50 protein-coding genes are annotated in these 54822 nt (G+C 70.9%); 28 read left to right on the top strand and 22 right to left on the bottom strand.

Annotated elements, in window-relative coordinates:
* A partial coding sequence (locus AB0M29_RS36470; RefSeq protein ID WP_365390870.1) for a radical SAM protein occupies positions 1-810 on the top strand: 810 nt, incomplete at its 5' end.
* Here AB0M29_RS36470 and AB0M29_RS36465 read toward each other — a convergent pair.
* Positions 797-1822 carry an NADP-dependent oxidoreductase gene (locus AB0M29_RS36465; RefSeq protein WP_365390869.1) on the bottom strand — a complete coding sequence of 342 codons (1026 nt, stop codon included), beginning with the start codon at positions 1820-1822 and terminating at the stop codon, positions 797-799. The genes AB0M29_RS36470 and AB0M29_RS36465 overlap by 14 nt on opposite strands.
* Positions 1823-1892: 70 nt before the next feature.
* On the opposite strand from AB0M29_RS36465, the gene AB0M29_RS36460 reads away from it, so the two are divergent.
* Positions 1893-3020, top strand: coding sequence for a helix-turn-helix domain-containing protein (locus tag AB0M29_RS36460; protein WP_365390867.1), 1128 nt, complete (start codon positions 1893-1895; stop codon positions 3018-3020).
* A 32-nt stretch (positions 3021-3052) separates the two neighbouring features.
* Here the strand turns inward: AB0M29_RS36460 and AB0M29_RS36455 are convergent, their stop codons facing one another.
* Entirely contained in the window at positions 3053-3733 is a 681-nt protein-coding gene (locus tag AB0M29_RS36455; protein ID WP_365390865.1) for a peptidylprolyl isomerase, read from the bottom strand.
* A 434-nt stretch (positions 3734-4167) separates the two neighbouring features.
* On the opposite strand from AB0M29_RS36455, the gene AB0M29_RS36450 reads away from it, so the two are divergent.
* The 4 genes from AB0M29_RS36450 to AB0M29_RS36435 all read left to right on the top strand — a co-directional run bounded on the left by AB0M29_RS36450 (position 4168) and on the right by AB0M29_RS36435 (position 7902).
* Positions 4168-5895, top strand: coding sequence for a diacylglycerol kinase family protein (locus tag AB0M29_RS36450; RefSeq protein ID WP_365390863.1), 1728 nt, complete (start codon positions 4168-4170; stop codon positions 5893-5895).
* Complete coding sequence (locus AB0M29_RS36445) at positions 5896-6849, top strand: YihY/virulence factor BrkB family protein (RefSeq protein ID WP_365390861.1); 954 nt, start codon at positions 5896-5898, stop codon at positions 6847-6849.
* Between the two features lies 1 nt (position 6850).
* Positions 6851-7636, top strand: a complete 786-nt coding sequence (locus AB0M29_RS36440; RefSeq protein WP_365390859.1) for a phosphatase PAP2 family protein — start codon at positions 6851-6853, stop codon at positions 7634-7636.
* Positions 7637-7731: 95 nt separating this feature from the next.
* The gene (locus AB0M29_RS36435; RefSeq protein ID WP_365390857.1) at positions 7732-7902 is read left to right on the top strand and encodes a hypothetical protein; all 171 of its coding nucleotides are present in this window, start codon (positions 7732-7734) and stop codon (positions 7900-7902) included.
* 9 nt (positions 7903-7911) lie between these two features.
* On the opposite strand, the gene AB0M29_RS36430 is transcribed toward AB0M29_RS36435, so the two are convergent.
* Both AB0M29_RS36430 and AB0M29_RS36425 read right to left on the bottom strand, forming a co-directional pair.
* On the bottom strand, positions 7912-8367 hold the full coding sequence (locus AB0M29_RS36430) for a hydrolase (protein ID WP_365390855.1): 456 nt from the start codon (positions 8365-8367) through the stop codon (positions 7912-7914).
* A 54-nt stretch (positions 8368-8421) separates the two neighbouring features.
* Entirely contained in the window at positions 8422-9063 is a 642-nt protein-coding gene (locus AB0M29_RS36425; RefSeq protein WP_365390853.1) for a cysteine hydrolase, read from the bottom strand.
* Between the two features lie 158 nt (positions 9064-9221).
* On the opposite strand from AB0M29_RS36425, the gene AB0M29_RS36420 reads away from it, so the two are divergent.
* Complete coding sequence (locus tag AB0M29_RS36420) at positions 9222-9764, top strand: GNAT family N-acetyltransferase (protein WP_365390851.1); 543 nt, start codon at positions 9222-9224, stop codon at positions 9762-9764.
* A 38-nt stretch (positions 9765-9802) separates the two neighbouring features.
* Here AB0M29_RS36420 and AB0M29_RS36415 read toward each other — a convergent pair whose 3' ends face one another.
* Entirely contained in the window at positions 9803-10867 is a 1065-nt protein-coding gene (locus AB0M29_RS36415) for a sulfotransferase (RefSeq protein WP_365390849.1), read from the bottom strand.
* 113 nt (positions 10868-10980) lie between these two features.
* Between AB0M29_RS36415 and AB0M29_RS36410 the strand changes: the two genes are divergently transcribed.
* From AB0M29_RS36410 to AB0M29_RS36400, 3 genes are all read left to right on the top strand, one after another.
* Positions 10981-11763 carry a class I SAM-dependent methyltransferase gene (locus tag AB0M29_RS36410; RefSeq protein WP_365390847.1) on the top strand — a complete coding sequence of 261 codons (783 nt, stop codon included), beginning with the start codon at positions 10981-10983 and terminating at the stop codon, positions 11761-11763.
* Between the two features lie 76 nt (positions 11764-11839).
* Positions 11840-12586: a phosphotransferase gene (locus AB0M29_RS36405; RefSeq protein ID WP_365390845.1), complete on the top strand. Its 747-nt coding sequence runs from the start codon at positions 11840-11842 to the stop codon at positions 12584-12586.
* Positions 12587-12724: 138 nt separating this feature from the next.
* Positions 12725-14872: an MMPL family transporter gene (locus tag AB0M29_RS36400; protein ID WP_365390843.1), complete on the top strand. Its 2148-nt coding sequence runs from the start codon at positions 12725-12727 to the stop codon at positions 14870-14872.
* Positions 14873-14938: 66 nt separating this feature from the next.
* On the opposite strand, the gene AB0M29_RS36395 is transcribed toward AB0M29_RS36400, so the two are convergent.
* Together AB0M29_RS36395 and AB0M29_RS36390 are read right to left on the bottom strand one after the other, a co-directional pair.
* Complete coding sequence (locus AB0M29_RS36395; RefSeq protein WP_365390841.1) at positions 14939-15844, bottom strand: diacylglycerol kinase family protein; 906 nt, start codon at positions 15842-15844, stop codon at positions 14939-14941.
* A gap of 4 nt (positions 15845-15848) precedes the next feature.
* Positions 15849-17456 (bottom strand): FAD-binding oxidoreductase, encoded by a 1608-nt coding sequence (locus tag AB0M29_RS36390; protein ID WP_365390840.1) that lies wholly within the window; start codon positions 17454-17456, stop codon positions 15849-15851.
* An 81-nt stretch (positions 17457-17537) separates the two neighbouring features.
* On the opposite strand from AB0M29_RS36390, the gene AB0M29_RS36385 reads away from it, so the two are divergent.
* Positions 17538-18212 carry a TetR/AcrR family transcriptional regulator gene (locus AB0M29_RS36385; RefSeq protein ID WP_365390838.1) on the top strand — a complete coding sequence of 225 codons (675 nt, stop codon included), beginning with the start codon at positions 17538-17540 and terminating at the stop codon, positions 18210-18212.
* The gene (locus AB0M29_RS36380) at positions 18209-19810 is read left to right on the top strand and encodes a glycerol-3-phosphate dehydrogenase/oxidase (protein ID WP_365390836.1); all 1602 of its coding nucleotides are present in this window, start codon (positions 18209-18211) and stop codon (positions 19808-19810) included. Before AB0M29_RS36385 ends, AB0M29_RS36380 begins: the two co-directional genes overlap by 4 nt.
* A gap of 96 nt (positions 19811-19906) precedes the next feature.
* Here the strand turns inward: AB0M29_RS36380 and AB0M29_RS36375 are convergent, their stop codons facing one another.
* From AB0M29_RS36375 to AB0M29_RS36360, 4 genes are all read right to left on the bottom strand, one after another.
* Complete coding sequence (locus tag AB0M29_RS36375; RefSeq protein WP_365390834.1) at positions 19907-20296, bottom strand: hypothetical protein; 390 nt, start codon at positions 20294-20296, stop codon at positions 19907-19909.
* A gap of 85 nt (positions 20297-20381) precedes the next feature.
* The gene (locus AB0M29_RS36370) at positions 20382-20831 is read right to left on the bottom strand and encodes a hypothetical protein (RefSeq protein WP_365390832.1); all 450 of its coding nucleotides are present in this window, start codon (positions 20829-20831) and stop codon (positions 20382-20384) included.
* Between the two features lie 275 nt (positions 20832-21106).
* Positions 21107-21844 (bottom strand): DUF4097 family beta strand repeat-containing protein, encoded by a 738-nt coding sequence (locus AB0M29_RS36365; protein ID WP_365390830.1) that lies wholly within the window; start codon positions 21842-21844, stop codon positions 21107-21109.
* A 128-nt stretch (positions 21845-21972) separates the two neighbouring features.
* Positions 21973-22773 (bottom strand): TetR/AcrR family transcriptional regulator, encoded by an 801-nt coding sequence (locus tag AB0M29_RS36360; RefSeq protein WP_365390829.1) that lies wholly within the window; start codon positions 22771-22773, stop codon positions 21973-21975.
* A 172-nt stretch (positions 22774-22945) separates the two neighbouring features.
* Between AB0M29_RS36360 and AB0M29_RS36355 the strand changes: the two genes are divergently transcribed.
* From AB0M29_RS36355 to AB0M29_RS36345, 3 genes are read left to right on the top strand one after another with little or no spacing between them, the layout of a single operon-like run.
* On the top strand, positions 22946-24475 hold the full coding sequence (locus AB0M29_RS36355; RefSeq protein ID WP_365390827.1) for an MFS transporter: 1530 nt from the start codon (positions 22946-22948) through the stop codon (positions 24473-24475).
* A gap of 48 nt (positions 24476-24523) precedes the next feature.
* On the top strand, positions 24524-25117 hold the full coding sequence (locus tag AB0M29_RS36350) for an NAD(P)H-dependent oxidoreductase (RefSeq protein ID WP_365390825.1): 594 nt from the start codon (positions 24524-24526) through the stop codon (positions 25115-25117).
* 15 nt (positions 25118-25132) lie between these two features.
* Positions 25133-25882 carry an SDR family oxidoreductase gene (locus AB0M29_RS36345; protein WP_365390824.1) on the top strand — a complete coding sequence of 250 codons (750 nt, stop codon included), beginning with the start codon at positions 25133-25135 and terminating at the stop codon, positions 25880-25882.
* Here AB0M29_RS36345 and AB0M29_RS36340 read toward each other — a convergent pair.
* Positions 25879-27333 carry a protein kinase gene (locus tag AB0M29_RS36340; protein WP_365390822.1) on the bottom strand — a complete coding sequence of 485 codons (1455 nt, stop codon included), beginning with the start codon at positions 27331-27333 and terminating at the stop codon, positions 25879-25881. The two genes, AB0M29_RS36345 and AB0M29_RS36340, sit on opposite strands and share 4 nt — an antisense overlap.
* A 194-nt stretch (positions 27334-27527) precedes the next feature.
* On the opposite strand from AB0M29_RS36340, the gene AB0M29_RS36335 reads away from it, so the two are divergent.
* A complete protein-coding gene (locus AB0M29_RS36335; RefSeq protein ID WP_365390820.1) occupies positions 27528-30179 on the top strand; it encodes a hypothetical protein in 2652 nt (883 codons plus the stop codon).
* Positions 30180-30325: 146 nt separating this feature from the next.
* Positions 30326-31117, top strand: coding sequence for a class I SAM-dependent methyltransferase (locus tag AB0M29_RS36330; protein ID WP_365390819.1), 792 nt, complete (start codon positions 30326-30328; stop codon positions 31115-31117).
* Between the two features lie 87 nt (positions 31118-31204).
* Here the strand turns inward: AB0M29_RS36330 and AB0M29_RS36325 are convergent, their stop codons facing one another.
* The 5 genes from AB0M29_RS36325 to AB0M29_RS36305 form a co-directional block, all read right to left on the bottom strand.
* Positions 31205-31867: a hypothetical protein gene (locus tag AB0M29_RS36325; RefSeq protein WP_365390817.1), complete on the bottom strand. Its 663-nt coding sequence runs from the start codon at positions 31865-31867 to the stop codon at positions 31205-31207.
* Positions 31868-32338: 471 nt separating this feature from the next.
* Positions 32339-33691, bottom strand: a complete 1353-nt coding sequence (locus tag AB0M29_RS36320) for a cellulose binding domain-containing protein (protein ID WP_365390815.1) — start codon at positions 33689-33691, stop codon at positions 32339-32341.
* 200 nt (positions 33692-33891) lie between these two features.
* Positions 33892-34194, bottom strand: coding sequence for a putative quinol monooxygenase (locus tag AB0M29_RS36315; protein WP_365390813.1), 303 nt, complete (start codon positions 34192-34194; stop codon positions 33892-33894).
* A 118-nt stretch (positions 34195-34312) separates the two neighbouring features.
* The gene (locus AB0M29_RS36310) at positions 34313-34891 is read right to left on the bottom strand and encodes a hypothetical protein (RefSeq protein WP_365390812.1); all 579 of its coding nucleotides are present in this window, start codon (positions 34889-34891) and stop codon (positions 34313-34315) included.
* Positions 34892-35049: 158 nt separating this feature from the next.
* On the bottom strand, positions 35050-35700 hold the full coding sequence (locus tag AB0M29_RS36305) for an XRE family transcriptional regulator (RefSeq protein WP_365390873.1): 651 nt from the start codon (positions 35698-35700) through the stop codon (positions 35050-35052).
* A gap of 135 nt (positions 35701-35835) precedes the next feature.
* On the opposite strand from AB0M29_RS36305, the gene AB0M29_RS36300 reads away from it, so the two are divergent.
* Positions 35836-36825, top strand: coding sequence for an alpha/beta hydrolase (locus AB0M29_RS36300; protein ID WP_365390810.1), 990 nt, complete (start codon positions 35836-35838; stop codon positions 36823-36825).
* 72 nt (positions 36826-36897) lie between these two features.
* On the opposite strand, the gene AB0M29_RS36295 is transcribed toward AB0M29_RS36300, so the two are convergent.
* Entirely contained in the window at positions 36898-37563 is a 666-nt protein-coding gene (locus tag AB0M29_RS36295) for a GntR family transcriptional regulator (RefSeq protein WP_365390808.1), read from the bottom strand.
* A gap of 208 nt (positions 37564-37771) precedes the next feature.
* Here AB0M29_RS36295 and AB0M29_RS36290 point away from each other — a divergent pair, with 208 nt between their 5' ends.
* A complete protein-coding gene (locus tag AB0M29_RS36290) occupies positions 37772-38257 on the top strand; it encodes an ATP-binding protein (RefSeq protein WP_365390806.1) in 486 nt (161 codons plus the stop codon).
* Between the two features lie 70 nt (positions 38258-38327).
* On the opposite strand, the gene AB0M29_RS36285 is transcribed toward AB0M29_RS36290, so the two are convergent.
* The gene (locus tag AB0M29_RS36285; RefSeq protein ID WP_365390804.1) at positions 38328-39101 is read right to left on the bottom strand and encodes an SDR family oxidoreductase; all 774 of its coding nucleotides are present in this window, start codon (positions 39099-39101) and stop codon (positions 38328-38330) included.
* Positions 39102-39239: 138 nt separating this feature from the next.
* On the opposite strand from AB0M29_RS36285, the gene AB0M29_RS36280 reads away from it, so the two are divergent.
* The 8 genes from AB0M29_RS36280 to AB0M29_RS36245 all read left to right on the top strand — a co-directional run bounded on the left by AB0M29_RS36280 (position 39240) and on the right by AB0M29_RS36245 (position 49081).
* Positions 39240-39890 (top strand): bifunctional 4-hydroxy-2-oxoglutarate aldolase/2-dehydro-3-deoxy-phosphogluconate aldolase, encoded by a 651-nt coding sequence (locus tag AB0M29_RS36280; protein WP_365390802.1) that lies wholly within the window; start codon positions 39240-39242, stop codon positions 39888-39890.
* Positions 39890-40921, top strand: a complete 1032-nt coding sequence (locus tag AB0M29_RS36275) for a sugar kinase (RefSeq protein ID WP_365390800.1) — start codon at positions 39890-39892, stop codon at positions 40919-40921. Before AB0M29_RS36280 ends, AB0M29_RS36275 begins: the two co-directional genes overlap by 1 nt.
* Positions 40918-41808, top strand: coding sequence for an SMP-30/gluconolactonase/LRE family protein (locus AB0M29_RS36270; RefSeq protein ID WP_365390798.1), 891 nt, complete (start codon positions 40918-40920; stop codon positions 41806-41808). The genes AB0M29_RS36275 and AB0M29_RS36270 overlap by 4 nt, the downstream gene beginning before the upstream one ends.
* A gap of 109 nt (positions 41809-41917) precedes the next feature.
* Positions 41918-43249, top strand: coding sequence for an MFS transporter (locus AB0M29_RS36265; protein WP_365390796.1), 1332 nt, complete (start codon positions 41918-41920; stop codon positions 43247-43249).
* A 46-nt stretch (positions 43250-43295) separates the two neighbouring features.
* Positions 43296-44471 carry a mandelate racemase/muconate lactonizing enzyme family protein gene (locus AB0M29_RS36260; protein WP_365390794.1) on the top strand — a complete coding sequence of 392 codons (1176 nt, stop codon included), beginning with the start codon at positions 43296-43298 and terminating at the stop codon, positions 44469-44471.
* Positions 44472-44558: 87 nt separating this feature from the next.
* A complete protein-coding gene (locus tag AB0M29_RS36255; protein WP_365390792.1) occupies positions 44559-46046 on the top strand; it encodes a hypothetical protein in 1488 nt (495 codons plus the stop codon).
* A 131-nt stretch (positions 46047-46177) separates the two neighbouring features.
* A complete protein-coding gene (locus AB0M29_RS36250) occupies positions 46178-47131 on the top strand; it encodes a helix-turn-helix domain-containing protein (protein ID WP_365390790.1) in 954 nt (317 codons plus the stop codon).
* Positions 47132-47299: 168 nt separating this feature from the next.
* On the top strand, positions 47300-49081 hold the full coding sequence (locus AB0M29_RS36245; protein ID WP_365390788.1) for a S8 family serine peptidase: 1782 nt from the start codon (positions 47300-47302) through the stop codon (positions 49079-49081).
* 71 nt (positions 49082-49152) lie between these two features.
* Here AB0M29_RS36245 and AB0M29_RS36240 read toward each other — a convergent pair whose 3' ends face one another.
* Genes AB0M29_RS36240 through AB0M29_RS36230 form a run of 3 tightly spaced genes read right to left on the bottom strand, consistent with a single transcriptional unit; the run spans position 49153 to position 52278 of the window.
* Positions 49153-50019: a carbohydrate ABC transporter permease gene (locus tag AB0M29_RS36240; protein WP_365390786.1), complete on the bottom strand. Its 867-nt coding sequence runs from the start codon at positions 50017-50019 to the stop codon at positions 49153-49155.
* Positions 50016-50960, bottom strand: coding sequence for a sugar ABC transporter permease (locus AB0M29_RS36235; protein ID WP_365390785.1), 945 nt, complete (start codon positions 50958-50960; stop codon positions 50016-50018). Before AB0M29_RS36235 ends, AB0M29_RS36240 begins: the two co-directional genes overlap by 4 nt.
* 7 nt (positions 50961-50967) lie before the next feature.
* Positions 50968-52278 (bottom strand): sugar ABC transporter substrate-binding protein, encoded by a 1311-nt coding sequence (locus AB0M29_RS36230; RefSeq protein WP_365390783.1) that lies wholly within the window; start codon positions 52276-52278, stop codon positions 50968-50970.
* 424 nt (positions 52279-52702) lie between these two features.
* On the opposite strand from AB0M29_RS36230, the gene AB0M29_RS36225 reads away from it, so the two are divergent.
* Positions 52703-54763: an alpha-L-fucosidase gene (locus tag AB0M29_RS36225; RefSeq protein ID WP_365390781.1), complete on the top strand. Its 2061-nt coding sequence runs from the start codon at positions 52703-52705 to the stop codon at positions 54761-54763.
* Positions 54764-54822 lie beyond the last annotated feature (59 nt).

Genomic DNA, 54822 nt, shown 5'->3' with positions numbered 1-54822 from the left:
GCGGCGATCAAGGCCGCCTACCCGCAGTTGGTGATCCACTCGCTGGGTGCCTCCGAGGTCGACCACATGGCGCGGATCTCCGGGGTGAGCGCGGAGGAGGCGATCCGCCGGATCCACGCGGCGGGGCTGGACTCGTTCGCGGGTGCGGGGGCGGAGCTGCTGCCGGAGCGGCCGCGCAAGGCCATCGCCCCGCTGAAGGAGTCGGGCGAGCGGTGGCTGGAGATCATGGAGACCGCCCACCGGCTGGGGGTGGAGTCCACCTCCACGATGCTGATGGGTACCGGCGAGACCAATGCCGAGCGGATCGAGCATCTGCGGATGATCCGTGACGTGCAGGACCGTACCGGTGGTTTCCGGGCGTTCATCCCGTACACGTACCAGCCGGAGAACAACCATCTGAAGGGCCAGACGCAGGCCACGCTCTTCGAGTACCTGCGGATGATCGCCATCGCGCGGCTGTTCCTGGACAACGTCGCGCACATCCAGGGTTCCTGGCTGACCACGGGCAAGGAGGTCGGCCAGCTCTCGCTGCACTACGGCGCCGACGACCTGGGCTCGGTGATGCTGGAGGAGAACGTGGTGTCCTCCGCCGGTGCGAAGCACCGCTCCAACCGGATGGAGCTGATCCATCTCATCCGGGCGGCCGGCCGGGTGCCCGCCCAGCGCGCCACCACCTATGAGCACCTGGTCGTCCACGACGACCCGGCCAACGACCCGGTCAACGACCATGTCGTCTCCCACCTGTCCTCCACCGCCATCGGGCCGACGGTCAGGGCTGCCCCCGGGCCACTCGGCTTCAGCGGACGGTGATGACCAGCTTGCCTGTCGTGCGGCCGGTCTCCCCCTGAACGTGGGCTCGGGCGCCTTCGGCGAGGGGGAAGGTGCCGGAGACGTGGGCGCGCAGGCGTCCCCGGTCGACGAGGTCCGCGATGGCGCGCATTCCGGCCCGGTCGTGCTCGACGAGGAGGGTGACGGAGCGGACCTGTGCCTTCTCCGCCGCTGCCGGAGTGTCCTGGGCACCCGGCAGCAAGGAGACGAGGACGCCGCCGGGGCGGAGCACGCTGACGGAACGGGTGGCGGTGTCGCCGCCGAGGGTGTCGAGGACGACGTCGTAGCGCGTGTCGGTGTCGGTGAAGTCCTCCGAGCGATAGTCGACGCAGGCATCCGCGCCGAGCTCGCGCAGGAAGTCGTGCTTGGGGGCGCTCGCCGTCCCGGTGACGTGCGCGCCGCGGTCCTTGGCGATCTGTACGGCGAGGTGGCCGACACCGCCGGCCGCGGCGTGGATCAGAACCCGTTGCCCCGCGCGGAGGTCCGCGGTGTCGACGAGTGCCTGCCAGGCGGTGAGGGCGGCCAGCGGCAGAGCGGCCGCGTGGATGTGGTCGATGGTGGCCGGCTTGGCGACGAAGGCGCGCGCGGGGCCGGTGACGTACTCGGCGTGGGAGCCGTGCCCGTACGGGTAGGGCAGCATGCCGAACACCTCGTCGCCGGGCTGGAAGAGGGTGACGCCGAAGCCGGTCTCGACGACGGTGCCGGAGACGTCCCACCCGAGGGTCCGTGGTGGGGGCGGCAGGAAGATGCTCATGGCGCGGTGCTTGAAGTCGGTGGGGTTGAGTCCGGCGGCGTGCACGGCGACGAGGATCTGCCCGGGCCTGGGCGCGGGCCGCGGGACCTCGGTCAACCGCAGCACTTCGGGGCCGCCGAGGACCGTCTGGTGCAGGGCGAGCATCACCGGTTCGCCGTCCACGGCCGCGGGATGCGAGGAGTCGCTCGCTGCGGCGGGGGCAGGGGAGTTGAGGCTCTCGGGGGTGCTTTTCGACGTCATGCCTCGATCCTGGCCGTACGGTCCGGGCATCGGCGATGGCAAGATGGTCAGCCTCCGATACATTCCTGCCATGCCGATCTCCCCTGCCGCCCGCGGTGTTCCCGGCGCCTGTGACACTCCCGCCGTGCGCCCCGCCTCGACAGCGCCCCTCCCGGCTCATGAACTCGCCGACCGCGCGGCCGAACTGAGCCGGTTGATGCGACCGGATCCGCGGCCCGGCGCCCACAAGGTCGTCGTCCTGGTGCTCGACGGGGTCTATCCCTTCGAACTCGGCATCCCTCAGCGGGTCCTGGGCTCGGCCGGTGGACGCTACGAAGTGCTGTCCGCGAGCGTGGACGGGCAGCCGGTGCGTACCGACTCGGACTTGGTCGTCACCCCCGGGCGCGGTCCCGAAGTGCTGGCCGAGGCCGACACCGTGATCATCCCTCCGTACGCGATCACCCGGGCCTCGGCCGCCGCCGCGGACCGGCAGGCCCTCGACGCCCTGTCCCGCGTCCGCCCCGGTACCCGGTTGGTGTCCATCTGCACCGGCGCCTTCCTGCTGGCCGCCGCCGGTCTGCTGGACGGGCGCCGGGCCACCACCCACTGGGCGTTGGCCCACCACTTCCGGGAGCGGTTCCCCCGGGTGGAGCTGGACGCCGGGGTGCTGTTCGTCGACCACGGTGACGTGCTGACCTCCGCGGGGGCGGCGAGCGGTGTCGACGTCTGCCTGCACCTGGTGCGCCAGGACCACGGCAGCGAGGTCGCCAGCCAGGTCGCCCGTTACTGCGTGGTGCCGCCGTACCGGGACGGTGGGCAGGCGCAGTACATCCAGCGGCCGCTGCCGCCGGCGAGCGGAACCGGTACCGGGCCGACCCGCGATTGGGCGCTGCAACGGCTGGAACTGCCGCTGTCGCTGGACGAGCTGGCCGCTCATGCGGCGATGAGCACCCGTACCTTCGCCCGCCGTTTCCAGGAGGAGACCGGCCTGAGCCCCGGCCGCTGGCTGACCCAGCAGCGGCTGCGGCGGGCCCGGCACCTCCTGGAATCCAGCGACCTGCCGGTGGAACGGGTAGCCCACGAGGTCGGCTTCGCCACCGCCACCTCACTGCGGCGCCACCTGGCGGCCGAGGCCGGGGTCGCCCCGTCGGCGTACCGGCGTACGTTCCGCGCTCCGGGCCAGGCCGCGGGCGGTGGCGGCCCGGCTCCTGTGGCGTAGCCAGGGTGAACGGGCCGGAGCGGGTGGCGAGGTCAGTGCTTGGTGACGGTGACGTGGCGGAAGTTCACCGGCAGGGTGGGGAAGCCGTCGCCGGGGTTGTTCTGGTCGTCCTCGCCGCCGGCCGCGATCTTCTGCAGGACGTCGAGTCCGGCGGTGACCTGGCCGAAGGGGGTGTAGGCGGGGGAGAGCTTGGTGTCCTTCCAGACGAAGAAGAACTGGCTGCCGTTGGTGTTGGGGCCGGCGTTGGCCATGGCGACGGTTCCGGCGGGGTAGGTGGCGCCGTCGAGGTTCTCGTCGGGGAAGGAGTAGCCGGGTCCGCCGCTGCCGGTTCCGGTCGGGTCGCCGCATTGCAGGACGTAGATCCGCTGGGTGGTGAGGCGGTGACAGTGGCTGCGGTCGAAGTAGCGGTGCTCGGCGAGGAACCGGAACGAGAAGGTGGTGCACGGCGCTTTGTCGGTGAGTGCCTTGAAGGTGATGGTGCCCTGGCTGGTCTGCAGCTTCGCGCTGTAGGGCTTCGCGGCCTTCTTCGCGTCGAAGACGGGGATGCCCTTGAAGTTGTCGGCCGGAACCGCGGGCGTGTACGTGCACGCGGTGGCCGCCGCCGGGGCCGCCGTGGCGGGGGCGGCGGACGGCTCTGCGACGGCGGCGGTGCCGGACAGGCCCAGCGACAGAGTGGCCAGGACGGTGAGCAGGGCCCAGGATTTACGCTTCACGTGGCAGCCTTCCAGAGGCGGGTTGGCGCGGACCCGTCATCCATGCCCATCCAGCCCGTGGCCATGCACCCCTCCCGCGGCCGCACGCCACTCCCCGTCACGACGCCGCAGGGGCGGGAAGCCGTTCGGAGACGCGCCGAAATGGCCGCGCCCACGACAACACCGCCGCCCCCGCCGTCGCGCCATCCAGACCCACCTGCCTGGCGAACGCTCGTGCCTCGCAGCCCAGTTGGCATCGCCGCGCCGTGCGAGCGGCTCCCTCAACGCCGTCCTCCTCCCGCCCGGCGCCTGCCTCCGAACACTTCGGCCCGCCGCCCGTCCCCAGGGCGTGCACACCGCGTCGGCCTGCTCGGCCAAAAGGGGGGTACTCGGCCGGTCAGGTGCTCACCGGTCATCCGGCACGGCGCCGGTGTACTCGCCGAACAGGGGGAACCATGCCAACCGCCCTCCCGGACCACAGCGTCCCCGGCCCCGGACCCACCCCGCGCCGGGGCCCGGCGGCATCCTCCGCCACCGGACGACCGCCGCTGCGGGCCAAGGGCGCCGCGACGGCCGCGGCCCGCATCACGGCGTTGACCATCTGCCAGGCGGCGCTGCTGATCGGCTCGGGACTGCTCATCACCGGCCCCGCGCGGCACATCTGGCCGCTCACGGCGGAGGACCGCGTCAACGAGGGATTCGCCCATTCACGCACGCACGCCCTCAACACGGCGACGTCCTGGGGGTCCGAGGCGGGCAACACCCTCACGATCGTCGTGATCACCCTGGCAGCCTGCGCGGTGCTGGTCCTCGGCCCGGCCCTGCCCAGGTGGCGGGAGGCGGTCTTCCTCGCGGTGAGCGTCTCGCTCCAGGCCCTGGTGTTCCTGGCGATCACCTCCGCGGTGGACCGTCACCGGCCCGAGGTGCACCGGCTGGACAGCTCGCCCCCGACGTCGAGCTACACCTCGGGGCACACCGGAGCGGCCACCGCCCTGTACGGCGGGCTCGCCGTGCTGGTGCTCACCCGGACGAGGCGGCTGAGCCGCCCCTGGCGGATCGTGGTGACGGTCCTGCTGCTGCTGATACCGCTCGTCGTGGGCACCAGCCGCCTGTACCGCGGCATGCACCACCCGACGGACGTCGCCGGCGGGATGGTCAACGGGGCGCTGTCGCTGCTGATCGTCGGCTGGTCGGTGCTGTCCGCCGACGCCTCGCCCGCCCGGCCGCCACGCGACGCGGTAGCCGCGGCGGAGGCCCGCCCGACCACCCAGCCGGTGCCCGGTACCACCGTGGTGATCGTCAACCCCGTCTCCACCAGCGACTCCGACCGCGACCGGCTCCGGGCGGTGCTGGAGCGGCACGGCCATGCAGCGCCACGGTTCGCCGAGACGACGGTGGACGATCCCGGTGGCGGCCAGGCGGCGCGGGCCGTGGCGGACGGCGCGGCGCTGGTCGTCGTCTGCGGCGGTGACGGCACGGTCCGCGCGGTCGCCGACGCCCTGGCCGGCACCGGCGTGCCGCTGGCGGTGGCGCCGAACGGCACCGGCAATCTGCTGGCCCGTAACCTCGGCCTCCCGCTGGATGCCGCTCGGGCGCTGGACGCGGCGCTCGGCGGGACCGTCCGGGCGGTGGACCTCGGCCGGATCGAGGGAGACGGCCTGCCCGCGACCCACTTCTGCGCCATGTCCGGCGCCGGCCTGGACGCCGCGCTGATCGAGCGGACCTCGGCCCGCGCCAAGTCGGCCCTGGGCTGGCCGGCCTACGCGCTGGGCTCACTGGGCGCCCTACGCGCCCGGCGCACGCAGGTGACGCTGCGGCTGGACGGCGGGGAGCCGCAACGGCACAGCGCGCGCATGGTGGTGATCGCCAACGTGGGACACCTGCAGGGAGGTGCCTCGCTGGCGCCCGACGCCACGCCCGACGACGGCCTGCTCCACGTGGCGCTGCTGGACCCGCACGGCGTCCGCGGCTGGGTGGGCGCCCTCGCGGACGTACTGCGCGGACCCTCGGGTCACCCGCGCCCCGGCGGCCTGGAGACGTATCCGTGCCGGCAGGTGGAGCTCGTACTGAGCTCCTCGCAGCCGCGTGAGATCGACGGTGACCCGGTGGCCGCCGGACGGCGCCTGACCGCGCGGGTGGTGCCGGGCGCGCTCGGCATCCTCCTGCCCGAGCGGGAGGGGTGAATGGGCACCGCGACGAGGGTCCCGCAGACCCGTGACATGCCCGAGGACGAACTGTCGGCCGACGAGGCGATGGCGGCGTTGCTCCGCTACGGCCGCTGGCCGCTGGTGCGCGACGCGTTCGTCCGGTTCCGGTACGCCGACGGCTTCAGCCATGCCCGCGCGCTGGCCCTGCAGATCGTCCTGGCGGTGATCCCGCTGGCCATCGCCTTCGTGGGGTTGTCGACGGCCCTGCACAGCGAAGGCGTGGGGCAGGTGGCCGAGTTGACGATCCGCCGGCTGGCCTCCGGGCCGAGCGAGCAGGTCGTCAACGACGCCCTCGAACGCAGCCGGCACCACGCGGGTGAGGGGGCCCAGTTCGCCCTGTGGTTCGGCCTGCTCTTCTCCTGGGTGAACCTCACCACCGGGATGTGCCAGATCGAGCGCGGGGCCAACCGTATCTACGGTATCGAGCGCGACCGGCCTTTCCGCCAGAAGTACACCCGCGGCCTGGTGATGTCCGTGGCGGCCGGGACTCCTCTGGGCGCGGCCACGATCATGATGGTGGCCGGGAACGACCTCGGAGCCGCCGCGGTTTCGGTCTACCACCTGGGCGGCACCACCTTGACGGTGTGGAACGCCGTACGCTGGCCCGTCGGGGTGCTGCTCGCGCTGGCTGCCGGGAGTGAGGTCTTCAGGAACGCGCCGCGGCGCCGGCAACCGGGCCACACCTGGCTGGCGTTCGGGGCGGCGGTCTCCATCGTCCTGTGGGCCGCCCTCACCGCGCTGCTCGCCCTCTACCTGCGGCTCAGCGGCTCCTTCGACACCGTCTACGGACCGCTGAGCGCGTTCATGGCCCTCCTGCTGTGGTCCTACCTGGCCTCCCTGGCGCTCTTCTTCGGACTGTCGTTCGCCGCCCAGCTGGAAGCGGCCCGCGCCCGGCGGCCCGGACCCGTCCGACCCGATCCCGGAGCCTGACATGGCAACGCGCACCACCCCGACGGCCACCGACGACCGCGCACGCCAGGCCGACCGCAGGTACGGCGCCCATCTGCTGGAATCGGCGGCAGGCGCCGCGGTCGCGGCCGTGGCCTTCGGACTCCTGCTCGTCCTGGTCGAGGCGCACTGGACACCGCTCAGGAACCTCGACACCGGAGCGGCCGACAGCCTGCACCGCGTCGCCGTCCACCACCACGGATGGACACGGACGCTCGCCTTCGTCTCGCAGTGGGTTCTCAGCCCCACCACCTTGCGGACAGCCGTCGCGCTGCTCACCCTGTGGCTGCTGCACCGCAGGGCCTGGCGGCTGGCCGCGTGGTCGGCAACGACCGCGGGAGCCGGAGCGCTGATCGGCCTCCTGGTCAAAGCGGTGGTGGAGCGGGCCCGCCCGGCCCTGCCGAACCCGGTCGCGCACGCGCCGGGTTACTCCTTCCCCTCCGGCCACGCGATGACCGCCACCACGTCCTTCGCGATCTTCCTGCTGGTCCTGCTTCCCACCGTCCCGCGCGCGGCGCACCGGCTGTGCTGGACCGTGGCGGCTCTCGCCGTGGTGGGTGTCGGTTTCACCCGCGTGGCACTCGGCGTCCACTGGTGCAGCGACGTGATCGGCGGGTGGCTGCTGGGGCTGCTCGTGGTGGCCGCGACGACATGGGCGTTCCGCCTCTGGCGGTCCGACGCCGGCCAATCGCCTGCCGCGGTCGCGGACGGCCTCGAACCCGAACTCGACAGCCCCGAGCCGGAGCGCCCGCACCCGCAAGGCTCCTGAGCGGCAGCCCGGGACCGTATGCGGGGGGACGCTGCATTCTTGCCACCTCGTAGACTCGACAGCCGTCACTGCAGGCAGACACGGAAGGAAACGCGATGGCGGACAACCAGACAGGCGCTCCGATCTACGACGAACTGGTCCGGAAGCACGGCGACGTGATAGCCGCGTCCCAAACCGCCGAGCGGAAGGCGCAGTCCGAACTGGACGAGGTTCTGCGCGACTTCAGCACTGTCGGCGGCAACCGCAGGCCCAACTGGTTCGACTGACAAGCGCGCTCAGGCCACGATGTCGATGGCACCGACGGTGTGCGGCGTCGGTTCGACCACGCGCTTGATGCCGACCAGGACCCGGTAGCGCTGCCGTTGCGCGAACTCTGCCATCGTCCAGACAGCCGGGCGCCCTATCTCCGCACACAGATGCAGCACTCGTCCCCCGTCCACCCAGACTCCTACGTGAGCGCCGTAAGCGTCGTCGGTGGCGTTGAACAGCAGCAGGTCGAGCGGCTGGGCCACTGATACACGGGCTGTGGCCCGCGTATCCGCCCAGAGCTCGCTGGAACGCACATCGGGCGGAGTCAGGCCGAAGTGCCGGAGCACCTGATAGGCGAAGACCTGGCAGTTCGCCCCCGCTCGCAGGCCGTCGGCAGTCACCTCCGGGGACCCGGGAAACCGTGAGCCCACGTACGGCACGGCCCAGAACTCGTCCGGCAGTTCGTGCAGCACTGAATCCATGAGCCCATCATGCCGGGGCCGGACCCGCTCCGAGCCGCTCGCCCGGTCGCCGAGCTAGCGGGCGGCGATGACCGAGCAGAACTCGTCCACGGTGGTCAGCAGTGTGTCCCCGGCGAACCGCAGTGCGTCCAGCGACCGCTGCGCGGCTTGTGGGTTGCCCGCGCCGCAGGCGTCGGTGACCACTACCGGCATGTATCCGAGGTCCGCCGCGTGCCGGACGGTGGGCTCGATGCCGATCTCCAGGGCGCATCCGATGACGGCCACCGTCGTGATCCCGCAGTCCCGCAGCGCGATGTCGAGCCAGGTGCCCTCGAACGCCGACATGGTGATCTTGTCCACCACCGCCTCGCGTTCGGTGGGCCGCAGTTCGGGGACGAGTTGCGACTGCGCGGCGTCCGGCGGGAAGGCGGAGACCACGTCGGCCGCGCTCTCGACCTGCTGCCAGGCTCGCCACATGCGCAGTTGGGAGACGCCCATCAGCTCGACCGGGAGCGTGGTGTGGCGCAGGAAATACGTACGCACCCCGGCGGCGCGGGCGGCGTCGACCACTCTCACCGCCTCGGCGACCACCTTGTCCCGGTCGTTGATCTGCCGCAGGACGCCGACCTGCATGTCGTACACCAGCAGGGCGAGGCGCCCGGGATCGCAGACTTCCCGCAGCGATCGCGGGACGGTAAGGCCGTTGCGCTCATCCACGGGGATGACGCTACCCGGTGTCCTCTCCCGATCACCGCGTCGTGGGGAGATCGGGGTGTTGCCACCGGGCCCGGTACCTCCGCCGGGCGGCCGGTGAGACGTTGACCTGCTCTCGGTTAGCCTGTGTCGTCGTGATCGGATCAGAGAGGTCTCCCGCCATGAACAGCACCGCGTCACCGTTTCCCGAGAAGATCGAGCTCGCGGGGCAGGGCCTGGTGCTGCGTGACTGGACGGAGGCGGACCTGACCGCGATGCCCGAGTTGTTCGACCACCCGGACGTCGCGTACTGGACACCGCTGGCTTCCCCGTTCGACGAGGAGGCGGCCCGGGGACGACTGGTCCGGGCCCGGGAGTTGCGGGCGGAGGGCAGCGCGATCCTGCTCGCCATCACGGTCGACGGCGGCGCGCCGCTGGGCGAGGTGATGCTGCGACGCGCCGCGGAGGGCACGGAGCTCGGCTACGCGGTCGGCCCTGGGCACCGCGGCCAGGGGCTGGCGGCGCGGGCGGTGCTGGTGATGGCCGCGTACGCCTTCGAGCAGCTCGGTGCGGAGCAGGTGATCCTGGAGCTGGAGGCCGAGAACGCCGCCAGCGTCGGCGTGGCCACGAAAGCGGGCTTTCGGCTGCTCGACGTGCCGTTGATCGCCGGAGAGGGGAAGGGACGGCCCTTCGTCCTGCAGACGTGGGGTCTGGACCGCCCCTGACGTCGGCCTCCAGTACGAGCCCCCGTGCGGTCGACGCGTCAGCCGATCGGTCCTTCCTTCAGTACGCGCGTCCCCGGGGCGCAGCTTTCCCGCAGTTCGTCGAGTGCGGCGGCCGGTAGCCGGTGGGCGGATCCGCGATGGCTGTGCTCGAGCTGCGCGGACGCGGCCTCCAGCCACTGCTGGTCCGGCTCCACGCCGATGAAGTCGGCCAGGCGGGTCAGCTCGTCGGTCGGGCTGTCGAGAAGGTCCTCGTAGGCGAGCGTGGTGCCCTGGTCGGCGGGCAGTTGGCTGAGGAACTGCGTCCCTTCGGCGACAAGGCTCGACCACAGCGTGCCGAAGGTGCGCAAGGGGATGTCCCGGTCGCGTACGAGTGCGGGATCGAAGCAGTCGTCGAGCAACGGTGACAGGTCCTCGGGCAGCGAGCGGATGTGCTCGCCGGTCAGGTCGGCGAAGCTGGCGATGCCCGCTCGCGCCTTGATCTCCAGCAGGAGCGAGATCATGCGGTAACCGGGGTGGCGGCTCATCGACAGCGCGCAGTCCGGCCCATCCCTGTACATGTGGACGAATTTCGCATGCGGGAAGGCGGCCAGCAGTCGCGGTGCCCAGCCTGTCGAATAGCCGGAGCGTTCGACGACGGCGGTTCGACCAAACCGGGCGCAGAGCAGTTCGAAGAGCTCCAGATGGTGCTCGGCGGCACTGCGCGCGGGCCATGGGACCACCGCCGCCTGAAGCGCGTCGAGGAGCCCGTCAGGGTCATCGGTCAGGTGGGGCAACACCATCAGGGAGAGTGCGGGAATTCCGGTGGTCTCCGTCGCGAACCGCCCGGGGCGGCGCGTGTAGAGGAATTCCGGCAGTGGCACTCCACTGCGGATCATCCGCTCGAAATGCGGGGCGGGTCCGAAGAGTGAGCGCCAGTACTCCTCACCGGTCACCTTCCCGTCAGGGAACGCGGCATCTCCCACTGAGGCCATGAACTCGTTCAAGCTCAGTACGGCCGGGTGCGCGCGCATGATGCGCGACAGCGCCGTGGAACCACTCCGCCCCGTACCGATGACAAAAGTCAGGGACCGCACAGCCACCTTCTCCTCCACCTGACGTCGCACGTCCTCCTCCCTGCCTGCTCCTCCCGGGCATCGAGCAAACCGCGCCCCTCGGCCCCCGCAGACCGTGATCTACTGCCGACCGGACGTACGACGACCCGACGGAGGTACTCGCCATGGCCACTCCCTCCCCCTCCACCCCGGACCGCGCGGCCTCCTTCGGGCTCGTCGCCGAGGGCTACGGCCGGCTCCGCCCGGCGCCGCAGGACGAGGCGATCGACTGGCTGCTGCCCCGGGACGCGTCCGCCGTCCTCGACCTGGCGGCCGGCGCCGGCACCCTCACCGCGCTGCTGGCGCTGCGCGTCCCGGAGGTGCACGCGGTCGAGCCGGACGACCGCATGCGCGCGGTGCTCCGCGAACGCCTCCCGGACGCCGACGTCCACCCGGGGACCGCGGAAGCGATCCCGCTGCCGGACGCCGCCGTGGACGCGGTGATCGTCTCGTCCGCCTGGCACTGGTTCGACACCGACCGGGCCGTACCCGAGATCGCCCGCGTACTGCGGCCCCGCGGCCGGCTGGGCATCGTCTGGAACGGCATCGACCGTGACGTCGACTGGGTGGACCGCTGGTCGAACGGCCTCAGCGGCACCGGCGGCCAACCGGCCCCCCGAAGCCAGTCGACCCGCCGCGGCGAGCTGCTCCGCACGGCGCTGGAGACCCCGGACTCGCCCTTCGGCGCGCTGGAGCACGCCGTCTTCACCACCACCCGCCGCACCACCCCGGCCGAGGCGGCGGCGCTGCTCGGCACCTACAGTCGCGTCATCCTGCTGCCCGAGCACGAGCGCCGGGATCTGTTGGCACGCGCCCTGGACACGCTCTGCGCGGAGCTCGGCATCGGCCCGGACGACGCCTTCGACCTCCCGTTCCGCGCCCTCACCTGGCGGACCGCTCGTCGCTAGGTCTCGCGGGGGAGCGGTGGCGTCGCACGTGATATCCCGGCGACAGCGGCGCTCATCCCCGCGATAGTGGTCGCCCATGGATGAGGTCAACGTCGTCGTCGCCCATTCCGAGCGCGCGACCCTGCGCGTCGGGGACGTGTTCTTGAAGGTGGACACCGATCAGGCGCGCATCGATGTCGAGGTCGAGGCGATGGCCCTGGTGCCGGTCCCGACCCCGGAGGTCCTGTGGCGCAAGCCGCCCGTACTCGCGATCGCCGCCGTCCCGGGGACGGCGCTCGGCCGACTCGGTGAGCCGTCGACCGCGTCGCCGGCGGCGTGGGCCGCGGCGGGTGCCGCCGTACGGCGCTTGCACGAGGCGCCGCTGCCGCCCTGGCCCGGCCGGCGCCGCCAGGGTCCGGACGAGGTGGCGGCGGAACTCGACGGCGAGTGCGAGTTGCTCGTGGCGAACGGCATCCTGCCCGCCGACCTGGTCACCCGCAACCGCCAGGTCGCCGAGGCCGCGATCCGGCCGTGGACTGCGGTGTTCACGCACGGCGACCTGCAGATCGATCATGTCTTCGTCGACGGCGGCGAGGTCACGGGCATCATCGACTGGTCCGAGGCGGGCCCGGGCGATGCCCTGTTCGACCTCGCCACCCTGACCCTCGGACACCAGGAGCACTTGGGCGACGTCATCGCCGGTTACGGCACCGACGTCGACCTCGACATCATCCGCGCGTGGTGGTCGTTGCGCAGCCTGCTGGGGGTTCGCTGGCTGGTCGAGCACGGCTTCGACCCGGCCGCGCCGGGCTGTGAGGTCGACGTGCTGAGATCCACGAGGTGAGGCTGCGCGACCCCGACACCCGCACGCCCGTTCTGACGCGTCGACCAGACCATCCCCTGGTGAAAACGGGCTTGTCTACCAAATAAGGGGACAAAACTGCACTATGCTCACGCCGTCTACAGCGTGGGAGTGGCCGGTATGCGACGGTGGGCCGAGTTCGTTCTGCGGCATCGCAAGGCGATTGCGGGTTTTTGGGGCCTGGTGCTTGTCGCCGGCGTGCTGCTGGCCGGGAGGACGACGAATCGGCTGACGATCGACTTCTCGCTGCCGGGCCAGCCCGGCACGGTGACGGCGCACAAGATCGAGGGCGCTTTCGGCAGTGGTGGCGACACCAGTCCGTATCTGGTCTCGGTCACGCTTCCCGCGGGGCAGACGATCCCGGGTCACGAGGCCGAGATCGGGCGGGTGTTCACCGCGGTCGGCGGCGCGGTCCCGAATGTGCGGGTGATCGACGAGGCGAACACCGGTGACACGGCATTCCGGACCAAAGACGGCCGCACGGCCTACGCACTCGTCTTCTACCGGTTCAACCCCTCACCGAAGCAGAAGCTGCTGACCGACCCGATCCACTCCGCGGCGCAGAAGGCGGCACCTCCTGGTGCGGTCATCGGGGTGACGGGTCAGGACACGCTCGCTTCCGGGGGCAACGACAACGGCGGGCCGGGTGTGCTGGGGGAGACGTTCCTCGGGGCGCTCGGCGCGCTCGCCGTGCTCGCGTTCGTGTTCGCGTCGTTCCTCGCCCTGCTGCCGCTGGTGGTGGCCGCGGTGTCGATTCTCGCGACGTTCGTGATGCTGCTGCCGCTGACCTATGTCACCGATGTGTCGTTCATCGTGCAGTTCCTGGTCGCCCTCATCGGCCTGGGCGTGGCGATCGACTACTCGCTGCTGTTCGTCACCCGCTGGCGCGAGGAGCGCGACCGGGGCCGGGACAATCACGAAGCGGTGGTGGTCGCGATGGAACGGGCCGGGCACGCGGTGGTGTTCAGCGGCGTGACGGTCGCCATCGGGCTGCTCGCCCTGGTCGTCCTGCCGGTCCCGTTCCTGCGCAGCATGGGATACGGCGGGGCGCTCATCCCGCTGGCGAGCGTGATGACGACACTCACCCTGACTCCGGCGATCCTCGGCGGTATCGGGCCCCGCGTCGACTGGCCCAGGATCCGCCACGAGAACCGGGCCAGCCGGGCGTGGAGCCGGTGGACCGCCGCCGTGGTGCGGCGCCGCTGGCTGGCGGCCGGCGCCGCGCTTGCCGTGCTGGCGGCCCTGAGCGCCGTCTTCCTCGGGATCAAGATCGGCCTTGCCTCGTCGGAGTCGCTGGCCAAGAGCGGTCCCGCCTACGTGACCCTCACCACCTTGCAGCGCGGCGGCGTTCCCACCGGCGCGCTGACCCCGATGGAGGTGCTGGTCCGCACCGACCAGGCGCACTCCGTTGCCGCGGAGTTGGCCAAGATCAACGGCGTCAGCAGCGCGTTCGTACCCTCGGGTCCGGCAGGCAACCGCGGCGGGCAGAGCATCGTGGTGGTCATCCCGGACGAGGAGACCGTGAACTCCAAGAGCGTCGGCGTGGTCAAGCGGGTCAAGACCGCCACGGGGGCCATGCCGGCGGTCGTCGGTGTCGCCGGTATCGGGGCTGCCCAGATCGACTTCCTGCACGCCGTCTACGGCAACTTCCCGCTGATGCTCACGATCATCGCGCTGTTGACCTACGTGCTCCTGGCGCGCGCCTTCCGCTCGCTGCTGCTGCCGCTCAAGGCGGTGCTGCTCAACCTCGTCTCGCTCGCCGCGACACTCGGCCTGATGGTGATCTTCTGGCAGCACGGCCACGGCTCGAACGCCATCTTCGGCATCCAGGCGACCGGCGCCATCACCTTCTGGATCCCGCTCATGGTCTTCGCGTTCCTGTACGGACTGTCGATGGACTACGAGGTCTTCATCATCTCCCGCATCCGCGAGGAGTACGACTCCCCGCGATCGACCGACGCCGCCGTCATCGAGGGCGTCGGCCGCACGGGCCGCCTGGTGACCAGCGCCGCGCTGATCCTGTTCCTCGCCTTCGCCGCACTCGCCTCCGGCCCCGGCACCGACCTCAAGACGCTCGCGACCGGCCTCGGCTTCGGCATCCTCCTGGACGCGACCGTCGTGCGGATGCTGCTCGTTCCCTCCCTGGTCTCACTGTTCGGCTCCTGGAACTGGTACCTGCCGGAGTGGGCAGCCCGTCCGCTGCGCGTCCAGCCGTCCCACCCGCACCCGCAAGGGATGGAGTCCGAGTTCGGGGAATCGGAGCGCTGAAGCCCCCGCACGCATCGGTCCGGCCGCGGTGCGGTCGACGGTGTGGCGGGGGCGCCGCGCAGGGCGTCAGGGGATGACCAGTTCCAGGGCCGACGGTCGGATCGTTACGGTGACGGGGAGTTCGCACAGGTAGTCGCCGTCGGCGTGCACCGGGACCTGGCGGTCCGCGTCGAGGGTGATCTGGGTCGTCGTGCGCACCTCGACGCCGTCCTCCTCGGTGTGGCGGCCGGTCTTGGCCTTGTTGATGAACGACACGATGTGCCGGCGGGGGACGTCGCCGATGGTGAGGACGTGCAGCAGGCCGCTGTCGAGGCGGGCGGAGGGGACGATGTCCAGCCCGTAGCCGTAGCGTCCGGAGTTGCCGACGACGACTTGGTGCATCGCGGCGGTGGCGGTCCAGTCGGGGGTGGTGAGGGTGAAGGTGGGAGCGTGCCAGCGCAGGATGGTGCCGACGGGGGCGACGCGGTAGACGACGGCTCCCGGTAGCCACCGGTTGTTGTTGATGGCCTCGGTGGCGACCGAGTCCAGGCCCACATAGACGTTGCCGAGCACGATCTGGCCGGCCGCCTCGATGACGTCGATCCGCCGGGTGCTCCCGGCCGCGATCATCGACGCCAGGGCGCCCGCGTCGGCGGGCAGTTCCAGCTTGCGGGCGAAGTCGTTGCCGCGTCCGGCGGGGACGATCGCCATCCGCCCGCCGTGCGGGAAGACGCCGCCCGCGACGTCCCGCACCAGGCCGTCGCCGCCGACCGCGACGACCAGGTCGCCGCGGAGCGCCGCCGCTTCCGCGGCCGCGGCGGCGTGGTGCTGACTGCGGGTGAGCTCCTCGGTGACCGGGAAGCCGGAGGCGGCCAGCGCGTCGGCGATGGGCCGCCACACCTTCAGGGCGCGGCCGCCGCCGGAGATCGGGTTGATCAGGGCGGTGCAGCCCGTCGCGGGCGGGGTGGCGGGCTGGGTCGTGGGCTCGGTCATGGTGTCAGCCGACCAGGATGCCGGGGTTGAGGATGCCCGCCGGGTCGAGGCTGGCCTTGACCGCGCGCAGCAGGTCCACGCCGATCGGGCCGAGTTCACGGGCCAGCGTCTCGCGATGGTCCCTGCCGACCCCGTGGTGGTGGCTGATGGTCGCCCCGCAGGCGCGGATCGCCGTGTTGGCGGCTTCCTTGGCCTTGGCCCACTGCGCCAGCGGGTCCTGGGACCGGCCGCAGACGACGGTGAAGTACAGCGACGCGCCGGTCTCGTAGACATGGCTGATGTGGCACATGACCAGGCCGGGCGTGCCCTGTTCGGTCAGCGCGCCCTCGACCGCCGTGGAGACCGCGGTCTTCAGCGCCTCCACGTTCGACCAGAAGGTGGCGGTCTCCAGGGTCTCCACCAGCGCGCCGGCGTCCAGCAGCGGATCGCGCAGGTACGGGCCGCGGAACCGGCCGGCACGCCACGCCTCGCCCGGCTCGTGGCCCTGGGGCTCGCCGCCGAGGGCGCGCAGGCGCTCGGTGGCGGCGTCGCGGGTGCGGGCGACGGTGTCCTTGGTGCCCTCGTACCCGGTGATCATCAGGCAGCCGCCGGAGCCGGGGCCGGTGAGCGCGGCGTCCGGGTCGGCCAGGTTGACCGCGGTCTCCACCTCGTCGGAGAGCCGCAGCACGGTCGGCAGCGGGCCGTCCTGCGCCAGCGCGCGCAGCGCGGTGGCACCGGCGGTGAAGGAGGGGAAGGTCCAGCCCTCGAACACCCGCACCTGCGGGGCGGGTCGCACGCGCACCGTGACCGAGGTGATCACTCCGAAGGCGCCCTCGCTGCCGAGGACGAGCTGCCGCAGGTCGGGACCGGCGGCGCCGCGCGGCGCGGTGCCCAGCGTCAGCGTGCCACGGGGTGTGGCCACGGTCAGGCCGACGACCATCTCGTCGAAGCGGCCGTAGCCGGCCGAGGACTGGCCCGCCGAGCGCGCGGCGGCGTATCCGCCGATGCTCGCCATCTCGTACGACTGGGGGAAGTGGCCCAGCGTCCAGCCCTGTTCGCCGAGCAGCCGTTCGGCGACGACGCCGCGCAGGCCGGTCTGCAGCACGGCGGTGTGGGACACCTCGTCGACCGAGACCAGCCGGTCGAGCCGGCGGATGTCCAGCGCGACCACCCCGGCGAAGCCGGTGCGGTCCGGTGTCAGCCCGCCGACCACCGAGGTGCCGCCCGCGTAGGGGACGACCGCGACGCGGTGCCGGGTGCAGATTTCCAGTACGGCGACGACCTCGTCGTGCGTCCCGGGGTAGAGGACCGCGTCCGGCGCGTCGCGGGCGTCGCCGTCGCGCAGCTTGAGCAGGTCGGGTGTCGAGTAGCCGCGGGTGTGGCCGACGCGGGTGGCGTGCGCGGTGCTCACCTGGTCGGCGCCGAGCGCGTCGGTCAGGTCCGTCAGGGCGGCGGCGGGCAGCGCGCAGGGGGGAAGGTCCGCCTCGGCGGGAGGGATTGGCGGCGCCGTCGGCACGGCGCCCAGCGCGGCCAGGGCGCCGAGCGCGGCCTGCGGGAGCGTGCCCGGGGTGCCGGCGTTGCCCCAGGCGTACGGGTGGCGTTCGGCGTCGGGCAGGTCGTACTCGGCGGTCACGGCGGCTCCTCGCTCACGGCGGCTCTCAACGATGCCTGATACACTTTGACACCTAGTGTCTCAGTGACGCAAGGAGCGGGAATGACGATGCACTCGGCGGCCCCCGACGAACCGGCCGTGCTGGGCTCCGCCGGGCGGGCCGCGGCAGGGCCGGACCTGGCGGGGGAGGACCCGGCCGCGCCGCAGCGCCCGGCCAACGTCATCCCCGAGGACCGCATCCTCGACGCCGCGTACGAACTCCTGCTGGCCGTCGGCATGAGCCGGATCAGCATGGCTGACCTCGCCCGCCGCGCCGACGTCTCCCGGGCCACGCTGTACCGGCGCTGGCCCAACGTGCGCGCGGTCATCGCGGCCCTGGTGACACGCGAATTCGGGGCGCTGGCCGAGCGGATGACCGGTCCGGCCGCGCACGGCAGGCAAGCGGTGGTCACCGGCGTCGTGCGCGCGGTCGGCGAGCTGCGCACCCATCCGCTGGTACGCAAGATCATCGACGTCGACCCCGAGTTCCTCGTCCCCTACCTCCTCCACCGCCTCGGCACCAGCACCGCCAACCACCTCGCCCTGCTCGACGGTGCGATCCGGTCAGGGCAGGCCGACGGATCGATCCGGGCGGGCGACCCCGGGCTGCTGGCCCGCTCCGTACTGCTCACCGCGTACTCGTTCACGCTCAGCGGCCCCGTACTGGTCGGCAACGAGCGGTTCCCGGCCCTGGACGCCGAGTTGTCGGTGCTGATCGAGAGGTATCTGGCCCCGTGACCACCACCCCCGGCGGCGCGTCCGCCCCGCAGTCCGGCACCTCCCTCAACGCCGCGCGACGCGCACGGCACATCGAGCAACTGGAGGCGGCCCAGGCCGCCGGCGAACCGGTCGACGTGCTGGTGATCGGCGGCGGCGTCACCGGCGCGGGAACCGCGCTGGACGCGGCCTCCCGCGGTCTGTCCGTCGTCCTGGTCGAGAAGCATGACCTCGCCTTCGGCACCAGCCGGTGGAGCTCCAAGCTGGTGCACGGCGGCCTGCGCTACCTGGCGGGTGGGCAGGTCGGCATCGCCCACGAGAGCGCGGTCGAGCGCGGCATCCTGATCAGCCGCACCGCACCCCACCTGGTCCGCGCGCTGCCGCAGATCGTCCCGCTGTACCCCGGCGTCAACGCCATGGGCGCGCTGCTCACCCGGGCCGGACTGCTGGCGGGCGACACCCTGCGGGCCGCCGCGCGCACCTCGGCGCTCACGCTGCCGCGCTCGCGACGCATCGCCCCCGTCGAGGTGACGCGCTACGCGCCCAGCGTCCGACTCGACGGGCTGCGCGGCGGGCTGATGGGCTGGGACGGCCAACTCACCGACGACGCACGCCTGGTGGTCTCGCTGGCCCGCACCGCGGCCGGGCACGGCGCGAAGATCCTCACCCGGGTCGCGGCCGGGCAGGTCACCGGCAGCGGGGCGGTCCTCACCGACACGCTCACCGGCCGGACCCTCGACATACGGGCGCGCGTGGTCATCAACGCCACCGGGGTGTGGGCGGGAGAGCTGGCCCCCGGGCTGCGGCTGCGCCCGTCCCGGGGCACGCACCTCGTGCTGTCGCAGCGCTCCTTCGGCGCGGCCCGCACAGGGCCCTCCGGCGGGCTCTCGGGCGGCCTGACAAGCGGTCTGATGGTCCCCGTCCCCGGGCACTTCGGCCGTTACGTCTTCGCGCTGCCCGCGCCCGACCAGCGCGTGTACGTCGGTCTGACCGACGAGGAGGCACCCGGGCCGATCCCCGACGAGCCGACTGCCGACGCCTCGGAGATCACCTTCCTGCTCGACACCATCAACCTCGCCCTGGCCACCGAACTGACCCGTGGAGACGTCCTCGGCACCTACTCGGGCCTGCGCCCGCTGCTCGACACCGGCGACGCGGGCACCGCGGACATCTCCCGCCGCCACCAGGTCCTCACCGCCCCGGACGGCCTGATCACCGTGGTCGGCGGCAAGTTGACCACCTATCGGCGGATGGCCCAGGACGCGCTCGACGCCGCCCTGGCCCGCAATCCCCTGCGCGCGGGCCCCTGCCGCACCCGCGACCTTCCCCTGGTCGGCGCCGCCACCCCCGCCCGGCTCAGCCTCATCCCCGCGCCGTCCCGGCTCCTCCACCGCTACGGCACCGAGGCCCCCCAGGTCCTTGCCCCCGCCGACCCGGCCCTGCACCGTCCCATCAGCGACGCCACCGACACCACCGCGGCCGAACTGCTCTTCGCCGTACGCCACGAAGGCGCCCTGGACACCGCCGACCTGCTCGACCGCCGCACGCGCATCGGCCTCGACCCGGCGGCACGCGCCACCGCGCTGGACGCCGCGCAGGCGGCTCTGGACGCGGGCTGACGGCGCCCTCGCGCCGCTCGGCACCCCCTGAGGGACATCCGGTGGTGCTGGATGTCCCTCCCCCCGAGGCGGGGGTGCCGCGGCGTCAGTTGCGGTCTACCAGCAGGGCTTCAGCGCCTTGATGTGGAAGGCGTAGTTGCCGTCCAGGTAGGCGCCGTAGACCCAGCCCGCGTAGTTGAGGCGGCCTCCGCCGGGCGTCCAGGCCGCCGAGATGTGGTACCAGACGTCGCCCTGGTTGTCGATCGTCTGGCCGAGGGCGTAGCAGTTGGCGAGGACCCAGTCGCCGTCGGACTTCCAGAGCACCGGGACGGCCAACTTCAAGTTGGTGTTCCGGTCGGCGTAGGAGCCGACGCCGTGGCTGGTGCTCGCGGCGATCGGCACCCCCGCGTCCGCGGACGCCGGGCTCGACACCATGCCCACCGCCCCCACGGCCAACGCCCCCGTCACGGCGAGCATGCCCGCCCTACGACCGATCTTGAACCTCATGTACGTGTTCCTCCCGTTGGACAATCAATTGCGGTCTCGAGCCGCAGCGCGCCCTGGAGGGCTTGTCTGCGGATTCTGTGTCGCGTCAGTCGCAGGGCGTCCCGGTGACGCCCTGGACCACCCGCGTGCCCGAGCTGTCGAGCATGTCGAACCACACGGTCATGCACTGGCTGCCGGTGGTGGGTGACGAGGCCGAGACGGGTCCCGCGTAGTAGAGAAAGTGGCCGGCGTCGTAGCCTGTCTGGCCGTTGTCCGCCCGGATCTGGACGTCCATCCACTTGTACATTCCGTAGTACGGGCCCTGAGTGACGAGGTAGGCGCATCCGCCCCAGTTGTAGGTGTAGATGTAGCCGATGGCCGCGACCCGGCCGGCGCTGTCCTTGTAGACGCTCGGCGTCAGCTCGTGCCCTCCGGAAGGGCAACTCGGCCCGGACGCCGCCGCGGCGGGACCGGCGGTGGTGACGCCTCCCACCAGGGTCGTACCGAGCAGCGCCATGCCGACGGCTACTGCGCGAAGTCTTCCTCCACGGTTCATACGTCCTCCTTGAACGGCCGGGTACGACGCGTCCGTTGACCGCGTCGGGACCCCGGCAGAGGCTAGGTACACCGATCCTTCGGCCGTCCTGGATTCGTCCTAGTGCCAGGTCAGCCAGGGTGCCCTCGCCGATCGGCCGCGGTTGGGCCCGCGGCCGGTCTGCTGGCATTGCGTCTCGCTCGGTCCAAGGCTGGCCAAGCCCTCACCGCGGTGACCAGGCAGAGCGGCCGGAAGAAGGACCGGCAGTTTCCCGGCAGATTCACCGCCGGCAACCCTCAGCCGGCCGACTTGACCGTCAGGTCGCCGTTCGTCGTCGACAGGTCCAAGCGGTACCTGCCTGACGGGTCGTTCGGGAACGCCACCTTCTTGTCGCCGCTGCTGACTTTCGCCGAGATCCGGTAGGTGGCGGGCGGGGCCGTGACGGTGAGGCTGCCGCTGGTGGTGCGGGCCGTGATGTTCTGCGGGGTGGCCGTTTGGATCGTCACCCCGCCGTTCGTCGTCTGGGAGTCGATGTCGCCGCCCTTGGCGTCCTTGACATCGACGCCGCCGTTGGATGTGCGCAGCTTGACCGGGCCTGTCGCGCCGGTCACCGCGATGTGCCCGTTGGTGGTGTGCACATCGACCGCGCCGACTCCGGTGAGCGTCAGGCCGCCGTTCGTCGTTCCGCCTGTCACGGGAAGACCGGCGGGCACCTTGACGTCGTAGTCGACGCCGCAGTCGTGGCCGCAGCCGGAGAGCGTCAGGACGCCGTTGTCGACGTGGAAGGACGTGGCCGTCGGCTTGTCACCGTGATAGTCGACCGTGCGGTGTACGGAGATCGTGGAGGTGTCCGGCGAAGCGTCCACCTTCACCCCGCCGTTCCCGCTGTCGAGATGGATCGAGGTGACCTTCTGGGACACCTTGGCGTCGTCCTCGAAGGTCTTCTTGTCGAGCGCCGTGCATCCGCAGAGCCCGCCGACCGTGGACGCGGCCAATGCCACCGCCGCAAGGACACGCACCTGGTGACGTCGCATGAAGGGCCCCCCGTGTGAAGCGAGTTGGATCGGTGATCGGTCACCACGACCCTACGGAGCCACCGTTGTGTCCACGATGGGGAAAACCCCCCTATGCCAGGACCGGGCGGCCCCCTTCGGAGATCACATCAGGGAGTGGCCGGCGGGCATGTCGGTGGTTCTGGTTCGTCCCCCACGTTCGACCGCCGCGCGGGTTGGGCTTCGCCCGGCAAGGTCGCGCCGATGCTGTCGAGGACCCGGTCGAGGCCGTACTGGAAGCGTGCGTCGGGTTCCATCCACGGAGTCTGCGTCTCATGGATGATCCGGGCGAACATCGGATGCTCCCCGCTGACGATGAGTTGTTGCACGTAGGGTCCGATGTCGCTCATCCACTGCCGCATGTCCACATTCGTACGGCGCGCCTCCTCCGCCCAGCCGACCTCGGTGCGTACGACGCCGGCGACGTATCCGCTGATCAGGCCGACGAGGCTGGCGACCTCGTCGATGGCCAGCCCGAATCCGTCCAGCGCCCCGTAGGTGAACTCCAGTACCCGCAGGGAGTTCGGCCCCCAGACCGGGTGGCCTTCGGTCAGCGATGCCAGCCACGGGTGGCGCTGCCACAGTGCCCGTCGTTCGTGGGCGAGCCGGGAGAGGTCGGCCCGCCAGTCGCCGGTCGGCCGGTCGGGGAGGTCCATCTCGCCGGCGGTCGCGTCGACCATCAACTCGATCAGGTCCTCCCGGCGGGGGACGTACCGGTAGAGCGACATCGCGCCGGTGCCGAGCTCGGCCGCGATCCGGCGCATCGACGCGGCGTCGAGCCCTTCCGCGTCCGCGATCGCGACGGCGGTCTCGGTGATCTGTGCCCTGCTGAACGCCGGTCGCGGTCCCGGGGCCGACCGCTGGGGGCGTTCAGGCAGCATCCAGATGCTCACGTGCTTGTCGCCGGGCATCGGTCCCGCCTTTCTCCCCGTTAGTTGCGTACATCGTACCTAGATGCTTAGCCTGTGCGCGAACAGCAATCGAGTACGGCGTACCCAAATGGGAGGGATCATGGACTCAGGTCCGTCACCTGCGGCCGGGGCAGGACCCCCGCGATCGCTTCGGCTCGGTCTTTTCGGGCTGATGCTCGGCATGTTCCTGGCCATGCTCGACAACCTGGTCGTCGGCACCGCGCTGCCGACGATCGTCGGTGACCTGGGTGGGCTCAGCCACCTGGGCTGGGTGGTCACCGCATACACGCTCACCACCGCGGCGGCCACGCCGATCTGGGGGAAGCTCGGCGACCTGTACGGCCGCAAGGGCACCTTCATGGTCGCGATCACGGTCTTCCTGGCCGGATCGGTGCTGTCGGGGCTGTCGCGGGACATGACGCAACTCATCGGGTTCCGTGCGCTGCAAGGACTGGGCGCCGGAGGGCTGATGGTCGGCGCCTTCGCTCTCATCGGCGAATTGGTACCGCCGCGCGAGAGCGGCAAGGTGCAGGGCATGGTCGGCGCGATGATGCCGGTGGCCTTCGTCGGCGGCCCCTTGCTGGGCGGCTTCCTGACCGACCACCTGAGCTGGCGCTGGGCGTTCTATGTCAACCTGCCCCTCGGCGCGGCCGCCCTCCTGGTCATCGGTACCGGCATCAGGGTGCGGCGGGAGCCGGTCAAGGCGCGGATCGACGTCGCCGGCGCGGCGCTGCTCACGATCGGCATCCTGGCGCTGACCCTGCTGGCGAGCTGGGGAGGTACCCGATACGGCTGGGTGTCCCCGCAGGCCGCCGGGCTCGCCGCGGTGGGCGTCCTGGCCCTTGTCGGGTTCGGGTACGTCGAGGGCCGGGTGCCCGAACCGATCCTTCCGCCACGGCTGTTCCGCGACCGCAACTTCGTCGTCGTGCAGGTTCTGAGCCTCCTCGTCGGTGCCGCGATGTTCGGTGTGATGAGCTTCCTCCCGCTGTACATGCAGTACGTGCGCGGCGCCACACCGACCGCCGGCGGGATGCTGCTGTTGCCGTTCATGTTCGGGATGCTCGCCGCGCAGCTCACGACGGGACGGCTCATCCTCCGCGACGGCCGGTATCGGATCTATCCGATCCTGGGGGGCGGGGCGCTCACGATCGGGATGGCGGCGCTGCTCGGGCTCCGGGTCGGCACCACGACCGCCGCCGCTTGCGCGCTCACGCTCGCGGCGGGCGTCGGCACCGGTCTGCTGATGCAGAGCACCGTGCTCATCACGATGAACAGCGCCGAACTGCGAGACATGGGCGCGGCGAGCGGATCGGTGACCTTGTTCCGCACTGTCGGCGGGTCGCTCGGCGTGGCCCTCTTCGGCGCGGTCTACGCCGGGCGGGTCGAGAGCACCCTCGTGGCTCGTCTCGGCTCCGGGACAGGACACACGATCGCCTCCGGCGGGGGCCATCTGACCCCGGCGCTCCTGGACACGCTTCCCTCGCCGGTACGCGACGCTTTCAGAGCCGCCGTCACCAGCGGCATGCACGGCGTCGCCCTCCTCGGCACGGTCCTGGCCGCGTTCACGTTCGCCGGCGCCTGGGCGATCCGCGAGGTCCCCCTGCGTACGAGCCGGACCACAGAAGCCGAACCGGCCCCCGAACCGGCCCCCGAACCGGCCACTGAACAGGCCACCGCCGCAGCGCCCGGCCACGTCACCTGACCCCGTCCGCGCACGCCCATCAGGAACCCCATCTCGAAAGGGACCCCCATGCCCACCACCCCGATCAAGCTCGCCGTCATCGTGGGAAGCACCCGCGAAGGCCGGTTCGCGCCCGTCGTCGCGAACTGGTTCACCGGCCACGCCCGGCAGCGCGACGACGTGATCGTCGACGTCATCGACCTGGCGGAGCACCGGCTGCCCGTGGTGCTCCCCACCTTCGGCGCCGACCTCGCAACCGAGGACGCCGAGGCACTCGCGGCGGTGAGCGTGCGCCTGTCCGACGCCGACGCGTTCGCCGTCGTGACACCGGAGTACAACCACAGCTTCCCCGCGTCGCTGAAGAACCTGATCGACTGGCACCACCAGCAATGGCACGCCAAACCCGTCGGGTTCGTCTCCTACGGCGGCCTGGCCGGCGGCCTGCGCGCGGTCGAGCACCTGCGGCAGGTCTTCGCCGAGCTGCACGCCGTCACCGTCCGCGACACCGTCAGCTTCCACGGAGCCTGGACCCGGTTCGACCCCGACGGCCACCCGAACGACCCGGAAGGCTGCGCGGGCGCCGCCAAGACCATGCTCGATCAACTGACCTGGTGGGCCCGGGTGCTGCGCGACGCCAAGGCCGTCACCCCCTACCACGCGTAACGGGAGGTATGGAACATGACCTCGTTGACGGGCAAGACCGCGCTGGTGACCGGCGCGAGCAGAGGCATCGGCAGAGCCATCGCCACCCGGCTCGCACGAGAAGGGGCCCATGTCGCCGTGCACTACGGCAGGAACCACACCGCGGCGAAGGAGACGGTATCGGCCATTCAAGCGGCGGGCGGCCAGGCATTCGCCGTCCACGCCGAACTGGGCGAGCCAGGAGACGCCGAAGCGCTGTGGGCCGCGTTCGATGCCCACGCCGACGGACTGGACGTCCTGGTCAACAACGCCGGGATCCTCGGCGACCAGGGCGAGATCACCACCGTGACCAGGGAGCACTTCGAGCGGCTGTTCGCGGTCAACACCACGGCCCCGTTCTTCGTCACCCGACTCGCCCTGCCCCGGCTGCGCGACGGGGGCCGGATCATCACGGTCGGCACCATGCTGACCCGCGGCCCTGCCATGGCCCAGGCGATCGACTACGCCATGTCCAAAGCGCCCCTCGACGTGCTCACCTCGACGCTCGCCAAGCAGTTGGGCCCGCGTGGCATCACGGTCAACCTCGTGGCACCGGGGGTCATCGACACCGACATGCACCAGGGACGGCTGGTCGGTGAGGCCCTGACATGGCTGGAGTCCCTGTCACCACTGGGCCGCTTGGGCACAGCGGAAGATGTCGCCGACACGGTGGCGTTCCTGGCCTCCGACGACAGCCGCTACATGACCGGCCACCGCCTGGACGTGTCAGGAGGGACAACCGTTTAGCCGGTACGCCCGGCTCCCGACCGCGCTGCTGGTGACGGGGCGCGGCGTGCGCGGTCCTTGACCTCCTGGGCGCAGGTGGCGAGCGTGACGACCAGGATCAGGGCGTAGAAGGCGGCGATCTTGTCGAGGTCGTCCAGGAAGAACCAGAGGGCCGCGGTTCCGGTTAGCCAGAAGGCGACCATGGCGACGGCTCCGCCGGGTGCCGTGCGCAAGGAGCTGGTGAGGCACAGGGCGGCGCTCAAGGCGAGCAGCAGGGCGATGAGGGCGATGTCGGTGTCCCAGCCGACATAGGCGCGGCGCAGCTCGGATTGTGTGGCGATGACCTCCGCCACCGGTGCCCAGCCCAGTGCGCATGCGAGCCGGGGTGACCAGAACAGCGCGGCCGTGCCCATCGCGGCGGCGAGCAGGGACACCCGGGCGAAGTGGTGCACTTCGATGGTGTGGCTTCTGGCGCTCAGCACGGCCAAGAGGCAGCCCAGGATTCCTATCGCGCCGTCGAAGGAGAGGAGCGGGCGCAGCGACGGCCGCAGTCCGCGCGGGACCCCGGGGGAGGAGGCGGGAGGTGTGGGCGGCGCCGTGGCGTGGCCGACCGCGGTTCGGGTCTCGGCGGCGGCCGTGCCGCCGAGGGCCTCGGTCAGCGCGAGACGCATCGCGGCGGCATTCGGGAAGCGGTCGGCCCGGTCCTTGGACAGGGCCCGGAGTATGACCGGATCGAGAGCGGCGGGCAGTCGCGGGTCGCGCTGTGACGGCGGGACGGGGTCCTTGGCCAGGTGCTGGTGCATGACGACGAAAGGTGACTCGCCGGTGAAGGGCGGGGCGCCGGTGAGGAGCTCGTGGAGCAGGCAGCCGACGGCGTACACGTCACAGCGCGGGTCGATGTCGGCGCCGTTGATCTGCTCCGGCGACAGGTAGGCGGGAGTGCCGACCGCGACTCCCGTACTGGTCACCCGCGTGGCGGCCTCGCTGAGGGCTTTGGCGATGCCGAAGTCGAGTACCTTCGCCGTGCCGGCGCGGGTGAGCATGACATTGCCCGGCTTGATGTCGCGGTGCACGATGCCGTGCTCGTGGCTGTGGGCGAGCGCGTCCAGTACCTCGCACACGACGTTCACGGCCTGCTGCACCGGCAGCGGGCCACGCCGTACCAGTTCGGCGAGCGTGGTGCCGTCCACGTACTCCATCACCAGGAAGAGCACCGGATCGGCGCCGTCCAGCTCCTCGCCCACGTCGTGGACGGTGGCGACCGCGGGGTGGTTCAGCGCCGCGGCGGCGTGCGCCTCGCGCTGAAACCTGCTGCGGAACTCCCCATGGGCCGCCATGCCCGCGGACAGCGTCTTGACGGCGACGGTACGGCGCAGCCTGTGGTCGACGGCCCGGTGCACGGTCCCCATCCCGCCCCGCCCGATACGCTCCACCAGCTCGTACCGGTCCGCCAGGACCGTGCTCTGCTCCACCACTCGTCTCCTCAGACCGGCCGACCCACCAGTGCGCACCCTATGCGAGTCCTGTGTCCGGACCGCATCGCGCTGCTGCCCGCCCCTCCCGTCGCCTGGGCGGATTTGGGCCCAACAGCCGCCGCTCATACGACTATTGGGGGAGTTCTCCCGATCACCAATTTCTGGCAAAGTGGCGTCGCTACGCTCGGATCATGAGCGCAATCGTGAACGTTGTCCGCGACTTCGACGCCGTACCGGGTGAGGACTGCTCGGAAGCCTTTCAGAAGGCTGTTGACTCACTGGATTTCCAGACCGGCGGCACCGTACTGGTACCGGGCGGCAAACTCCCCTATCTGTTCTCCCGCTCGGTGCTGGTCGACCGGCACAATGTGCGGATTGTCGGCGAGGGGCCCGAGGCCACCGTGCTCCAGGGGCTGGCGTACACCCCGCCGCTCATTTTCGGCGTGGACCGCAAGGTGCTCGGGCGGCCGGTCAGCGACGGGCACTGGGCTGATCTCTTCGGGCTGCTCGACACCCACGCCGCCCCTGCCGCCGGGCAGCGGTGGGGGTTCCGTACCAGGGTCCCCACAGGGGTGGAGGACGTGCCGTTCAGCGACGCGACGCTCACCTTCGCGTGCTCGCCCTTCCAGTTCGGGCCACGAAACGGCGCGTTCTGGACCGATGTCAGAAAGCTGACTCTTGATTTCGTGGTGCGCAACGACGCGATGCCATGGGTGTCACGGCCGCTCTTCGGGATGGCCGACGCGTACAACCGGCCGTCGCCGTTCTACGTCTACACGGAGGCGGCCCCGGGCGTCGTGCCGCCGCGGGTGGTGTTCGTCTTCCAGACGGCCGACGGACTGATCCGGGAGATCAGGGTTCCCTTTGACGACGCGAAGCCCGTTCTGCGCTGCTCCCTGCAGATCGACCTCGACGCGTCCACCGTGATGGCATGGACGGAGCTGGCTCAGGTCGAGCCCGATCTCGACATGATCAACGACGGCTGGGGGGAGCGCGAGCTCGCCTTCACGCCGAACTGGTACGCGCCGTTCAACATGGGGCAGTTGGGCCTGCTGTCCAGCGGATGGGGCGGCGGCACCTACCGTATCCCGGGCGACAAGGACACCCCGGTTCCGCTGACGTTCGGCGCGCTCAGGTTCTCCGACGTCACGCGCTACCAGGACCTGGGCGCCGGCACGGCGCAGCAGGACGCGCACGGCCCTGTGACCGACCTGACGTTCCTGACCGACGAGCCGGGCGTCTTCTGCGTGCTGCCCATGAACGAGGCCGTGCACAAGAGCGGCGACGGTGTCCCCGACCTCCACGCGCGGTATGTGACGAACGGGCTGGCCGGGTACGGGTTGTTCATGCCGATCGGGCCCCGGCAGACGTTCGAGCGGAACAGGGCCGAGAAGCTGGCGGTCACGGCCCTGGTGGTGGGCGGCCGGCCGGGGTCCGACTACGGCCAGGCGATCGGGCTCGGATCGGTGGTCATGTTCTCGCTGGCCGACACGAAGATCTTCTTCGGTGCGCAGGGCCTGAGCGCGTATCATCTCGACGCCAGCTACCCGGTGGACGTCACGGACAGCGAATTCGGTCATCAGACCGACTGCGCGATCTACTCCTGGTTCCAGATGGGCCGCGGTGACCGGCTCAAGCTTGCCTATTTCGGCCGGTCCGCGTTCAAGGCGCTGCGATCGAACCCCTCCTACCGCAACGTGTTCGTCACCGGTGTGCCCGAAGCGGTGTCGGCTGTGCGGCTGTTCGAGTGCGGCGCCACCCAACTCGACAACTGGAGCTTCGACTTCGAGGGGACGGGCCCCAGCGACAGCTATGTGTGGGCCAGCCTCCAGGACGACGTCGGCGGGACGCAACTGGTCATCAGGGACTGCGTGGGGGTCGCGGGCGGTCCCCGGACGGCCGCGGTCCGGCTGGACAGCAGCGACCGCGGCGCGGGACTCGGCGACTCCTCCCGCGGCGCGGGCTGGTGCAAGATCGAGCGATCGTTCAACACCTATCTGGCGCCCGAGATGCAGGCAGTCGTGGCGGTCGACGGGCCGGTGTGGCGCGGACTCTTCGAAAGAGTGCCGAAGCCCTACCCGCCGCTGGTCGTCAACACGGCCACGCCCGGCGCCTCGGCGAGGATCGGTACGGACACCGTGCCGCCCGCCCGCTCGGCACCGCCGCTGCTCGCGGCCGGCGCCGACGATCCCGTACTCCGGCTCGACGGCCTGATCGGCTACTACCGCGCCGACGCCTCATCCGTGAAGGCCGACCCGAACCGCGCCCTCGGGGACGGAATGCCCGTGCTGCGACTGACCGACCTCAGCCCCGCGCACAACGACGGCACGGCCGTCGGCAACCGCGCCGTCTACGAGACCCCGGCGATCAACGGCCTCCCAGCGCTGCGCTTCACCGGCGGCTGGTACGCCTTCCCCACCATGCGGGGCACCACCGGCGCCGCGACCGTCTTCCTGGTCGGCAAGCGCCTGCCCGTGTTCGACACCGGCCCCACCCTGATCGACTCACTTCACACCTACGGCTCGGGATGGATCGTCGGCGAACGGCTCCAGGTGCTCTGTGCGGAGTCGGACACCGAGTGGGCGGTGTACGCCGCCCGCTGCACCGGTGGGCCCAAGCGGCTGCTCCAGAGCTTCGTCAACGGCCACCCCTACGAGCTGCGCAGGCTCGACTCGGTGCACCCGGTCGCCTGGGACGCACCGGAACTCGGAAGGCGCGACCAGGGCCTGGAGATCTTCACCGGACTGCTGAGCGCCACCATCGTCTGCGACGCCGCACTCGACGACCGCACCATCTCCGACATCTGCCGGCACCTGCTGTACCTCCACCAGATCCCGGTCTGACCTGCCGCCCCGCGAGCACCCGTGGAGCCCGTGGACACCTCGATGCCCGCTAATTTCGTTGAGCCCGCCCCCCGCGGTCGTGTTGGCTGGCGGCACCGAACTGTCGGTACCGCAGGTGTCCGCTTGGCTGTCGCAGGGAGTGAAACGTGCAGGACAGTGTCGACGACCCCGTTGCCCACAATCGGGCGGCCTGGGACAAGTACGTCCAAGAGGGCAACGAGTGGTCGAGGCCGGTGAGTACGGAGGTCGTCGAGCGCGCCCGCACGGGCGACTGGTTGATCGTTCTCATCGGGTACGAGCCGCTCGACCGCTCCTGGCTGCCCACGGACCTGACCGGCAAGGACGTGCTGTGCCTGGCCTCCGGCGGCGGCCAGCAGGGTCCGGTCCTCGCCGCCGCGGGGGCGCGGGTCATCGTATTCGACAACTCACCCCGCCAGCTCGGCCAGGACCAGATGGTGGCCGAGCGCGACGGACTCGACCTGCGCACCGTCCTGGGCGACATGCGCGACCTCAGCGTCTTCGGCGACGCCACATTCGACGTCGTGTTCCATCCGGTCTCCAACCTGTTCGTACCGGACCTGGCACCGGTGTGGAGTGAGTGTTTCCGCGTCCTGCGACCGGGCGGAACCCTGCTCGCGGGCTTCCTCAACCCTGATGTGTACTTGTTCGACCACGAGGCGCTCGACGAGCGCGGCGAGCTGATCGTCGTGCACAAGCTGCCCTACAGCGATGTCACGCACTACTCCGCCGAGGAACGCGCCACGAAGTTCGGCGCCGATGCCGCTCTCGAATACAGCCACACCCTCACCGCCCAGATCGGCGGGCAACTCGCCGCGGGGTTCGTCCTCACCGGCTTCGCGGAAGGCCCGCACCAATCCAACGCATCGGCTCCCTACATGTCGAACTACTTCGCGACGCTGGCGGTCAAGCCGAGCTGACCCAGCCGTGGCCCGCGGCGGTGTCCCGAGGGAGGATGCCGCGGGTCCCGCTCACGGCGCGATCGGTGTACGTGGCGCCCGAGATGCTCAGTTCCCGCGCTGTGACGACTGGGTGGTGGTCAGTCCGAGAGCTGCGCGGACGGTCCGCTCCTGGGCCGTGGTCGTGAGCGCTTGCGCCCTCTTCACGTCGCTCGCGACGGCCGGCAACGAGGCGGCCTGGGAGGCGTTCCGCCAGACGGGGACGATGGAATCGATTTGCTGCAGAAGGGCGTTCACGGGGCCCTGGGCGGCGACCGGCCACTGATGGTTCTTCAGCAGTTGCTCTTCGGTGGCGTAGGAGTCGGCGACCCCACCTGCCCAGTTCTGGTAGTCGCTCAGGGTGGAGTCATGCTGCTGCGCCGGTTCCGCCAGGGGCGACTCCGGCCGCTGCGCGGCGTCCAGGTAGGCGTACGCGTCGGCGGTCAGGGTGGTGGAATCGCGACGAAGACGAGTGGTGGTGGGGTCGGGCACGGGTACCCAGTAGCAGACTCCGTCGTGATCGCCGGCGGTCCACTGGGCGCGGGTCGGCAGGAAGTAGTGGACGCGGGCGACGGAAGGCCCGAGGGTCCAGCTGTCCATGTCGTACCGGGGTAGGAGATTGGCGCAGTAGAAGTCCGCCGAGGAACCCCAGGACACCTTGGTCGGATAGTCGGAGCCGGCGACGGTGAAGCGGCCGAACACCTCGGCGTCGTGCGGTCGGGTGCACGCCACGACACGCACGACCGTCCGGGCTTCGATCCCCCCTCGCAACGTGCCGCGATCGGCGGTGAAGCACTGTCCCAGAGCCAGATGGCGGCCATTCGGATCAGAAGGCGGCACAGGGGTCTGCCGCACGGCCGCGCCCTTGCCGCTGGAGGGCGCAGCAGTGGCCGGTCCGCTTCCGGAGCCGGAGCAGCCGGCCAAGCAGGTGAGCACCACCACGAGCACCGCCGTCGCCATGGCGGCCGCGCGATACCCGACCCTGTGTCCATCTCCCCGACCGGCCTCGACCAGGCGCACGCCGTACCCCCCTCACGCTGACCAACCGCAACCACCGCGCTCCGTGGTCGTGTCGCGGCACCCCGGACCCTGCGATCATGCCAAAAAGCCACAGCATCAGCACACGCATTCCACCGCGCGGTGGCCGGTGCGCGGCGCGTGCCGCGGACCGGCCACCGGCCGTGCGGGGGAGGGGGATCGGGGTCAGCTCGCGGTGCAGAGGGGTGTGCCCAGGCCGGTGCCGGAGCCGTTGGCGGTCAGGCCGAAGGCCGTCGAGCCTCCGGGCGCCAGGCTGCCGTTGTAGGCGGCATTGCGCAGGGTGATGGGTGGTGCGGAGGTGTCGGCGGTGGCGTTCCACACCGAGCTGACGCTTGTGCCTGAGGGCAGGGTGAGGCGTACCGACCAGCCGGACGTGGCCTTGCCGCCGGAGTTGGTGACCGTGACGTCGGCCTGGAAGCCGCCGGGCCAGGAGTTGGTCACCTTGGCCGCCGCCGTGCACCCTGCCCCGGTCGGCGGCGGGGTCGTCGGAGGGGTCGTCGGGGGAGTGGTCACGGGCGTGGTGGGCGGGGTCGTCGGCGGCGTCGTGGATCCGCCGGACGTCGTGTACGTGACGCCGGTGTAGGCGCCGGAACAGGTGCTGGAGCAGGAGGCGGGCAGCGAGAAGGCGTACGTGCGGCCGTCGAAGACGTACTGGTCGGAGGCGTCCTTGACCCGGATGGTGAAGTCGGTGCCGCCGGAGGTGGTGGGCGCCAGGATGAAGGACTGGCCCATGTCGCTGTCCATCTGGGCGTCGTGCCAGGCCCCGTCCGCCAGGTACTCCACGCCGTGTACGCCGTTGGGCAGGTGCGAGACCGAGATCGCGGGCCACCAGCGTTGGGCGCCCTGCAGGAAGCCGATCTTGATGTCGCCGTTGTACGCGGGGGCCGGCGCGTAACTCCACGAGACGTGCCGGTTGTTCCAGTGGTCGGCCAGGCCGCTGACCGGCAGGCCGTCCTTGGTGAAGTTCGCCAGCGAACCCGTGCGCAGGTCCAGGTGGTTGGGGTCGTCGCGGCACCAGGCGTTGGCGTCGGCACAACTGTCGGCGACCAGCATCATCAAGGTCGCGCCGTCGTAGGAGTCGGAGACCCAGGAGCCGTTGCGGCAGAAGGGCTGGTGGGGGGCGCCGTCGTTGGTGCCGGTGCAGTAGTCGCCGATGGTGACCTTCACCCAGCGCCCGCAGTTGTGCCCGTTGTCCCACGCGCCGATACGCGACGCCTGATCAGGCGGTACCGGCCGCGGGTACGTCGCGTAGTCGCCGGGGGTGTTGAAGACGTTGAGGGCGACGAAGTCCTGCGTCTCCAACTCCGCCTGCGGCATACCGCAGCCGCCGTAGGGCTGGCCGAGGCCGTCGAAGTGGGTGGCGTTGCCGACCACGTCGGCGGCAGGCGAGGAGGCGCGCGGCGTGGCGGCCGGGGCGGGCAGCATGGTCAGGGCGCAGACGAGCACCGCGCCGAGGAACGCGGCCAGGGCGGCGGACGACCGCCTGGCCGGCCTGGGGACATGAACGGGTAATCGCATGGACGTCTCCGGGAATGTGGGGGGACGGAGTCGCGGCACTCCCGGCGGATCGGTCAGCGCGATCCGCATGGGAGCGCTCCCATACTGCCTTCGGCCCCGGTACCGTGTCCAGATCCGGACCAGGGCGTCCCTCCGGGCCGACCGGGGGAATACCGCGTGCCCCACGGAAGCGCGGCCTCGGGGCACTGTACGAGAAGCGCTCAGGCCACGGGTTCGGCGACGAGCTGGATCACTTCCGCGGGCCCCGCTCGGAACGTGGGGCTGGCCGCATCGGCTTCGATCATGTGCGGGGTGGCGTCGTGTGCGGCCAGTGCCTCCTTCGACGACCACCGCTCGATGAGAACGAAGCGGTCAGGCTCGCCGCTCACCTGGTGGAGGTCGTATTGCAGGCATCCGGGCTCGGCTCGCACGATCGGCGCGAGCCGCTCGAACGCGGCGATCTGGTCCTGGCCGCGACCCGGAAGGGCGGTGATCAGGATGACGAGTTGTATCGGCTGTGACATGCGCTGGAGCCTACTTGGCACTGACGTGTGAGCCGCCACGAGGCCAGCGCTGGCGCGCGATTTGCAGAATCCGGGCGGTCGTTGGGCGCGAGCGCACTGACCTCTGACAGGTAGGTGTCTACTGCGGCCTCGCCGATAGCCGTTGTACTGATGTTCCCCGAGGCCGGTCATGGCCGGGGTCAAGACGGCTGGCTACCACGACAGGCCGCGCCGCCCGCCGTTGGTGATCTTGCTGTGGGTGGTCCGAGGCGGCCCCGCACAAGCCCGGCACAGCAGCGGCGACGGCGCCCAGGGTGACCAGGAGCAGGCCAACGGCGGCCATGCGCAGCTCGCCCACTGCCACTTTGTCCAGGGCCCTCACGAGCTGCTTGTCCGTCGCGTGGAGCCGGGTCCGCAACGCCGCGTCGGCCTCGCGGCTGTACCGCCGGTCGCGGTCCGCGTCCGCCCGCAGCGTTTGCACCTGGTCGACGAGCCACGCCACCTGGTCGGGGAGTGGCCCGGCAGGCAGCTCCACTCCGGTGCTCACCGTGGCGCCAAGGGCTGCCGCGTCCGCAGTGGCCGCGCCGGCCTCCGGGGCCGTGCGCCGGTGAGTCAGGCGGTGCCAACGGGACGGTACCGAGCGACTGACTGCCTTCAGGCGCCCGGCACCCAGGAACTCCCCCATCATGCGCCCGCTTGCCCGCCACGTGCTGGTCATGCCCAGCAACGTGAGGACGGCCCCCACCACGGCTAGCACAACGCCGACACGTGGCCACCAGACGCTGTCGCACCCCATGACAGCGACGGTATGACGCCTGCTCACCCCGCGCCCGGCGCCAGGGCCGAACGTGCGCGTGTCGGAGCGGGATGCGGAGCCTACCGCTGTTCCGCTCGGTCGGCCTGGCCCGGATGCGGCCGGTGGTTCCCGCGACCGGCGGCTGGAGGGGTGCGCGGCCGGAGGCGTTCGCCCTGCGGTCCGAACATGATCAGGTACTCGACCGGGCCGCCGGGGCTGGCGTTCGCCACGCCGTGCGGGGTGCGGGTGTCGAACTCGGCGACGTCCCCGGGGGTCAGGATGAGGTCCTGGGTGCCGAGTGCGAGCCACAGCCGTCCGTACAGGACGCACAGCCACTCGTGGCCGTCGTGGGAGACCTGGCGGGGCCGCGCGGGCGGCTCTTCGAGGGCGGGCAGGACGTGCTTGTGGGCGTGCAGGCCGCCGACGTACCGGGTCAACGGCAGTACCGCCTTGTCGTCGCCGAAGCTCAGCGGTGCCGTAGCGCGTGGCTCGGCCGCGGGGGCGGGTGCGGTCCCGGCCAGCTCGTCCAGGGAGACGCCGTACTCCTTCGACAGTTGCAGCAGCACTTCCAGGGTGGGCTTGCGCCGGCCGGTCTCGATCCGGGACAGCGTGCTGGTCGAGATGCCGGTCGCGCAGCTGACCGCGGTGAGCGTCGCGCCGTGGTGCTCGCGCGCGGCCCGGAACCGGGGCCCCATCGCGGCCAGCGTGCCGTCCACGTCGTCGACTGCCACCTCGCCCCATTCCTCTTGCCGCTCCACCGCCCTGTCCTGCGAGTTTGCCACAATGGCAACGCTGATCGCGCCGGACGGGTGCCACGCCGCATGATCGACGGGTAGCCGCGTCCACCGCGACCCGAGGAGAAGCCCATGCATCCCGAGCCGACCGCCGAGCCCCGCCACCGCACCGTCGAGGCCCCGGCCGGGCGCCTGCACCTGGTCGAGCAGGGCACCGGCCCGCTGGTCCTGCTCGTGCACGGCTTCCCCGAGTCCTGGTACTCCTGGCGCCGCCAGCTCCCGGCCCTCGCCGCGGCCGGCCACCGGGCGGTGGCGATCGACGTGCGCGGCTACGGCCGCTCCTCCAAGCCCGAGGCCACCGACGCCTACCGGATGCTCGACCTGGTGGAGGACAACGTCGCCGTCGTGCGCGCCCTCGGCGAGGAGAGCGCCGTGATCGTCGGCCACGACTGGGGCTCCAACATCGCCGCCACCTCCGCCCTGCTCCACCCGGAGGTCTTCCGCGCCGTCGGCCTGCTGAGCGTCCCCTACGCGCCGCCCGGCGGCCCCCGCCCCACCGACATCTTCGGCCAGATCGGCGGCCCCGAGCAGGAGTTCTACGTCTCCTACTTCCAGGAGCCCGGCCGCGCCGAGGCGGAGATCGAGCCCGATGTACGGGGCTGGCTCACCGGCTTCTACGCCGCCCTGTCCGCCGACACCATGCCCGCACAGGGTGAGCCCGACCCGCACTTCGTGGCCCGCGGCGGCGGGCGGCTGCGCGACCGCTTCCCCACCGGGGTCCTCCCGGCCTGGCTGGGCGAGGACGATCTCGACGTCTACGCCGGGGAGTTCGAGCGCACAGGGTTCACCGGTGCACTCAACCGCTACCGCAGCATGGACCGGGACTGGGAAGACCTCGCCCCGCACCGCGCAGCCCCGATCAAGCAGCCGTCCCTGTTCATCGGCGGCGCCCTGGACGCCTCCACCACCTGGATGTCCGACGCCATCGACGCCTACCCCACCACCCTCCCCGGCCTGACGGCCTCCCACCTCCTGGACGGCTGCGGCCACTGGATCCAGCAGGAGCGCCCCGACGAGGTCAACCGCCTGCTGACCGACTGGCTCGCCACCCTCCAAGGCTGAACCCGGACCAGCGATCCGGGCAGCTTGGTTTCCGCTCCCGCCACGCCTGGTGCGGCGGTCGGGCGGCCCGACTCAGCCGCCGACCGTCATCTCGTGGCCCGCCTGGGAGGTCGTGTGGGCGGCGGCCGCCGAGGCCGCCGCTTCGGGGTCGTGCTGCCGCAGCGCCTCGATGATGGCGTCGTGCTCCTCGACCACCGAGCGCCAGTTCTGGTCGTCGCGGGGGGCGATGACGCGGTAGCGGCGGATGGTGAGCAGCAGTTGCTCGGTCAGCTCCGTGAGGATGCGGTAGCCGCTGGCCTCGGACAGCACGCGGTGGAAGTCGGAGTTGAGCTGCGGGAGCAGATCCACGGAGCCGCCGTCGAGTGCGGTGCGCATCTCGGCCTGGACGGCGTCGAGCCGGGCGAGGACCTCGTCGTCCACGCGCTCCGCGACGAGCCGGGCCACCAGGCTCTCGATGGCCTCCCGGGCGAGGAAGACGCCGCGCATCTCCTTCTTGTCGATGGTGGCGACGACCACGCCGGCGTGCATCTGCGCGACGACGAGGCCCTCGGACTCCAGCCGCTTGACGGCTTCCCTGATGGGGATCTTGCTGACTCCCAGATTGCGGGAGAGCTCGTCCATGTTGATGCGATCGCCGGGTCTGAGGTCACCGCCCGCGATGGCCTGGTGGAGGGTGTCGTAGACGAGGTCTGCCTTGCTCTTCACCTTGGGCAGGCGCGCTGCCCAGTTCTCTGCCATGCGTTCATCGTATGCGATATTCCTTCGGAGGAACAGGCAGGTCAGGGAGGCGCGGATCGGACAATGACGCGGAAAGTAGCCTTGACAGGCTCTTCGTATACGATATCCTCCTTGTGTTCGGTGGTGCCGATGGACATACCCGGCACCGCGTCCGTACGGGGCCGCACGCCCGGTACCGCATCCCGCACCTTGTGCACTGGAGTCCGCGATGACCCCTCCTCTCGCTTCCGGCGGCTGTGCCGTCCGCCCGGCCTCCACCCGAGCCGACGCGGGCACGCCGCGATCGCAGACCAAGCGCTGCCGACTGTCCGCCAGTGACCGCGCCGCGGGTCGGCTCCGTGCCTGGGTCGCCACGCAGCTCGCCGGGTGGGGGCTGGAACACCTGCGGGACGATCTCACGCTGATCGCCGCCGAGCTGGCGGCGAACGCCGTACGGCACGCAGGCTCGGCGGCCGACGTCCGGCTCACCCTGCGGTCCGGCGGACCCAGGGGACCGTACGTGCGGCTGGAAGTGGTGGACGCGGGCCCCGGATTCGATGTCGCCGCGGTCACCGCCACCTGGCAGGACGAGGAGATGCTGCTCGGCTGCCGCGGCCGGGGGCTGCTCCTGGTCGCCGGTGTCAGCAGCCGCTGGGGCTGCGGGCGGATCGCCCGCGGCCACCGGGTCTGGGCGGAAGTGGCGTGCACGGCCTGAGGCAGCCGTCCGTGCGGCGGTAGCCGGCCCAGGTGACGGCCGCACGCTGACGACCGGGGTGCGGGCGGCCCTAACCGCCGTGCAGCGGGGGCAGGCCCATGCGGGTGCGGTGGCTGTCGCGCAGCAGGCTCGCGGGGCTGACGGCCGACGCGCCGCCGTCCAGTACGAGTTCGCCGCCGGTGAGCAGCGCCGCCTCGGGGGAGGCCGCGAAGGCGACCGTGGCGGCGATCTGCTCGGGGGAGGCGAGCAACCGCAGCGGATTGCTCTCGCGCAGCGCCACCAGGTCCTCCTCGCCGCCGAGCCGCGACTCGGTGGCGGGTGTGCGGACCCAGCCGGGAGACACCGTGACGAAGGAGATCCCGTGGGGGCCGTAGTCCACGGCCAGTTGGCGGGTCAGGGCGGCGAGCGCACCCTTGGCGGCGGCGTAGGCGGGCAGGCCGGGGGCGGCGGTCCTGTGCAGCACGGAGCCGATGGTCACCACCGCGCCGCCTCCCGCGGAGATCATGCCGGGCAGCACCTCTTTGACGCACAGGAAGACGGAGGTGAGGTTGGCCCGCAGGACCGCGTCCCACTCCTCTTCTGTGGTGCGGTGCAGGGGCTCGCCCTGGGTGACCCCCGCGCAGGCCACGAGGACGTCCACACTCCCGCCGCTCGCGGTCACCTCGCGTACGGCGGCGGCGACGTCGTCGGCCCGCGTCACATCGGCGCGGTGGTACGAGACGCCGGGCAGTCGCGGGTCGGCGAGGTCGAGTCCGGCCACCCGCAGGCCGTCCGCGGCGAGGCGTGCCGCCACGGCGCGGCCGATACCGCCCGCGGCGCCGGTGACCAGGGCTGTTCGCGTCATGTCGTGAGTACCTCGTGCCGTTGGGGGAGCGGATCGGCCGTACGGAACAGGTGCGTCCCGGGCCGTGGAACAGAACAGGAAGGTATACGATCTACTAAATATCGGCAACGCCCTCCGGAGGTATCCATGACAGAGGCCATGACAGAGGACGACTTCCTCTCCGCTCTGCGCTCCCAGCGCCTGCTTGCCATCGTGCGGGGATCGGACGCCGACGCCTCGCTCGACACGGTGCTCACCCTCGTCCGATCCGGTATCGGATTGGTCGAGGTCTCGCTCACCGGGGCGGACGCCCTGGGCGTCGTCGAGCGGGCCCGGGCCGCTCTCGGACCCGACGCGATAGTGGGCGCAGGCACAGTGCTGACCACGGAGGACGCCCGCAGGGCCGCCGACGCGGGCGCGGCCTTCGCGGTGACGCCCGGGGTGACGGACGCCGTGGCCGCCTGCCGCGGCCTGGGGCTGCCCGTCCTGGCGGGCGCCCTGACCCCGACCGAAGTGGCGGCGGCGCTGACCGAGGGCGCCACCGCGGTCAAGCTCTTCCCGGCGAGTCTGGGAGGCGTCGCCCATCTGCGGGCGCTGCGCGCGCCCTTCCCGGACGTGCCGTTCGTGCCGGTCGGTGGCATCGACGCGGACGCGGCCCGTGCGTACCTCGCGGCGGGAGCGCTGGCCGTGGGTGTGGGCAGCCCGCTGATCGGCGACGCGGCGGACGGCGGGGACGCCGCCACCGCCGGTCACGAAGCCCTCGTCGGGCGCGCCGCCCGGTTCCGCCGCCTCGTCCCCGTGGAGTCGTGATGACCGACGTGCTGACCGACGCGACGACAGTCCCGACGACCGCCCCGATCACCACCGTGACGACCGGCGTGCCGACCCCCTCCACGACCGACGTGCTGACCTTCGGCGAGACGATGGCCGCGCTCCGCGCCGGACAGCCCCTGCTCCTCGGCGGCTCGCTGCGCCTGTCGGTGGCAGGGGCGGAGTCGAACGTCGCCATCGGCCTGGCCCGCCTGGGGCACCGCGTCCGGTGGGCGGGACTGACCGGCGCCGACGAGTTCGGCCGCCTGGTGCGGCGCACGCTGATGGCCGAAGGGGTGGACATCTCGCGGGCCGGTGTCACCGACGCCGGACCGACCGGGCTGGTCGTCTTCGAGCCGCGCGTGGCCGATCTGGTCCGCGTCGCGTACTACCGCACGGGATCCGCCGGTTCCCGGCTGACGCGAGACCACCTCGTACCCGCCCTCACCGAAGGGGCGCGGGTCCTCCACGTCACCGGGGTCACGGCCGCACTGGGCGAAGACGCACAGCAGGCGGTCGCCTGGGCCGTGCGGTCGGCTTCCGAGGCAGGCTCGCTCGTCTGCCTGGACGTCAACTACCGCTCACGGCTGTGGTCCCGCGAGGAGGCGGCGTCAGCGCTGCGCCCGCTCGCCCGTCATCTCGACGTACTCGTGGCCTCCGACGACGAACTGGCCCTGGCCGCACCCGAGCAGGCGGCGACCGAGTCCGCTCGTATCGAGGCGCTCCTGGCGGCGGGCGTCGGGGAGGTCGTGGTCAAGCGCGGTGCACGGGGCGCCGAGGTGCGCACGCCGGACACCAGGGCGTCGCTTCCCGCCGTCAGCGTGCCGGTGCGCGACACCGTCGGTGCGGGCGACGCCTTCGTGGCCGGATACCTGTCCGGGCTCCTCGACGGCGAGACACCAAAGGTCAGGCTGCACCGCGCCGTGCACACGGGCGCCTTCGCCGTCGCGTCGCCCGGCGACTGGGAGGGCCTGCCCGCCCGGCACGAACTCGACCTCCTGCGGGCCGAACCGGGGAGCACACTGCGATGAGCGCCGACTGGGTTCCCCTCGCACCCGACCGTTATCACCTGGCCGAGGGCGCCCGGTGGCACCACGGCCGGCTGCTGTTCGTGGACCTGCTGGCGGGCGACCTCTACACGTGCGGCGCGCGCCCCGGGGACACCCCGGACCGCCTTCTGGGGCTCGGTGTGCCCCTTGGGGCGGCGGAGCCGCTCGCCGACGGTTCCGGCGGCTGGATCGTCGCCGCCGGTACCGGGATCGCGGCCGTGGGACCGGACGGCCGGGTGCACTGGCTGGGCCGCCCCGAGGAGCATGCGGCGACGCCCATGCGGATGAACGACGGGGCGTGCGATCCCTCGGGCCGGTTCTGGGCCGGGAGCATGGCGGCGGATGGCGCGCCCGGTGCCGGATCGCTCTACCGGGTGGACCCCGACGGTTCGGTGCACCGCGCGCTGACCGGCCTGTCGGTGCCGAACGGCCCGGCGTTCTCACCGTCGGGAACCGTGATGTATCTGGCCGACAGTGGGCGAGGGGACATCCTGCGGTACCCCCTCGACGCGGCCACCGGGGAGTTGGGGCAACCGTCCGTGCTGGTCACCGTCCCCATCGGGCAAGGGCGGCCGGACGGCATGACCGTCGACGACGACGGTCTGCTGTGGGTCGCGCTGTGGGGGGCAGGTCAGGTGCGCGCGTATACGGACCGCGGCTCGCTGGAGTGCACCGTGCCCGTGCCGACACCGCATGTCTCGAGCGTGGCGTTCGGTGGCGGCCGGATGTTCGTGACGACGGCCCGGCACCGGCTGAGCAGGCCGGACGTGCTCGCGGGAGCGGTGCTGAGCAGGCCGTGCGCCGTGACGGCGCCCGCCGCCCGCGCCTTCGGGGCGGCCCCGCGAGCGGTCACTGAAGGTGAGGGGTGATGAGCATGGCGAAGTGCGCGGAAAATCTTCCCGCAACCTCTGGTTCTTATTTCGTATATCTCATACGGTGGCCCCACCTCCGTCCCCCTCACAGGTGGTGAACGTCCTCATGGCCACTGTCACGACGACCGAAGACGGCAATGTGACCGCTGCACAACACCGCACCAGCCGACGCACGATGCTCGCCAGCACCGTGGGCACGGTCATGGAGTGGTACGACTTCAATCTGTACGGCCTGGCCTCGGCCCTGGTCTTCGGCCCGCTGTTCTTCGGGTCCTCCTCCGTCGGCGGCACGCTGGCGTCGTTCGCCACCTTCGGTGTCGGCTTCGCCGCCCGGCCGATCGGCGGTGTGATCTTCGGCCACCTCGGGGACCGTATAGGCCGCAAGTACGTCCTGCTGATCACCATGGTCGGGATGGGTGTGGCCACCACTCTGGTCGGCGTCCTGCCCACGCACGCGGTGGCCGGCGCCTGGGCCCCGATCCTTCTGGTCTTCCTGAGGATCTGCCAGGGCATCGCGGTCGGCGGTGAGTTCGCCGGAGCCACCCTGCTGACCGTGGAGAACGCGCCGCCGGGCAGGAGGGGGCTCTTCGGCGCCATCCCCGCCATGGGCACCGGCGCGGGATTCGTCCTGGCCAGCGGGGTGTTCGCGCTGTTCTCCCTCCTGCCCGACAGCTCGTTCTACACCTGGGGCTGGCGGATCCCGTTCCTGCTGAGCGCCGTGCTGGTGGTCTTCGGGCTGGTGGTCCGCCGCGGTATCGACGAGACTCCCGTCTTCACCGAGTTGGAGGACCGCGGCGAGACCGTACGCTTCCCGCTCCTGCTCACGCTGCGCAAGCAGCCCGGGGCGGTCCTGCGGACCATGGGCATCACCGTCTCCGGCTTCGTCTGGGGCTACCTCATCCAGGCGTTCGCCCTCTCCTACGCCACCAAGACGCTGCACCTGCCGAAGTCGACGATGCTGTGGGCCATCGCCACCGCCTCGGCCCTGGAGATCGTCGCGATCCCGTTCTGGGGCTGGCTGTCGGACAAGATCGGCCGACGTCTCATGGTCGCCATCGGCCTGACCTGCACCATCGCCTACGCCTTCCCCTTCTTCGCCCTGCTGCACACCAGGAGCACCGGCCTGATCTTCCTCGCCATGGTGCTCGCCATCCCGCTCTGCAAGGACATGGTGTTCGGCCCGCAGGCGGCCCTGGTGGCCGAGCAGTTCGACGCCCGCGTCCGCTTCAGCGGCGTCAGCGCCGGCCGGGAGTTCGGCGGCGCCCTGTTCGGCGGCACCGCGCCCTTCATCGGCACCGCGCTGGTCGCGGCCTACGGATCGATCACCCCCGTCGCGCTGTACGTCATCGCCGCCTGCGTCGTCACCGCCGTCGCGGTGTTCTGCGGACGGGAGACCTCACAGCAGGACACCGAGGACCTGGGTGCGTTCACCGCCTGACACCGTCCGGCGCCCTCACCAACCCGACCCCGTGGAGAGACCAACCGTGAGCAAGACCCCCCTCCGTATCGCCAAGATCGAGGCCCTGGCCCTGTCGGCGAGCTTCGACGACCTCTACGACTCGCCCGGCGATGTCCCTGACTGGCTGCGCTACCCGGCCTCCAGCCATCTCGTCCTGCCCCGGCGTGGGCAGTACGCCACCCTGGTCAAGGTCCACGCCGAGGACGGCAGCGTGGGGATCGGCGAGTGCTACGGACTGCCCTCTCCCGAGGTGACCGCCACTGTCGTCTCCCAGGTGCTCGCCCCGCTGCTCATCGGCCAGGACGGCCTGGCCACCACCGCGATCTGGGAGCGCCTCTTCCAGGGGCAGGCGGCCGGCGGCCACAACCGCGGCTTCTACCTCGAAGCACTCGCCGGGATCGACCTCGCGCTGTGGGACCTGCGGGGCAAGGTCGCGGACCTGCCCGTCCACCGGCTGCTGGGCGGCCCGATCCGCGAGCGCGTCGACTGCTACGCCAGCCCCGTCGCACTGCACGCCGACCCCGACGACTCCGCCCGCCAGGCCCTCGGATTCGTCGAGGCGGGCTTCCGGGCCCTCAAGGTCAAGATCGGCCGCGGGATCCGTACCGACCGCGCCCACCTGACCGCCGTACGGGCGGCCGTCGGCGAGGACATCGACATCCTCACCGACGTCAACTGCGCCTACGACCTGGACGAGGCCACCCGCGTCGGCGCGGTCCTGCGCGACCTGGACATCTCCTGGTACGAGGAGCCCCTCCAGGTCGACGACCTGGCCAACCTCGCCGAGCTGCGGCGCCGTACCGGCCTGACCGTCGTCAACGGCGAGACCCACTTCACCCGCTTCGACCTGCGCGACTCCCTGCTGCACCGGGCCATCGACGTCTTCATGCCCAACGTGGCCCGCAGCGGGGGCATCACGGAGGCGACCCGGCTCGCCGCCCTCGCCTCCGCCTTCCACGTCGACATCGCCCCGCACGGTGTCGGCTCCGGCGTCAGCCTGTGCGCCGCACTCCAGTTGTGCGCGGCCACCCCCAACCTGCGCACGTACGAGTACAACCGGCTGCCCAACCCCATCCGCGAGGCGATCCTGCGCAACCCGCCGGAGTTCCGCGACGGAGCCCTGACCGTACCCACCGGGCCCGGTCTGGGCTTCGAGCTCGACGACGCCGTCGTCGACCGCTACACCATCGCCCGCTTCTGATCCCACGGCCCGTCCCCCCGCCACCGCACACGGGAGCGGACGGGCCGTGCCCCCGACACATCGAGTTCCGGATCGAGGACGCCCGAGATGACCCCCAGCCCACACCACGGCATCAGCCGCCGTGCCCTTCTCGGCGGAGCGGCGGCTGCCGCCGCAGGCACCGCCGTCGCACTGTCCCCCCTCGGCGGCTGGTCCGCCGAGGCCATCAGCTCCGGCAGCTACACCATCCGCTTCGACCAGCCGCGCAAGCAGACCATCCTCGGACTCGGCTTCGAGATACAGTCCGACTCCATCGGCTCGGGCAACAACGGCCTGCCGTCCACGGTCAGCGGCGTCCCGTACGACCTCGTCGACAGCGAGCGCACCCGCTTCTACCAGCAGATGCTCAAGGTCCGCTCCGACCACGGCTTCCGCTACTGCCGGCTCGCGCTCGGGCTGTACTACCGGGGCACCGACTCCACCGGCAAGCACCTCCAGGACCGCTATCCGGGCCAGGCCGCGTTGCTGGCCGACATGATCAGCCAGGCGGGCATCGAGGGCATCTCCGCCGAGTACTGGTCGCCCACGCCCGGGTGGAAGTCCAACAACTCCTACATCAAAGGCTCGCTCGCGTCCTTCGCCCCCGGGGACCTGGACGCCCTCGGCGACGCGATGGTGGGCGACCTGGACTACCTCGCCGCGCGCGGTGTGCCGATCTCCATGTGGGGGCTGCAGAACGAGCCGACCTACGGCACCGACTACTCGTCGTGCGTCTACTCCGCCGACCAGTACCACCAGGCGTTCGCCGCCGTCGCGCCGAAGATCCGGGCCAAGTACCCGCACGCGATGATCCACGCCAACAGCCTGGACGGGTGGAGCGGGTCCTACGGCCAGGCCATCAAGGCGGACCACTCAGCGCTGTCCTACGTCGACGCGTGGACCTACCACCGCGTGGGCGCCGACAGCGACGACCAGATCACTGGTGACTTCACCTCCGGCGCCGCCGGCAAGCTCGTCTTCAACAACGAGTTCGAGTACCTCGACAACAAGACCTCGGACGTGCGCACCATCAACACCGCCCAGTCCCTCATGAACTGGATGACCTTCCAGAACGCGCCCACCTGGTTCTGGCTGCACGCCCTCAAGCCCACCACCAACGCCGAGGCGCCCGGCTACGGCCTCGGCTACTGGCGGCCGCCGAGCGACACCGACTTCAGCCACTTCCCGAACATCCCCGTAGGGCACTGGGACTTCAACCCGCAGAACTGGAACGCGGTCGCCGGGTTCGTCCAGTACATGCCCTGGGACTCCGTCCGCTACGGCGTCGACGAGCCCCGCCACACCGACGGCAGCTACTTCACCGACCACCGGATCATGGCCTGGAAGACCCCGCAGGGCAAGCCGGTCTTCGCCATCACCAACCGCTCCACCACCGACTCCTTCACCTACACCGTCGACACCCAGACGTCCGCGCCGTTCCAGGGCCACCGCTTCGGCCCGTCGACCAACAACCAGACCCTGACCACCGTCAACGGCCCCTCCCTCACCCTCACCGTGCCGCCCCTGTCCGTCGAGTTCTGGGTCCGCAACCCCTGAACAACCGCCGCCCCGGCGTCAGTTGCCCGCCGACGCCGGGGCGGCCGCACGTCTACCCTCCGCGGCGTCGATCCGGTACGAGACAGGGGACCGATCGGTACGGTGAGGCGATCACCTCAGGAGGCGGGCCCATGCTGGACGCGCTCGGGATACCCGAGACGGCGGAGTCGCTCTACCGTGAACTGCTGGCCCGTCCGGCGACGTCACCGGCCGAACTCGCCGCGGCCGCCGGACGCGATGTCTCCGCGGTCCGCAGGGAGCTGCGGCTTCTGGAGACCCATGGCCTGGTGGCGAGGAACCCCGGCCGGCCGGTACGGTTCCGCGCGCTGCCGCCCGACCTGGCCGTCGAGGTGCTCGCCCTGCAACGGCACCGGCAGATCGACCAGGCCCGGATGGCCGCGGCCGACCTGACCCGGCTGTGGCTCGCGGCCAACCGTGAGCAGCAGCCCGCCGTCGAACTCGTCCGCGGCGGAGAGACGAATGTGCAGCGCTTTCTGCAGTGCCAGCGTGCCAGCCAGGACGAGGTGCTGACGCTGGACATGCCTCCGTATGTGTCCGAGGGTGTCGCCCGGCAGACCGAGGTCCAACTGGAGCTGATGGCCCGCGGTGTGCGCTACCGGACGGTGTACGACTGCGCCGCGCTCGCCGACCCCGAGCAACTGGCCCTGGCGCGGCTGCTGGCGCAGCACGGCGAGCAGGCGCGGGTGTACGACGGCCTGCCCCTGAAGCTGCTCGTCACCGACCGGTCCACCGCTCTCGTCCCCATCACGCTCTCCGAGGATCGCCAGTCGCTGGCCCTGACGCGCTCGCCGCTGCTCGACGCGCTCCTCGCGCTGTTCGAGTTCCTGTGGGAGCGGGCCACCCCCCTGTGGTCCGAGCGCTCGGCGTCCGCCGAACTGACCGACGAGGACGCGCAGTTGCTCGGCTTCGCCGCGGCCGGGTACACCGACCTGGCGATCTCCCGGAAGCTCGGGGTGAACAAGCGGACCATCGAACGCCGGATGAGCCGGCTGATGACCCTGCTGGGCGCCCGCTCCCGTTTCCAGGCCGGACTGCAGGCCGGAAGGAAGGGGCTGCTCGGCTGACGGACCGGACCGGCACTCCGGCACTCCGGCGCTCAGGCAGCCGGCCCGGCGGCGAGACGGCCGGGCGGTGAACTGCCGGTCGCTGTCGGCTTACCGCCACGGGCGAAAAACCGGTGACCTCCGCCTCCTACCCTTCGGGCAACTTCTCGCCCCCCACAAGGAGGAAGCATGAGGCGCACCGCGATATTCGCCGGCCTGATGCTGGCAGCGGTCACCGCTATGGGCTCCGCCGGGCCCGCCAACGCGCACGAGCCGGGATCCGGCTACGTCGTGGTACTCAAGGACTCCGCGTCGACCGACCCCACTTCGGTCGCGCACGGAGTCCCCGGCGTCGACGTCGGTTCCGTGTACCGGTCCGCACTGCACGGCTTCTCCGCCCGACTCACCCCGACGGCCGTCCAGCGCCTGCGCGCGAACCCGGCCGTCGCGTACGTGGAGGCCGACGCCGTCGGCCACGCCGACGGCCAGGTGATCCCCAACGGCAACAACCGGATCTTCACCCCCGCCAACACCGCACTGAAGGTCGGCGACGGCCTCGACCAGCGGGTCAACGCGGACATCGCGATCATCGACACCGGCATCGACCACACCCACCCCGACCTGAACGTGGTCCAGCGGGTCAACTGCCTCGGCAGCAAGGGCTGTGTGGAGAACTCCGGGACCGACGACAACGGACACGGCAGCAATGTCGCGGGCATCGCCGCCGAGCTCGACAACGGCATCGGCTACACCGGTGTCGCCCCCGGTGCCCGCCTCTGGTCGATCAAGGTGCTCGACAGCGACGGCAGCGGCAGCACGGAAGAGATCGTCGCGGGCATCGACTACGTCACCGCGCACTCCGACGAGATCGGGGTCGCCAACCTCAGCCTGGGCTTCGACGGCGACGTGCAGGCGGTCAAGGACGCGGTCAACAGGGCCGTGGCCAAGGGCATCGTGGTCGTGGTGTCCGCGGGCAACGACCACCGCGACGTGAAGAACCAGACCCCCGCCAACGTGCCCGACGTCATCACCGTCTCCTCGCTCAGCGACGGCGACGGCAAGCCCGGCGGCCTCGGCAACTTCGCCTGGTGCAACAAGAACAACAAGAACACCGACGACACCCTGTCCGACTACAGCAACTTCGGTACGGGCGTGGACATCGCGGCCCCCGGCGACTGCATCACCTCCGCGTACAAGAACGGCGGCTACTCCAACTACAGCGGTACCTCCCAGGCCGCGCCCCATGTCACCGGGGCGGCCGCCTGGTTGGTCGCGGGGAAGAACAAGCCCACCGACCGCGCGGGTGTGCTCGCCGTACGCGACAAGCTGGTCAAGGCGGGGAACACCAACTGGACCGACACCTCCCACGACGGCGTCAAGGAACCGCTGCTCGACCTGCACGACCCCGCCGTCTTCCCGGCAGGCGGCACGAACGGCCCCAACGCCACCTTCGTCCCCAACTGCTCCACCGGCAGGAGCTGCACCTTCGACGCGAGCCTGTCCACCGGCAGCGGGCTGTCGTACGCCTGGGACTTCGGCGACGGCAGCACCGGCACGGGTGCCCAGCCCAGCCACACCTACGCCGCGTACGGCCAGTACCACGTCAAGCTCACCGTGACAGACAGCTCAGGGGCCACGAGCGGCAACAGCACCTACGTGCATCTGACCGATCCGTCCGTCAACGAACTCCCGGTCGCGTCGTTCACCCGCTTCTGCACGGTGTCGGGATACTGCGGCTTCGACGCCTCCGCCTCCTATGACGACGACGGGACGATCGCGTCGTACGCCTGGAACTGGGGTGACGGCACCGCCGCGGGCTCCGGTGTCAAGCCCGGCCACACCTACCCGGACCGGACCGGGTCGTACACCGCCACGCTGACCGTCACCGACGACAAGGGCGGCAAGGCGTCGGCCACCGCGGCGGTCACCTGCACCAAGCTGCCGTACTACACCGAGTGCTCGGCTTCCTGACCGGCTGAGCCGGGGCGGGCCGGGACGTGGGGTGCCCGGCCCGCCTCTCGCGGTGGTTCCGCGTGGCGGCGCTATTCCTTCACCGCTCCTCCGGTCAGCCCGCGGACGAAGAAGCGCTGGAGCAGGACGAAGGCGAGCACCACGGGGATGGCGGCCAGCACCGACCCCGCCATCAGCAGGTCCCACCGCGGGGCGAACTGGTTCTGGAAACCGGCGAGTCCGACCGGCAGGGTCCGCAGGCCCTCGTCGTTGGTGACCAGCGAGGGCCAGGCGAACTCGCCCCAGGTCCACATGAACTTGAGCACCGCCACCGTGCCCAGCGCGGCCCAGGAGTTGGGCAGCAGGACGCTCACCAGAGTGCGCATGCGGCCCGCGCCGTCGATGGCGGCGGCCTCGTCCAGTTGCACCGGGAGGGTGATGAAGTGCTGCCGGAGCAGGAAGATACCCGTCGGGCTGGCCAGGAACGGCACGATCAGCGCCCAGTAGGTGTTGATCCAGCCGAGGTCGCGCATCACCAGGTAGAGCGGCACCAGGATCACCTGGGTGGGGATCATCAGGTTGGCCAGGATCAGGGTCAGCACGGCCTGGCGGCCGCGGAAGCGGAACCGGCTGAGCCCGTAGGCCGCCAGGGTGTCGAACACCAGGTTGCCCGCGACCACCGCGCCCGCCACGAGGAGCGAGTTCACGAACCACTGGCCGAACGGGAAGTCGGCGACCACCTCCCGGTAGGCGTGGCCGGTCAGGTGCCGGGGCAGCAGGTGCTGGCCGGTGCCCACCAGATCGGTCATGGGCTGGAAGGAGGTCAGGACCATCCACAGGACGGGCACTCCGGCGAACACGGTGACCACGCCGAGCCAGAGGGCGGGTCCGATCCGGGTGGGTGCGATCCGCGGGGGTGCGGTCCGGTGGGGTGAGATCCGGGCCGACGCGGTCCTCATGACTCCTCCCGGGAAGAGAACCAGATCCTCACCACGGTGATCGCCATCAGGATCACGAACAGGACGACGGACGCGGCCGAGGCGACGCCGACATCGGTGAGGAGGTGGGTGTAGATGAACGTGACGACCGTGAGGGTGGCGTTGCCGGGCCCGCCCTCGGTCATCACCCACACCTGGTCGAAGACCTTGAACGAGTTGAACAGCAGCAGCAGGAAGACGGCCGCGCTGGCAGGGCGGATCATCGGCAGCGTGAGGGAGCGGAACTGCCGCCAGGGGCCGGCCCGGTCGATGGTGGCGGCCTCGTAGATCTCGGGCGGGATGCGCTGGAGTCCGCCGAGCAGGATCAGTGCGTAGATTCCGAAGTCCTTCCAGATGCTGACGACGGCGACGGCGGGCAGCGCCAGGTGGTGGTCGAACAGCCAGCGGGCGCCGTCGGAACCGACCAGGCCCGCCAGCGTGTTGACCAGGCCGTGGTCGGGGTCGTAGAGCCACTTCCAGATGAGTCCCGCCACCACCATCGGGATGACGGCGGGCAGCACCGTGACGGTGCGCACGAACCTGGCGGAGGCGAGTTCACGGTTGGCCGCCACCGCCGTGGCCAGCGCCAGCGCGTACGTGCCCGCAAGGGTGATGGCGGTGAACACCAGGGTGTTGAACAGGCTTTCCCTGAAGGTGCCCTGGCCGAGGATGGTGCGGTAGTTGTCGGCGCCGACGGACGTCTTGGGCCCCAGCAGGTTCCAGCGGTCGGTGCTGAGGAACATCGCCTGCACCATCGGGTAGAAGGTGAAGCCGATGATCACCAGCAGTGCCGGGGCCACCGACAGCCAGGCGACGAGGGTGCCGCCGGGGCGCCGCCGCCGGCGCGGCGGACTGCCGCCGCGCCGGTTGCCGACGGCGTCGCCGCGTGTGTGCTTCGCGGGGAGCTCGGTCGTCGTGGTCATGTGCCGCTTACTTCGCCTTCAGCGCCTGGTCGACCTGGTCGTCGATCGAGCTCAGGGCCTTGTCGACCGAGCTCTGGCCGTCGACCCCGGCGACGATGGACGCCTTCTGCGCGTCCCACCGGGTCTGGTAGGCGTTGCGGTCCTGCAGTACCAGGTCAGGTGTGTTGCGGTTGAGCTGTTCGAAGATGGCCGGCCAGCTCGGGTCGCCCTTGATCTTGGCATCCACGGTGGCCTTGACCGCCGGGGTGACCTTGGTCAGGTCGTAGGGGAATATCGCGTGGAAGTCCATGTACTGCGCGCTGCGTTCGGGGGAGGCGAGCCAGCGCATGAAGGTGCCGGCCGCGGCCAGGTTCTTCCCGCCCGCCTTGGCGACCAGGCTGTGGCCGCCGACCATCGAGCACCCGCTCTTCGGTCCCGCGGGCATCGGGGCCACGGCCCACTTCCCCGCGGTCTTGGCCCCGCCCGCCTGCACATCGGCGATCACGGACTGGAAGAACGGGAACATGGCCACCTCACCGCTGATGAAGCCGTTGAGCGCGCTGGTGCCGGTGCGGGAGATCTTCTCCGTGTAGAAGGAGCGCATGTAGTCCATCGCCGTCTTGCCCGCGGTCGAGTTCTGCGTCGAGGTCGCGTAGTCGGGCGAGGTCAGGCTGCCGCCCGCCTGGCAGAGGAAGCTCTCCCAGGTGGAGTTGATGGCGTTGAGGTGGTCGTCCATGCCCTTGAACTGCCAGCCCATGACCTTCTTGCCCGCCGCCGCGGACCTGGTGGTGATGGTCTTGGCCATCGACTTCAGCTCGTCCCAGGTCTTCGGCGGGGCGGTGAAGCCGTAACTCTTGAGGATGTCGGTCCGGTAGACCAGGACGTCGGAGTCGAAGTACAGCGGGACGCCGTACATCTTGCCGTTGTACCGGTCCACCGCCGACAGCGGCAGGAACTTGTCCAGGTCGGCCGGTGTGTAGCCGAGCTTGTCCAGCGGGGCCAGGGTGCCGGCCTTGAGGAAGTCGACGTCCAGGCCGTTGTTCATCAGCCACACGTCCGGCCCGTTGCCCGCCGCGACGGCCTGCTTGATCTTGTCCCGGCCGTCCTTCCACTCCAGCGAGGTGAGCTGCACGGTCACCTTCTGCTGGGATGCGTTGAACTCGTCGACCAGCTCCTTGACCTTGTTGTCCTGCCCGATCCAGTACGGCATGGACCAGAACTTCACGACGGTTCGGCCGTCGGCGGAGGACGACCCGCTGCCGGAGGAACAGGCCGAAGCCGTGAGCGCGAACGCGGAGGCCACGGCGACGGCGGCGAATCTACGACGAAGGGGTGACATGGTGCGGTTCTCCTTGTGCCTGAGCGTTGTTCGAGGGTGTGCTCATGAGAGGGGGCGCGGTCTCTGCGGTGGTGCCGGCGGATCGCCGGCATGCCGCTGAAGTGGCAAGATATGCGATATACGAAATCCGCGCCAGAGGTTGAGCACACCCAGTTCTCAGCCGCCGCTGTCCGCCTGCATTGATAGGATCTTTGGCGCTCGCGCGGGATGAGTCGACGTGGAAAGTCTTGACCGTCCCGTTCGCTCGCCCTAATCTCAGCGCACGATAGGTCCGATGTTATCGGTCCTCTTGGAGTGATCCGCTGTCAAGCACCAGTCGCACCAGGGCTCGTGACCGGCCGCAGCCCTCGTACGGCTGCGATGTCCCGGTTCCCGCGCAGCCTGCCCACGACCGCGTAGCCGTCACACCCCAAGGAGCCGCACCATGTCCCCGTCCCCCCTCACACGGCGCACCTTCCTCAGGGCCGCCGCGCTCGCCGGAGGCGCAGTCGCCTTCGGTGTGCCGCAGGCGCTGTTCTCCACCGCAGCTCACGCGTACACCGTCCCGGCCAAGATGGACTGGTGGTACCAGGCCAGGTTCGGGATGTTCATCCACTTCGGCTCGTACTCCTACCTCGGCCACGGCGAGTGGGCCTTCAACAACGAGGGCTGGTCCAAGGCGAATTACCAGACCCAGGTCTCCGCGCACTTCAACCCGGCCTCCTTCAACGCCGCGACGATCGCCCAGCTGGCCGCGGACGCCGGCATGAAGTACCTGGTGATCACCTCCAAGCACCACGAGGGCTACGCGATGTGGGACTCCGACGTCGCCGGCTTCAAGGACACCACCGGCAGCAAGCTGTACAACCTGCACGACTACAGCGGCGTCCAGCGCGACCTGCTGGCGGAGCTCAAGACCGAGTGCGAGAAGCGCGGAATCCGGTTCGGCCTCTACTACTCGATCATGGACTGGGACCACCCGTCGCAGACGATCCGCAGCGGCGGCCTCACCACGATGTCGTCGCTGACCGCCCGCACCGGCTACATCGCCGACATGAAGGCGGAGCTCCAGGAAGTGCTCGACAGGTACGACCCCGCGGTGCTGTGGTTCGACGGAGACTGGTTCGGCGAGCCCAGCAGCCCCACCCTGACGGACTGGTGGCTGCAGGCGGACGGCGCCGACCTCTACAACTGGCTGATCTCCCGCAAGCCCGGCCTCATCGTCAACGACCGGGTCAAGCGCGGCTTCGGACTCGGGGACTTCACCACACCTGAGCAGACCGTACCCGGAGCGCCACTGGACCGGCCGTGGGAGACCTGCGCCACCATGAACGGCGCCTGGGGCTACAACGCGGGGTCCGAGAACTCCTACCGGTCGGTGACCGCCATCCTCCGGGAACTGGTCACCGTGGTCTCCCGGGACGGCAACTACCTGCTCAACATCGGCCCCAAGGGCGACGGTACGGTCACCGCCGGATCCGTGACCATCCTGAACGGCCTGGCCTCCTGGATGGCCACGTACGGCGACAGCGTCCACGGGGCCGGGCCGAGCCCGTACGCCACCGACCCCTCATGGGGCGTGGCCACGAGGAAGGACGGCGCGCTCTACGCCCATGTGTTCAACTGGCCCACCGGCGGAGTGCTGTCGATCCCGGCCCTGTCCAACACCGTCACCCGTGCCTCTCTGATGAACAACCCCTCGGTGTCCCTGTCCTACACCGTCAGCGCCGACCGGATCGACGTCACCGTGCCGTCGGCCGCGCCCAACGCAAGCGACTCGGTGGTGGTCGTCGAGGTGAGCGGCACACCCACCGCGCCCGCCGCCGGTGCCAGCGTGTTCCAGGACGTCGACTACTCCGGGACCGTCGCGTTCCTGCCGCTGGGGACCTACACCTCCGCCCAGCTGACGGCCGCCGGCTCGGGACCCGCACGCATCTCCTCGATACGCGTACCGCACGGCTTCCGCGTGACCGGCTACTCGGGCGACAACTTCACCGGCACCGCCTGGACGTTCACCACGGACGCCGCGGATCTGCGCACCACCGGGAACAACGACGCCATCGCCTCCCTGAAGGTGACCTTCGATCCCACGGTGTACTTCCGGCTGACCAACGTCACGGACGGCCTGGCACTGGACAGCGGCGGCGGCGTCCCCGACGGCTCGAACCTCAAGCAGTGGACGCCCGTCGACAGCCCCAACCTGCAATGGCAGGCGATCGACCTCGGCACCGGCTACTTCCGGATCGTCAACCGCGCCAACGGCATGGCCGTCGACGGCTGGGGCTCGACCACCAGCGGCGCCCCGGCCCGGCAGTCCGCCTGGAACGGCGGGCCCAACCAGCAGTGGCAGATCACCGACCTCGGCCACGGCCGCTACCGCATCGCCAACCGCACCACGGGACTTGTCCTCGACGGCGGCGGCCAGGTCGCCTCCGGGTCCGTGACCAAGCAGTGGACGCCCGTCGACAGCCCCAACCTGCAGTGGACCTTCCAGCCGCAGAGCTGACCCCGCCGACCCGCCCCGGTCCGGGCGGGCGCACATGTGGCGGCCGGGGAGACGCTGTG

Origin of the sequence: Streptomyces sp. NPDC051976 (genome assembly GCF_040680795.1) — a bacterium.
Taxonomy (GTDB): domain Bacteria; phylum Actinomycetota; class Actinomycetes; order Streptomycetales; family Streptomycetaceae; genus Actinacidiphila.
The sequence above is the reverse complement of the archived record's forward strand: the minus strand, read 5'-3'. Positions and strand labels throughout refer to the sequence as shown.

Coding starts and splice junctions, on each gene's coding strand:
- AB0M29_RS36465 (WP_365390869.1), bottom strand. CDS start 1,822: ATGACGTCGAAAAGCACCCCCGAGAGCCTCAACTCCCCTGCCCCCGCC.
- AB0M29_RS36460 (WP_365390867.1), top strand. CDS start 1,893: ATGCCGATCTCCCCTGCCGCCCGCGGTGTTCCCGGCGCCTGTGACACT.
- AB0M29_RS36450 (WP_365390863.1), top strand. CDS start 4,168: ATGCCAACCGCCCTCCCGGACCACAGCGTCCCCGGCCCCGGACCCACC.
- AB0M29_RS36445 (WP_365390861.1), top strand. CDS start 5,896: ATGGGCACCGCGACGAGGGTCCCGCAGACCCGTGACATGCCCGAGGAC.
- AB0M29_RS36440 (WP_365390859.1), top strand. CDS start 6,851: ATGGCAACGCGCACCACCCCGACGGCCACCGACGACCGCGCACGCCAG.
- AB0M29_RS36435 (WP_365390857.1), top strand. CDS start 7,732: ATGGCGGACAACCAGACAGGCGCTCCGATCTACGACGAACTGGTCCGG.
- AB0M29_RS36430 (WP_365390855.1), bottom strand. CDS start 8,367: ATGGATTCAGTGCTGCACGAACTGCCGGACGAGTTCTGGGCCGTGCCG.
- AB0M29_RS36420 (WP_365390851.1), top strand. CDS start 9,222: ATGAACAGCACCGCGTCACCGTTTCCCGAGAAGATCGAGCTCGCGGGG.
- AB0M29_RS36410 (WP_365390847.1), top strand. CDS start 10,981: ATGGCCACTCCCTCCCCCTCCACCCCGGACCGCGCGGCCTCCTTCGGG.
- AB0M29_RS36405 (WP_365390845.1), top strand. CDS start 11,840: ATGGATGAGGTCAACGTCGTCGTCGCCCATTCCGAGCGCGCGACCCTG.
- AB0M29_RS36400 (WP_365390843.1), top strand. CDS start 12,725: ATGCGACGGTGGGCCGAGTTCGTTCTGCGGCATCGCAAGGCGATTGCG.
- AB0M29_RS36395 (WP_365390841.1), bottom strand. CDS start 15,844: ATGACCGAGCCCACGACCCAGCCCGCCACCCCGCCCGCGACGGGCTGC.
- AB0M29_RS36385 (WP_365390838.1), top strand. CDS start 17,538: ATGACGATGCACTCGGCGGCCCCCGACGAACCGGCCGTGCTGGGCTCC.
- AB0M29_RS36375 (WP_365390834.1), bottom strand. CDS start 20,296: ATGAGGTTCAAGATCGGTCGTAGGGCGGGCATGCTCGCCGTGACGGGG.
- AB0M29_RS36370 (WP_365390832.1), bottom strand. CDS start 20,831: ATGAACCGTGGAGGAAGACTTCGCGCAGTAGCCGTCGGCATGGCGCTG.
- AB0M29_RS36365 (WP_365390830.1), bottom strand. CDS start 21,844: ATGCGACGTCACCAGGTGCGTGTCCTTGCGGCGGTGGCATTGGCCGCG.
- AB0M29_RS36360 (WP_365390829.1), bottom strand. CDS start 22,773: ATGCCCGGCGACAAGCACGTGAGCATCTGGATGCTGCCTGAACGCCCC.
- AB0M29_RS36355 (WP_365390827.1), top strand. CDS start 22,946: ATGCTCGGCATGTTCCTGGCCATGCTCGACAACCTGGTCGTCGGCACC.
- AB0M29_RS36350 (WP_365390825.1), top strand. CDS start 24,524: ATGCCCACCACCCCGATCAAGCTCGCCGTCATCGTGGGAAGCACCCGC.
- AB0M29_RS36345 (WP_365390824.1), top strand. CDS start 25,133: ATGACCTCGTTGACGGGCAAGACCGCGCTGGTGACCGGCGCGAGCAGA.
- AB0M29_RS36335 (WP_365390820.1), top strand. CDS start 27,528: ATGAGCGCAATCGTGAACGTTGTCCGCGACTTCGACGCCGTACCGGGT.
- AB0M29_RS36320 (WP_365390815.1), bottom strand. CDS start 33,691: ATGCGATTACCCGTTCATGTCCCCAGGCCGGCCAGGCGGTCGTCCGCC.
- AB0M29_RS36315 (WP_365390813.1), bottom strand. CDS start 34,194: ATGTCACAGCCGATACAACTCGTCATCCTGATCACCGCCCTTCCGGGT.
- AB0M29_RS36310 (WP_365390812.1), bottom strand. CDS start 34,891: ATGACCAGCACGTGGCGGGCAAGCGGGCGCATGATGGGGGAGTTCCTG.
- AB0M29_RS36300 (WP_365390810.1), top strand. CDS start 35,836: ATGCATCCCGAGCCGACCGCCGAGCCCCGCCACCGCACCGTCGAGGCC.
- AB0M29_RS36295 (WP_365390808.1), bottom strand. CDS start 37,563: ATGGCAGAGAACTGGGCAGCGCGCCTGCCCAAGGTGAAGAGCAAGGCA.
- AB0M29_RS36290 (WP_365390806.1), top strand. CDS start 37,772: ATGACCCCTCCTCTCGCTTCCGGCGGCTGTGCCGTCCGCCCGGCCTCC.
- AB0M29_RS36285 (WP_365390804.1), bottom strand. CDS start 39,101: ATGACGCGAACAGCCCTGGTCACCGGCGCCGCGGGCGGTATCGGCCGC.
- AB0M29_RS36280 (WP_365390802.1), top strand. CDS start 39,240: ATGACAGAGGACGACTTCCTCTCCGCTCTGCGCTCCCAGCGCCTGCTT.
- AB0M29_RS36275 (WP_365390800.1), top strand. CDS start 39,890: ATGACCGACGTGCTGACCGACGCGACGACAGTCCCGACGACCGCCCCG.
- AB0M29_RS36270 (WP_365390798.1), top strand. CDS start 40,918: ATGAGCGCCGACTGGGTTCCCCTCGCACCCGACCGTTATCACCTGGCC.
- AB0M29_RS36265 (WP_365390796.1), top strand. CDS start 41,918: ATGGCCACTGTCACGACGACCGAAGACGGCAATGTGACCGCTGCACAA.
- AB0M29_RS36255 (WP_365390792.1), top strand. CDS start 44,559: ATGACCCCCAGCCCACACCACGGCATCAGCCGCCGTGCCCTTCTCGGC.
- AB0M29_RS36250 (WP_365390790.1), top strand. CDS start 46,178: ATGCTGGACGCGCTCGGGATACCCGAGACGGCGGAGTCGCTCTACCGT.
- AB0M29_RS36245 (WP_365390788.1), top strand. CDS start 47,300: ATGAGGCGCACCGCGATATTCGCCGGCCTGATGCTGGCAGCGGTCACC.
- AB0M29_RS36240 (WP_365390786.1), bottom strand. CDS start 50,019: ATGAGGACCGCGTCGGCCCGGATCTCACCCCACCGGACCGCACCCCCG.
- AB0M29_RS36235 (WP_365390785.1), bottom strand. CDS start 50,960: ATGACCACGACGACCGAGCTCCCCGCGAAGCACACACGCGGCGACGCC.
- AB0M29_RS36230 (WP_365390783.1), bottom strand. CDS start 52,278: ATGTCACCCCTTCGTCGTAGATTCGCCGCCGTCGCCGTGGCCTCCGCG.
- AB0M29_RS36225 (WP_365390781.1), top strand. CDS start 52,703: ATGTCCCCGTCCCCCCTCACACGGCGCACCTTCCTCAGGGCCGCCGCG.